The organism is Alloacidobacterium sp., assembly GCF_035631355.1.
GTDB lineage: Bacteria > Acidobacteriota > Terriglobia > Terriglobales > Acidobacteriaceae > Alloacidobacterium.
On the sequence record NZ_DASQIX010000061.1, the window covers coordinates 173,015 to 230,685 of the forward strand.

The 57,671-nt window shown below is 55.3% G+C and carries 53 protein-coding genes (2 of these 53 running past the window's edge); 37 read left to right on the top strand and 16 right to left on the bottom strand.

Annotated elements, in window-relative coordinates; all coding sequences use genetic code 11:
* Window positions 1-2,204, top strand: the 3' portion of a protein-coding gene (locus VEV40_RS11005) for a TonB-dependent receptor (protein WP_324832307.1). Its footprint begins 1,237 nt before the window's first position; 2,204 of the gene's 3,441 nt are visible here — the last part of the coding sequence; its start codon lies off the left edge, out of view; the stop codon is at window positions 2,202-2,204.
* Between the two features lie 103 nt (window positions 2,205-2,307).
* Window positions 2,308-4,212, top strand: coding sequence for an alpha-L-arabinofuranosidase C-terminal domain-containing protein (locus VEV40_RS11010; protein ID WP_324832308.1), 1,905 nt, complete (start codon window positions 2,308-2,310; stop codon window positions 4,210-4,212).
* A 41-nt stretch (window positions 4,213-4,253) separates the two neighbouring features.
* Here the strand turns inward: VEV40_RS11010 and VEV40_RS11015 are convergent, their stop codons facing one another.
* Window positions 4,254-5,042, bottom strand: a complete 789-nt coding sequence (locus tag VEV40_RS11015; protein ID WP_324832310.1) for a prolipoprotein diacylglyceryl transferase — start codon at window positions 5,040-5,042, stop codon at window positions 4,254-4,256.
* Window positions 5,043-5,125: 83 nt separating this feature from the next.
* Between VEV40_RS11015 and hpt the strand changes: the two genes are divergently transcribed.
* From hpt to aroA, 4 genes are all read left to right on the top strand, one after another.
* A complete protein-coding gene (hpt, locus tag VEV40_RS11020) occupies window positions 5,126-5,674 on the top strand; it encodes a hypoxanthine phosphoribosyltransferase (protein ID WP_324832312.1) in 549 nt (182 codons plus the stop codon).
* An 8-nt stretch (window positions 5,675-5,682) separates the two neighbouring features.
* Window positions 5,683-6,435: a deoxyribose-phosphate aldolase gene (gene deoC / locus VEV40_RS11025; protein ID WP_324832313.1), complete on the top strand. Its 753-nt coding sequence runs from the start codon at window positions 5,683-5,685 to the stop codon at window positions 6,433-6,435.
* Between the two features lie 113 nt (window positions 6,436-6,548).
* Complete coding sequence (locus VEV40_RS11030) at window positions 6,549-8,429, top strand: SpoIIE family protein phosphatase (RefSeq protein WP_324832314.1); 1,881 nt, start codon at window positions 6,549-6,551, stop codon at window positions 8,427-8,429.
* Window positions 8,430-8,474: 45 nt separating this feature from the next.
* On the top strand, window positions 8,475-9,776 hold the full coding sequence (gene aroA, locus VEV40_RS11035) for a 3-phosphoshikimate 1-carboxyvinyltransferase (protein ID WP_324832315.1): 1,302 nt from the start codon (window positions 8,475-8,477) through the stop codon (window positions 9,774-9,776).
* Between the two features lie 90 nt (window positions 9,777-9,866).
* Here the strand turns inward: aroA and VEV40_RS11040 are convergent, their stop codons facing one another.
* Window positions 9,867-11,003: a VCBS repeat-containing protein gene (locus VEV40_RS11040; RefSeq protein ID WP_324832317.1), complete on the bottom strand. Its 1,137-nt coding sequence runs from the start codon at window positions 11,001-11,003 to the stop codon at window positions 9,867-9,869.
* 67 nt (window positions 11,004-11,070) lie between these two features.
* Between VEV40_RS11040 and VEV40_RS11045 the strand changes: the two genes are divergently transcribed.
* The 8 genes from VEV40_RS11045 (at window position 11,071) to lysA (ending at window position 16,830) form a co-directional block, all read left to right on the top strand.
* Window positions 11,071-12,291, top strand: a complete 1,221-nt coding sequence (locus VEV40_RS11045) for a hypothetical protein (protein ID WP_324832318.1) — start codon at window positions 11,071-11,073, stop codon at window positions 12,289-12,291.
* Between the two features lie 283 nt (window positions 12,292-12,574).
* The gene (locus tag VEV40_RS11050) at window positions 12,575-12,757 is read left to right on the top strand and encodes a carboxypeptidase-like regulatory domain-containing protein (RefSeq protein WP_324832319.1); all 183 of its coding nucleotides are present in this window, start codon (window positions 12,575-12,577) and stop codon (window positions 12,755-12,757) included.
* Between the two features lie 35 nt (window positions 12,758-12,792).
* Window positions 12,793-13,491, top strand: coding sequence for a hypothetical protein (locus VEV40_RS11055; protein WP_324832320.1), 699 nt, complete (start codon window positions 12,793-12,795; stop codon window positions 13,489-13,491).
* Entirely contained in the window at window positions 13,475-13,621 is a 147-nt protein-coding gene (locus VEV40_RS11060; RefSeq protein WP_324832321.1) for a hypothetical protein, read from the top strand. Before VEV40_RS11055 ends, VEV40_RS11060 begins: the two co-directional genes overlap by 17 nt.
* A 179-nt stretch (window positions 13,622-13,800) precedes the next feature.
* On the top strand, window positions 13,801-14,127 hold the full coding sequence (locus VEV40_RS11065; protein ID WP_324832323.1) for a PspC domain-containing protein: 327 nt from the start codon (window positions 13,801-13,803) through the stop codon (window positions 14,125-14,127).
* A gap of 4 nt (window positions 14,128-14,131) precedes the next feature.
* On the top strand, window positions 14,132-14,938 hold the full coding sequence (locus VEV40_RS11070) for an alpha/beta hydrolase (RefSeq protein ID WP_324832325.1): 807 nt from the start codon (window positions 14,132-14,134) through the stop codon (window positions 14,936-14,938).
* A 76-nt stretch (window positions 14,939-15,014) separates the two neighbouring features.
* Window positions 15,015-15,503, top strand: coding sequence for a hypothetical protein (locus tag VEV40_RS11075; RefSeq protein ID WP_324832327.1), 489 nt, complete (start codon window positions 15,015-15,017; stop codon window positions 15,501-15,503).
* 49 nt (window positions 15,504-15,552) lie between these two features.
* Complete coding sequence (gene lysA / locus VEV40_RS11080) at window positions 15,553-16,830, top strand: diaminopimelate decarboxylase (RefSeq protein WP_324832329.1); 1,278 nt, start codon at window positions 15,553-15,555, stop codon at window positions 16,828-16,830.
* 234 nt (window positions 16,831-17,064) lie between these two features.
* Here the strand turns inward: lysA and VEV40_RS11085 are convergent, their stop codons facing one another.
* Window positions 17,065-17,604, bottom strand: a complete 540-nt coding sequence (locus tag VEV40_RS11085) for a DinB family protein (RefSeq protein ID WP_324832331.1) — start codon at window positions 17,602-17,604, stop codon at window positions 17,065-17,067.
* Window positions 17,605-17,807: 203 nt separating this feature from the next.
* On the opposite strand from VEV40_RS11085, the gene VEV40_RS11090 reads away from it, so the two are divergent.
* Window positions 17,808-19,373, top strand: coding sequence for a carboxylesterase/lipase family protein (locus VEV40_RS11090; RefSeq protein ID WP_324832333.1), 1,566 nt, complete (start codon window positions 17,808-17,810; stop codon window positions 19,371-19,373).
* Window position 19,374: 1 nt separating this feature from the next.
* On the top strand, window positions 19,375-20,886 hold the full coding sequence (locus VEV40_RS11095) for an alpha-amylase family glycosyl hydrolase (protein WP_324832334.1): 1,512 nt from the start codon (window positions 19,375-19,377) through the stop codon (window positions 20,884-20,886).
* A 7-nt stretch (window positions 20,887-20,893) separates the two neighbouring features.
* On the opposite strand, the gene VEV40_RS11100 is transcribed toward VEV40_RS11095, so the two are convergent.
* From VEV40_RS11100 to VEV40_RS11125, 6 genes are all read right to left on the bottom strand, one after another.
* Window positions 20,894-21,352, bottom strand: a complete 459-nt coding sequence (locus VEV40_RS11100) for a peptidoglycan-binding domain-containing protein (RefSeq protein ID WP_324832337.1) — start codon at window positions 21,350-21,352, stop codon at window positions 20,894-20,896.
* A gap of 136 nt (window positions 21,353-21,488) precedes the next feature.
* Window positions 21,489-23,141, bottom strand: a complete 1,653-nt coding sequence (locus VEV40_RS11105) for a trypsin-like peptidase domain-containing protein (RefSeq protein ID WP_324832339.1) — start codon at window positions 23,139-23,141, stop codon at window positions 21,489-21,491.
* A 177-nt stretch (window positions 23,142-23,318) separates the two neighbouring features.
* Complete coding sequence (locus VEV40_RS11110; RefSeq protein WP_324832341.1) at window positions 23,319-24,239, bottom strand: DMT family transporter; 921 nt, start codon at window positions 24,237-24,239, stop codon at window positions 23,319-23,321.
* A 9-nt stretch (window positions 24,240-24,248) separates the two neighbouring features.
* A complete protein-coding gene (locus VEV40_RS11115; RefSeq protein ID WP_324832343.1) occupies window positions 24,249-24,758 on the bottom strand; it encodes a Uma2 family endonuclease in 510 nt (169 codons plus the stop codon).
* Between the two features lie 53 nt (window positions 24,759-24,811).
* Entirely contained in the window at window positions 24,812-26,545 is a 1,734-nt protein-coding gene (locus VEV40_RS11120; RefSeq protein ID WP_324832345.1) for an amidohydrolase, read from the bottom strand.
* Between the two features lie 38 nt (window positions 26,546-26,583).
* Window positions 26,584-27,798 carry a M20/M25/M40 family metallo-hydrolase gene (locus VEV40_RS11125; protein ID WP_324832347.1) on the bottom strand — a complete coding sequence of 405 codons (1,215 nt, stop codon included), beginning with the start codon at window positions 27,796-27,798 and terminating at the stop codon, window positions 26,584-26,586.
* A 236-nt stretch (window positions 27,799-28,034) separates the two neighbouring features.
* Between VEV40_RS11125 and VEV40_RS11130 the strand changes: the two genes are divergently transcribed.
* Window positions 28,035-29,480, top strand: coding sequence for a hypothetical protein (locus tag VEV40_RS11130; protein WP_324832348.1), 1,446 nt, complete (start codon window positions 28,035-28,037; stop codon window positions 29,478-29,480).
* Between the two features lie 48 nt (window positions 29,481-29,528).
* Here VEV40_RS11130 and truA read toward each other — a convergent pair whose 3' ends face one another.
* Window positions 29,529-30,314: a tRNA pseudouridine(38-40) synthase TruA gene (gene truA, locus VEV40_RS11135; protein ID WP_324832349.1), complete on the bottom strand. Its 786-nt coding sequence runs from the start codon at window positions 30,312-30,314 to the stop codon at window positions 29,529-29,531.
* Window positions 30,315-30,752: 438 nt separating this feature from the next.
* Between truA and VEV40_RS11140 the strand changes: the two genes are divergently transcribed.
* The 6 genes from VEV40_RS11140 (at window position 30,753) to VEV40_RS11165 (ending at window position 37,195) form a co-directional block, all read left to right on the top strand.
* Entirely contained in the window at window positions 30,753-32,993 is a 2,241-nt protein-coding gene (locus VEV40_RS11140) for a TolC family protein (protein WP_324832350.1), read from the top strand.
* Window positions 32,994-33,092: 99 nt separating this feature from the next.
* A complete protein-coding gene (locus VEV40_RS11145) occupies window positions 33,093-34,142 on the top strand; it encodes a glycoside hydrolase family 43 protein (RefSeq protein WP_324832434.1) in 1,050 nt (349 codons plus the stop codon).
* A gap of 127 nt (window positions 34,143-34,269) precedes the next feature.
* Complete coding sequence (locus VEV40_RS11150) at window positions 34,270-35,493, top strand: putative sugar O-methyltransferase (RefSeq protein WP_324832351.1); 1,224 nt, start codon at window positions 34,270-34,272, stop codon at window positions 35,491-35,493.
* Window positions 35,494-35,505: 12 nt separating this feature from the next.
* Complete coding sequence (locus tag VEV40_RS11155; protein WP_324832352.1) at window positions 35,506-36,522, top strand: hypothetical protein; 1,017 nt, start codon at window positions 35,506-35,508, stop codon at window positions 36,520-36,522.
* 40 nt (window positions 36,523-36,562) lie between these two features.
* On the top strand, window positions 36,563-36,811 hold the full coding sequence (locus VEV40_RS11160) for a type II toxin-antitoxin system Phd/YefM family antitoxin (RefSeq protein WP_324832353.1): 249 nt from the start codon (window positions 36,563-36,565) through the stop codon (window positions 36,809-36,811).
* Window positions 36,812-37,195 carry a type II toxin-antitoxin system VapC family toxin gene (locus VEV40_RS11165; protein WP_324832354.1) on the top strand — a complete coding sequence of 128 codons (384 nt, stop codon included), beginning with the start codon at window positions 36,812-36,814 and terminating at the stop codon, window positions 37,193-37,195. It begins immediately after the preceding gene.
* 7 nt (window positions 37,196-37,202) lie between these two features.
* On the opposite strand, the gene VEV40_RS11170 is transcribed toward VEV40_RS11165, so the two are convergent.
* Both VEV40_RS11170 and VEV40_RS11175 read right to left on the bottom strand, forming a co-directional pair.
* A complete protein-coding gene (locus VEV40_RS11170; RefSeq protein ID WP_324832355.1) occupies window positions 37,203-37,643 on the bottom strand; it encodes a recombinase family protein in 441 nt (146 codons plus the stop codon).
* Between the two features lie 166 nt (window positions 37,644-37,809).
* Complete coding sequence (locus VEV40_RS11175; RefSeq protein ID WP_324832356.1) at window positions 37,810-38,094, bottom strand: hypothetical protein; 285 nt, start codon at window positions 38,092-38,094, stop codon at window positions 37,810-37,812.
* A gap of 1,070 nt (window positions 38,095-39,164) precedes the next feature.
* Between VEV40_RS11175 and VEV40_RS11180 the strand changes: the two genes are divergently transcribed.
* On the top strand, window positions 39,165-39,632 hold the full coding sequence (locus tag VEV40_RS11180) for a hypothetical protein (protein WP_324832358.1): 468 nt from the start codon (window positions 39,165-39,167) through the stop codon (window positions 39,630-39,632).
* A gap of 91 nt (window positions 39,633-39,723) precedes the next feature.
* Window positions 39,724-41,334, top strand: a complete 1,611-nt coding sequence (gene murJ, locus VEV40_RS11185; RefSeq protein WP_324832360.1) for a murein biosynthesis integral membrane protein MurJ — start codon at window positions 39,724-39,726, stop codon at window positions 41,332-41,334.
* Between the two features lie 64 nt (window positions 41,335-41,398).
* Here murJ and VEV40_RS11190 read toward each other — a convergent pair whose 3' ends face one another.
* The gene (locus VEV40_RS11190; RefSeq protein WP_324832362.1) at window positions 41,399-41,809 is read right to left on the bottom strand and encodes a VOC family protein; all 411 of its coding nucleotides are present in this window, start codon (window positions 41,807-41,809) and stop codon (window positions 41,399-41,401) included.
* Between the two features lie 13 nt (window positions 41,810-41,822).
* Window positions 41,823-42,311, bottom strand: a complete 489-nt coding sequence (locus tag VEV40_RS11195) for a GNAT family N-acetyltransferase (RefSeq protein ID WP_324832363.1) — start codon at window positions 42,309-42,311, stop codon at window positions 41,823-41,825.
* A gap of 63 nt (window positions 42,312-42,374) precedes the next feature.
* On the opposite strand from VEV40_RS11195, the gene VEV40_RS11200 reads away from it, so the two are divergent.
* The 8 genes from VEV40_RS11200 (at window position 42,375) to VEV40_RS11235 (ending at window position 52,700) form a co-directional block, all read left to right on the top strand.
* Complete coding sequence (locus tag VEV40_RS11200) at window positions 42,375-43,706, top strand: hypothetical protein (RefSeq protein WP_324832364.1); 1,332 nt, start codon at window positions 42,375-42,377, stop codon at window positions 43,704-43,706.
* A 171-nt stretch (window positions 43,707-43,877) separates the two neighbouring features.
* Entirely contained in the window at window positions 43,878-45,386 is a 1,509-nt protein-coding gene (locus VEV40_RS11205) for a hypothetical protein (protein WP_324832365.1), read from the top strand.
* A gap of 14 nt (window positions 45,387-45,400) precedes the next feature.
* Window positions 45,401-46,084, top strand: a complete 684-nt coding sequence (locus VEV40_RS11210) for a hypothetical protein (RefSeq protein ID WP_324832367.1) — start codon at window positions 45,401-45,403, stop codon at window positions 46,082-46,084.
* 192 nt (window positions 46,085-46,276) lie between these two features.
* On the top strand, window positions 46,277-48,142 hold the full coding sequence (locus VEV40_RS11215) for a thiamine pyrophosphate-dependent enzyme (protein ID WP_324832369.1): 1,866 nt from the start codon (window positions 46,277-46,279) through the stop codon (window positions 48,140-48,142).
* A 35-nt stretch (window positions 48,143-48,177) separates the two neighbouring features.
* Window positions 48,178-49,296: an enolase C-terminal domain-like protein gene (locus VEV40_RS11220; protein WP_324832371.1), complete on the top strand. Its 1,119-nt coding sequence runs from the start codon at window positions 48,178-48,180 to the stop codon at window positions 49,294-49,296.
* The gene (locus VEV40_RS11225) at window positions 49,293-50,249 is read left to right on the top strand and encodes a hypothetical protein (protein ID WP_324832372.1); all 957 of its coding nucleotides are present in this window, start codon (window positions 49,293-49,295) and stop codon (window positions 50,247-50,249) included. The genes VEV40_RS11220 and VEV40_RS11225 overlap by 4 nt, the downstream gene beginning before the upstream one ends.
* On the top strand, window positions 50,246-50,941 hold the full coding sequence (locus VEV40_RS11230; RefSeq protein WP_324832373.1) for a gluconate 2-dehydrogenase subunit 3 family protein: 696 nt from the start codon (window positions 50,246-50,248) through the stop codon (window positions 50,939-50,941). Before VEV40_RS11225 ends, VEV40_RS11230 begins: the two co-directional genes overlap by 4 nt.
* 34 nt (window positions 50,942-50,975) lie before the next feature.
* Window positions 50,976-52,700, top strand: coding sequence for a GMC family oxidoreductase (locus VEV40_RS11235; RefSeq protein ID WP_324832375.1), 1,725 nt, complete (start codon window positions 50,976-50,978; stop codon window positions 52,698-52,700).
* Here the strand turns inward: VEV40_RS11235 and VEV40_RS11240 are convergent.
* Window positions 52,697-53,695: an SDR family oxidoreductase gene (locus VEV40_RS11240; RefSeq protein WP_324832377.1), complete on the bottom strand. Its 999-nt coding sequence runs from the start codon at window positions 53,693-53,695 to the stop codon at window positions 52,697-52,699. The two genes, VEV40_RS11235 and VEV40_RS11240, sit on opposite strands and share 4 nt — an antisense overlap.
* Window positions 53,696-53,804: 109 nt before the next feature.
* On the opposite strand from VEV40_RS11240, the gene VEV40_RS11245 reads away from it, so the two are divergent.
* From VEV40_RS11245 to VEV40_RS11260, 4 genes are all read left to right on the top strand, one after another.
* The gene (locus VEV40_RS11245) at window positions 53,805-55,559 is read left to right on the top strand and encodes a glycoside hydrolase family 15 protein (RefSeq protein ID WP_324832378.1); all 1,755 of its coding nucleotides are present in this window, start codon (window positions 53,805-53,807) and stop codon (window positions 55,557-55,559) included.
* A gap of 204 nt (window positions 55,560-55,763) precedes the next feature.
* A complete protein-coding gene (locus tag VEV40_RS11250) occupies window positions 55,764-56,318 on the top strand; it encodes a hypothetical protein (protein ID WP_324832379.1) in 555 nt (184 codons plus the stop codon).
* Window positions 56,318-56,779, top strand: a complete 462-nt coding sequence (locus VEV40_RS11255) for a hypothetical protein (RefSeq protein WP_324832381.1) — start codon at window positions 56,318-56,320, stop codon at window positions 56,777-56,779. The genes VEV40_RS11250 and VEV40_RS11255 overlap by 1 nt, the downstream gene beginning before the upstream one ends.
* A 51-nt stretch (window positions 56,780-56,830) precedes the next feature.
* Complete coding sequence (locus VEV40_RS11260; protein WP_324832383.1) at window positions 56,831-56,983, top strand: hypothetical protein; 153 nt, start codon at window positions 56,831-56,833, stop codon at window positions 56,981-56,983.
* A gap of 176 nt (window positions 56,984-57,159) precedes the next feature.
* Here the strand turns inward: VEV40_RS11260 and VEV40_RS11265 are convergent, their stop codons facing one another.
* A protein-coding gene (locus VEV40_RS11265) for an Nramp family divalent metal transporter (RefSeq protein WP_324832385.1) crosses the window boundary here: on the bottom strand, window positions 57,160-57,671 show its 3' portion. It continues 751 nt past the right edge of the window; 512 of the gene's 1,263 nt are visible here — the last part of the coding sequence; its start codon lies off the right edge, out of view; the stop codon is at window positions 57,160-57,162.

Below are 57,671 nucleotides of genomic sequence, written 5' to 3' on the forward strand. Positions count from 1 at the left end.
ACATTTCATCAATCCCTCAACCGACCAATCTTCGTGAAGATGTCGTGCGAATCGACCATAACTTCAGCCCGAAGTTTCAGTTCAGTGGTCACTACCTGCACGATGCTGTCACCCAGACGTATTACCCACCACTGTGGGGTGACAGCACCTACCCGACCGTGGGCACGGCAATGCTCAATCCCTCGTGGTCGTCGAGCCTGAAGCTTACTCAGACCTACACACCATCGCTGCTGAATGAAACCTCCTTCCTTTTCAGCGGCAACACCATCAACCTTGACCCGGTCGGTATTTCGGCGCAGCCATCCGGATGGTCGGCGACGACTTTCTTCCCACTTGCCAATAACTTTGGAAGCCGCATGCCGGAGATCGATCTGGGTGCTCCGTACGGCACAAACTGGAGCTCTAGTTATTACCCATGGAAGAACTCTTTCTTCGGTTATGAGACCCGAGACGATATTTCCTGGACCCATGGAAAACACCAGTTCAAGTTTGGCTTCAGCTGGTTGCACGATCCCAAGAACCAGCAATTACAGGCAAATACTCAGGGAACTGCCCAATTCAATAACAGCAGCTTCTCCCAGGATTCGTACATAAACTTCCTGCTCGGCGACGCTGCCAGCTTTACACAGCTCGAATACCTTTCCGGTAAGCACTGGGTCAGCAACAACTATGGGTTCTATGGCAATGACAACTGGCATATCATTCCGCGTTTGACACTCAACCTCGGCCTTCGCTTTGACGGACTGCCGCACACCTATGAGCGGTATAACCAGTTTGCGAACTTCGTTCCCGCAGACTATGACACTACACAAGGATATCCACTCAATCCAGACGGAACCTTGAACCCGGCTTCGCTCACGAGTTTCAATGGACAGGCGTTCTATCTTAATGGCATGCGCGAGGCTGGCGTGAATGGTTTCCCCCGTGGAAATGTCCAGAACAGATACAACACCTGGCAACCGAGAATCGGCTTTGCCTACGATGTTACGGGAGATGGAAAAACGGTACTCCGGGGTGGCTTTGGAATGTTCTTTGAGCGCGTCCAGGGCAATGATGTATACAACGCAGCCCTGAACCCGCCATTTGCATATCAACCTTCCGCCAATAACGTCTATTTCTCAAACCCCAACACCAGTGCCCTGACCGGAAACACAACATCGCAGACGTTTCCATCTACCCTTACCAACCTGAAGTACAAGTACTCGCCTCCGGGAACGGCAATGTACAGCCTGGGAGTTCAGCGGCAAGTTGCCCCATCCGTGGTTGCCGTTTTGCAATATGTTGGTTCGGTTGGTTGGGATCAGAACAACGATCGGAACATCAACACCCTGCCATTAACCGATCCTGCGGTAGGTTATGCCAAACGGCAGGCAGTCGCCACAAATACGGCCAATCCTGCTCTTAACATTCAACCAAACGCGAACCTGTACCGCATCTTCCCCGGCTTCAGCACGATTACGCAGGAGGAGAACGAGACTAATTTCAATTACAACTCACTCCAGGCTGGCCTCCGGATAGAGAACCGGCATGGATGGACCGTCCAACTCGCCTACACCTGGTCGCATGAGCTTGACGAGGTGAGCAACGATCTCAACATACTCACAAACCCCTTCAACGCGCATTACGACTACGGGTCTGGTGCGTTCGATCGGCGCAGTATTTTCAACGCGAGTTACATCTACAACCTCCCCTGGTTCCTGCACAGTTCAAACACGGCCGAGCGCACGATCCTCGGAGGATGGGTGTTCTCAGGGATTACATTCGCGCAATCAGGGTTACCACAGGCGATTCACTACACCGGTCCTGATGCACTTGGACTAGGTGGCAATGGCGGCACGAACCGTGAGGATCAGGCAACAAATGTGACATACCCCAAGAAGCAAACTGCCTGGTTTAGCACAAGCTCTTTTGCAAATCCACTCGCTCCGTGGAATGGTGGCACAAATGAAGGGTTTGGAAACTCTGGAAAGGATGCTGTCATTCTACCCGGACTCTTTAACTTCAATATGTCGCTGTTTAAAAACATTCCGCTTACCGCGAGCGAAACAGGGCCAAAGCTTGAACTGCGGTTTGAATCCTACAACACCTTCAACCACACGCAATTTCAAGGTATAGATGCAAACTCGGCGGACGGCAACTTCGGGCAGGTTACTTCCTCCTATGACGCTCGCCGTCTCCAGTTGGGAGCGAAGTTCAGCTTCTGAGCTTGTAAAACGTTTGGGAAGTTTCAACGGGCGCCGTTTTGCAACAGCGGCGCCCCTTTTATTACCAGATAATATGCACTGTGAAGGAAGGCTTTCTGAAAAAATGAGCAGGAAATCTTTTGTTATTGCTACTGTCGCAAATTGTCTGCTGACTGGCGTTCTCTTCGCGCAGTCGCAGCCGGCGGTCCTGACTATCCACGCCGATCAGCCCATCTCCAAAGTCAGCCCTACCCTCTATGGTTTGATGACGGAAGAGATCAACCACTCGTACGATGGCGGCCTTTACGCTGAAATGGTCAGTAATCGCACTTTCGGCGGCAGTTGGGCGGGAATCCACAACTGGATCCTTGTCGAAGAAGGAAATTCCCAAGCCAAGATTGCTCCCGACTCCAAAACAGGCCCGAGCGAAGCGCTGCCGAACAGCCTGCGCATTGACGTGAGTGAAGCCAGCGCCGCGGAACCTGCGGGCGTGCTCAATGAAGGCTACTGGGGCATGGCTATCCGACCGAATACAACCTACACAGGCTCGCTGTATGCCAAAGAAGACTCGGCATCCGTCGGCCCCATCACTGTCAGCCTGGTACAAAATCAAAGCGGTAAGGTTGTCGCTACAGCCACGGTCTCAGGCGTTACAACAGACTGGAAGCAATATCCATTCACACTAAAAACCGGAGCGGTCGAGCCCTCCGCAGCCAATCATCTTGTCCTGACTGTGGCCCATCCTGGCACACTTTGGTTGAGCCTGGTTTCTCTCTTCCCGCCAACCTATCACAATCGTGCAAACGGAAACCGCATCGACCTGATGGAGAAGCTGGCGGCCATGCACCCTGCATTCCTGCGCTTTCCCGGCGGCAACTATCTTGAGGGTGACCACATCCCCGAACGGTATGAGTGGAAGAAGACCATCGGCCCGCTGGTTGACCGCCCGACGCATCCCAGTCCGTGGCGCTACCACTCGTCCGATGGGCTCGGCCTTCTCGAATTTCTCGAGTCGTGCGAGGACCTGCACATGCAGCCAGTTCTTGCCGTCTATGCCGGCTACTCCATGGCGCAGGAGCATGTGAACCCCGGCGCTGACCTCGATCCTTATGTGCAGGATGCTCTCGATGAAATCGAATACGTCACGGGAGGCACAAATACAAAATGGGGAGCGATCCGCGCCGCCAATGGACACCCGGAGCCATTCCACCTCAACTACGTTGAAATTGGCAATGAAGACTTCTTTGACAAATCGGGCAGCTATGAAGGTAGATACTCGCAGTTCTACAAAGCCATCAAGGCGAAGTACCCCGATCTTCTGCTCATCGCAACGATGCCGGTGAAGAGCATTCGCCCCGATGTGATTGACGACCACTACTATAAGCGTGCGACAGACTTCTTCCACGACACCACGCACTACGACAAAACAGACCGCAACGGCCCGAAGATTTTTGTTGGTGAGTGGGCTACGCGCGAGGGCACGCCCACTCCAAACTTCGGCGCAGCGCTCGGTGATGCCGCATGGATGACGGGGATGGAACGCAACAGCGACATTATCGTGATGGCAGCCTATGCGCCGCTGTTGGTCAACGTGAATCCGGGGGCCATGCAGTGGGAAACTGACCTGATCGGTTACGATGCACTTCGTAGTTATGGATCTCCCAGCTATTATGCACAGGTGCTGTTCGCAAAGTATCTCGGAACGGGGACGCTGGCATCAAGCCTGCAGGGGGCAGGGCCGAAATTCTTCTATTCCATCACCAAAGATGAGGCGAATAAACGCCTCTACCTGAAACTCGTGAACGCATCTTCAGACCCGCAACCCGTAAACGTAGAATTCCCTGGCGCATCGCTCGCCGCAACCGCAACCCTCACCAGCCTGATCGCGAACAGCACAGAAGCAACAAACACCATTGACAATCCCGACAGCATTGTGCCCAAGGAAAGCACAATTCACCTTTCCGGCAGCGCACTGCATCACACCATGCCCGCCTACTCAATCCAGGTGGTTGAGTTGAATGAACGGTAAGACAGAACAGCAATTTGCTTTGGACATGACGCAAAAAGCTGCTATTTTGCGGATTCGGCAACTATAGCGCGCGGCAGCGTAATGGTTCTACCGCTGCGGCGCGCCCAGAGAACCAGCGCAATGCCGGCGATGGCCGATCCGATGGCAGCTACCTGCGCATTGCTCATGCCCCAGTAGAGCTTCGGGTTGATGCGGATAAATTCAATCAGAAATCTCGCCAACCCACTCAGAAACAGATATTCGCCAGTGATTTCTCCCGCGGCTTTTGTGGTTTCCGGCCTGCCGCGACGCCAGAGAATCCAGGCAATGATAAGGGCCGCAATTAATTCGTAAATCGGCGTCGGATGAACGTGCTGTGTCGTTGGCACCAGACCGTTGGGAAAGCTCATACCCCAGGGCAGGCTGGTAGGAATTCCGTAATCGCCGTCACCCGAAACCAGGCAGCCAAGCCGTCCAACACCATATCCAACAGCGGCAGCGGGTGCTGCAAGATCCAGCATTCCGAGCTTGCTCAACCCGGCGCCTCGAGCCTGCCACAGTAGAGCAAGAATTCCCGCGATGAGGCCGCCAAACCAGGCAAATCCGGCGCGGTCAAGCAGCAACCCAAGAGGATCATGGATGAGCATCTGCGGCGTTTCCAGGACATGCCAGAGCTTTGCGCCGACAACTCCGATCACCGTTGAAATGGCAACAATGCCGATCGCATCCGCGTCGATATGCCAGCGGCGAAAGTTGCGATGCAATACCCAGCAGGCGGCAACCGCCGCGAGCCAGAGCATGATACCGAAAGTTCCGATAGAAAAACGACCAATATGAATGAAGGGATACATGAAGGGCTTACATTCACAAGTATAGAGCCTGCAGGATCATTGCTTCCACGGTCGCGCGCCAAATTTAGAGATATGCTAATGGAATGAGCGCGCGCGCCGCCCTTCCTGCACTCAAAGTCCTTATCAGCCGGCAGCAGATTGCTGATCGAATTGCTGAAATAGGCCAGCAGATTGATCGCGACTACACGGGCCAGAGCGTTGTGCTGCTGGGCGTGTTGAAAGGCGCGGCAATTTTCCTTGCTGACCTGGCACGCAACATCAGCATCGATTGCACTTTCGATTTCGTCGCGGTTTCCAGTTATGGCAAGGGGCAGAAAACCAGCGGCGCGGTCAAGCTCATCAAAGACGTTGACCAGCCGATTGAAGGGAAACACGTCATTGTAGTGGAAGACATTCTTGATACGGGCCTCACGCTTGAATTCCTCAACAAGCTCTTTCTGCAACATAAGCCGCGCTCCCTGCGCATCGCTACATTGCTCGACAAGCCTTCACGGCGCATGGTAAAAATCGAAGCCGATTACGTTGGCTTCAAGATTCCCAACCAGTTCGTACTGGGCTACGGCATGGACTATGCCGAGCGTTTTCGCAATCTGCCCGACATCTGTCTCATGCCTCCCGATTACCCGGAGTGAGTACCCTCATGACTACAAAAGCAGTCGCAATGGAAGAAATAGAACGGGACAATGGATCGTTTGACGCAGCCGCTTTCAGCCGGCAGGCGCTCTCCAGTAGCCATTCCCTAGCAGCAGTGTTTGACCACACTCTTTTGAAGCCTCAAACTACGCGCGAACAGGCCATCAAGCTCTGCGAAGAAGCGGCTGAGCATCGCTTTGCCTGCGCCATGGTGAATCCGGCGTGGGTAAGCACGGCGCATGCCGTGCTCGCTGGCAGTGGAGTTCCCATTGGCACAGTGCTTGGGTTTCCGCTGGGAGCATCTCTCTCCATCTCGAAACGAAAAGAGGCGGTAGAACTTGTCAAGTTAGGCGCGCATGATCTCGACATGGTGCTGAACATCGGCATGCTCAAGTCCGGAATGAATGACCGTGTACAGCAGGACATCCGCGGCGTAGTGGAAGTAGCCCATGAAGCGGGAGCTATTGTTAAAGTGATACTTGAAACATGCCTCCTTAATATTGAAGAGAAATTGCGCGCGTCTGAGCTTGCAATAGCCGCAGGTATAGACTTTCTGAAAACCAGCACTGGCTTCTCAACTGGTGGGGCTACGCCAGAAGATGTTGCCATGCTGCGCGGCGTAGCCGGGTCGCGCTGCGGGGTAAAGGCGTCAGGCGGTATACGTACGCTCGCCGATGCAATGGCCATGCTTGAAGCTGGAGCCAATCGCATCGGAGCCAGCGCTTCGGTCAGCATTCTGCGTGAGTTGCAACAGGACTGATACCACTGCTCCGGGAAGACCTTCGACAATCACCGCCATCAGCAGACAACCTTACGCCGCGATATCATGGCTCGTTCACTCTTCATGTTTTCAAAGGGACATACAGGAACTGCGTGACCAGACAGCAAGCCAAACAAGGCCGATATGCGGCAAAGACTCCAACTGCTCTTGATCGAACCCCGGCAGCGGAGGCATTGCAACGCCAACGTGCGACACCCGACTTTGAGGGCGATTACAGGCCGACATCGCAGGCGTCTCCGCCTCAAGTACAGGTCCGCGTGGAGCCGCTCCAGACGGAATTTCTCGTCCGCCTTGCCGATGCGCTGAATACGACACTCGACCTGCAGACCCTGATGCAGCGCACTGCCGACCTCGTCCGCGCCGTCATCGACTACCGCATCTTCGCAATCCTGCTCCTCAATGACCGCACCAACGATTTGCGCATGCGTTTCCAGATCGGCCACTCGCAGGAAGCCGAGCGAATGCGCATTCGCGTCGGCAAAGGGATCGTTGGCCAGGCGGCTCAGACACGCGAAGCGGTACTGGTCAATGACGTCGGCAAACAGGAAAACTACATCAACGTCAATCCGGATGTGCGCTCGGAACTGGCCGTGCCGCTGATCGTCAAAAACCGCGTCATCGGCGTCATCGACATTCAATCAGAGCAGTTGAATTATTTCCAGCCTGAGCATGAGCATCTGCTAAAACTCACCGCCTCACGCATCGGGCAAGCCATTGAGAACGCTCGCCTCTATACCCGCGTCTCGCGGCAGGCGCAGACCTTGCAGGTGCTGAACGAGATCAGCCGCGAATTCACCTCGATCCTCGATCTCGAGTCGCTGTTGGAGCGTATCGCCACCCTTCTCCGTCGCATTATCGACTACCAGATGTTCTCCATATGGATCGTAAATGAGCGCGACCATGTGCTTGAGAACCGCTTCGCGCTACGCTTCGGCGAGCGCTTCTATCCTGATGAAAAACTGTCCCTCGAAGGCGGTCTTGTAGGCACTTCGATTGCGGAGCGGCGGCTAATCCATTCGCCCGATGTGCGCAAGGATCCACGCTACCGCATGTTCAACCCGGAGACGCGCTCCGAGATGGCGATGCCGCTTATCTACAAGGGCAAAGTTATCGGCATCCTCGACATCGAACACACGCGTGCGCATTTTTTTAACGAAGACCACGAGCGCGCGTTGACGACACTTGCATCGCAGATCGCCATTTCCATTGAGAACGCGCGTCTCTATCAACGAGTGGCGCAGCAAGAGCAACGCCTGGAGGCCGATCTCGCCATGGCGCGCGAGGTACAGTTGCGCTTGCTGCCCCCGTATAAGCCAAAGCACAAACAGGCTGAATTTTCGGCGCGTTTTCTTCCGGCCCGAACCTTGGGAGGCGACCTCTACGACTTCGTCCCCTACGATGCAAATCGCACAGCGATTGTGCTCGGGGACGTAAGCGGCAAGGCCGCTCCAGCAGCACTCTATGCCGCGCTGGTGAGCGGCATTATGCGGTCTGAAGCGACGGCGCACCTGTCTCCTTCTGAGATGCTGAAGACGCTCAACGACTCGCTGCAGGAGCGGCGCGTCGATTCGCAATACGTCACCATGCTCTACTCCGTCTGGAATGACGAGAATCAGACGCTGCAGATTGCGAATGCAGGCTCCATTCAGCCGCTCTTCTGCCGCGAAGGCGAAGTTGAGACGGTCAAAGCGGAGGGCTTTCCGCTGGGAATGTTCCCCAAAGTCAGCTATGAGGAATTCACGCTTTCGACGCAGCCCGGCGATTCACTCGTCTTCTTCTCCGACGGCATTGCCGACGCGCAGAACTCGGCAGGCGAGATGTTCGGCGACGATCGGCTGATGGCCGTGGTGAAGAAACACCAACACAAATCGGCTTCAAAGATGGCGGAGGCCATCTTCAACGAGGTCGGCAAGTTTCAAAAAGGCGTCGAACGATTCGACGACGAAACGGTAGTAGTGCTCCGGGTTTTGTGAGGCTGCCGATTCCCTACTCTGTACTTTCCGGTACGATAAATAGAAATGCTTGAAACCAAAACCGAACGCATTGTTACGCCCGCACGCAACATCCTCGGCAGCCTTCGTATACCTGGCGATAAGAGCATCTCCCACCGCTATGCGCTGTTGAGTGCGCTTGCAGGTGGAACGACAAAGCTCACTAATTTTTCGACCGGTGCCGACTGCGCCAGCAGCCTGGGCTGCGCCGACGCTCTGGGCGCGACGGTCACGCGACGCGAAAATGGCGCGATTGAAATTACCGGCACAGGCGGCAGCTTCAAGTACTCCACCTCTCCGCTCGATTGCGGCAACTCCGGCTCGACCATGCGTATGCTCACAGGCCTGCTTGCTGCTACACCAAACACTTACACGCTCATCGGCGACGAATCACTGAGCCGTCGTCCTATGGAGCGCATTCGCAAGCCCATTTATCAAATGGGCGCTGAGATTTCGCTCACCGACGGTCATGCTCCTATTACGGTTAGCGGCGGCAAGCTCAAAGCTATCGACTACACCACGCCCGTACCCAGCGCGCAGGTCAAGACTGCAATACTCTTCGCCGGATTACAGGCTGAGGGCTCGACCACAGTACGCGAATCAGTTCGTACGCGCGATCACGGCGAACTGGCGTTGCGGGCTTTCGGCGCGCATGTTGACCGCTCGACCGATTCGACCAGCATTGCTGGCGGCCAACCATTGCAGGCCATCGAGGCCGCGGTTCCCGGCGACATCTCGTCAGCCGCCTTCTTCCTCTGCGCCGCCGCGCTCTTCCCCGGCTCGAACCTTGTCTTCGACTCACTGGGTCTCAATCCCACTCGCGCCACATTGCTTGATGTTCTGACCGCTCTCGGCGCGCATATCGGCGTTCTCAATCTTGAGGAGAAAAACGGAGAACTGGTAGGAACTGTTCAGGTAAATGCTCCTGCTAACGGCCTGAAAGGAACCACTATTTGCGGCGCGCTCTCCGCCCAACTCATAGACGAGCTGCCCGTACTGGCTGCCATTGCTCCATACACTCAAAACGGCATCCGTATCCGCGACGCGAAAGAGCTGCGCGTCAAGGAATCCGACCGTATCGCTTTGGTGGCCAACAATCTGCGCAAGATGGGAGCACAAGTCGAAGAATTTGAGGACGGCCTCGATGTTCCCGGAGGACAAAAGCTGCACGGCGCGGAGATCAACTCTGGCGGCGACCATCGCATAGCCATGGCCTTCTCGGTGGCGGCGCTCAAAGCCACAGGTGACACCATGATTCAGGGCGCCGAGTCAGCGGCAATTTCGTTCCCTGAGTTTTACGACCTGCTGAATCAGGTCGCTGAGCGCTAGCCCTTCGTAATTCGCGCATCGCGCTTATGCGCGTGCGCCGACAAAAAGTTGTGCCCACAAGTGGCTATCTCGGCCTCAAAGAAGAAAACTCTAATGGCTCAGCGAAACCGTGACTGTATTGTCGGCATTGTTTGCGACAATCAGATCATCTTTGCCGTCCCCATTCAAGTCGGCAATAGCCACTGAACCCCAGCCTCCAGGAAAAGTGCCGGAGTGCTCCGTGAATCTGCCGTCTAAATCCTGATTAAAGATTTGTATGGTCTTGCTGATTGCACACAATACAGCTATGTCTTGATTGTCGTTCCCACGCAGATTGCCGCCGGCCACGCTGGCTGCGCCCTGACAGCCGGTCAAGGGCAGAGATGGGTTGGGCATGGGCGAAAATCCACCTCTGCCATCGCCCAGTAATACAGTGACTCTATTTTGCGAGGCATCTGCCACATCGCGCTCATAAGGAATAATCACAAGATCGGCATTGCCGTCACGGTTGATATCGTCAATGGCTATCTGCCAGGGTTTGGCTCCCGCATGAAATGGCGAGCCCTGCGCCGGATGAAATCCGCCTTTCCCATCGCCTAAGAGAATGGATACTGCGTCGTCATCGAGATTTGTCGTAACAATGTCCGCGTGGCCATCATGATTAAAGTCCGCGGAGCGAAGACGCTCATACGGCCGATGGCCCACTGCAAAAAACGCACCCGGCGTGTGCAGGCTTCCTTTCCCATCGCCGAGCAGAAGTTCAACTTGATTGTTTCCCCAACTGTCTGTGACAACATCGGGCAGCCCATCGCCATTGAAATCAGCAACTGCGATTCCATGCGGGTGAGGATACGAGTGAACATCGATGGGTGAGCCGGGCGCCGGATAAAATCTGCCTTTGCCGTCACCGAGCAGAATTGTGAGATACGGTGACTGATGGTTGGCAATAACCAGATCGGGATTGCCGTCTCGATTCATGTCAGCGATAACTATGTCATTCGGCATATGCCCGGCAGGGATGGGTGAGCCGGGAGCCTGCGTAAAACGGCCATTACCGTTTCCGAGAAGGACGGTTACGGTGCCATCATCATTTGCGACGAGAATATCTGCTCTTCCATCGTGATTCACATCGCCAACCGCTATCCACTTCGGCCCTTTGCCAACCGCGAAGGTGAACGAGACTGGAGTATTCGGCTGAGGCAGCAAAAGCGGAATGAATGTCAGAAGCAGAAGACAGAGGAAATTCAAGCTGTCCTCCATCAATGGTGATGTCGGCCTTAACTATAAGCCTTTTCGTCTAAGATGGCAGAAACGAATGATGCCGAAACAGCAGCAGTTCTGCCTCGTCCTCTTGACCGGGCTTCTTGTCTCATTATGGGCATGGCCTGCGCTAGCTGTTTCGGTGGAGACGAATCCGCTGAACCGCGATCCGCAGGTGCGCGAGGCCTTCGAGCGCTTTTACCTCATGGACTATAGCGGCTCGATTTCGCGCTTTGAGACGATCCGCGACGAGCACCCCGGCAATCCCATCGCAACCGACTATCTGCTTTATGCGAATGTTTTTGAAGAATTATTCCGTCTCGACCTGCTCGACACTACTTTTTACGCCAACGACGGGTTCCTGACCGGCAAGCACACTGTTGTTGAAGATCCGCACAAGCGTGATCTGATTAAAAACTTGTCCGACAACGCTGTTGACGAGGCGAACCAGCAGCTCAAACCCAACCAGAATGATATCAACGCACTCTTCGCTCGCGGCTGGGCCAAGAGCCTTCAGGCCGTCTACCTGGCCATGGTCGAACGCAGCTTCGGCTCGGCGCTGCGCCTGGCCTCGCAGGCGCGCAACGACCACGCAAAGGTATTGCAGCTCGACCCGAACTACGTTGACGCCAAGCTGGTCGTCGGCAATTACGAATATGTGATCGGCGCATTGCCGCTGCCTTTCAAGATACTGATGGGGTTCGTCGGCGTTCACGGCTCGAAGGCCACCGGCATGGAGATGCTGCGCGATGCCGGCGCGCGCGGCGTTATCACCTCGGTCGAAGCGCGCGTCTGCATGATGCTCTTCCTGCGGCGCGAGGCGAAGTACAAAGAGGCCGAGCAGATTGCCGAAGGACTGGTCGCCGAATATCCGAGAGACTTCCTCTTTCGCCTCGAAGTGGCAAACATCCAGAAAGACGAAGGCGAGGGGCTGAAGGCCGTCTCCAGCTATCGCGAGGTCATCGATCTCTCAAGAAAGCCGGGATACTTCGCGTCGTCGCACCTTGAGCTGGTTTATTTCGGAATGGGCGATACGCTGCGCGGGCAGAAGCTCTACGCCGAGTCAGTCGTAGCGTTCACGAGCGGTGCATACCAGCCAACCACCAGCCCGGAACTAAACCGCCGCTGCCTGCTTGCCGCCGGACAGGTCTATGACCTGATGCACGACCGCGAAAAGGCCCGCCAGCAGTATCAGGCTGTGATCGATGCTGGCAGCGATACGGCGCAGGCCGACCAGGCGCGCAAATTCATGAAGACCGCCTATGCAGGCCGCTAAACGGGATGCGGCTGGGGGCAAGAAAAATCCGTCTGACTATCGTTGGCGTCGCCAATTAACGTCTAGTTCTCTATACAAGTTAGCTGATGACGTGGCTGGCAGTGATTGAAATAGAGAAATCTGGAAGGAAACCCAGAAATAAACGGCAAAAAGCCGGTCAACAGCATTTAAAGCTTTAAATCGTCCACGAAAGAACCAATTTGAGGAGGGCCTATGTGTAGAGGTTCTAATCGTATCTTGAAATTTGTGTCGGCAATCGGGTGTCTCACCCCTGATCCTTGCCTTGTGTTCACCGCTTCTCGCGCAGACCATTTCCGGCACCATAAGCGGCACGGTCAGCGATTCATCAGGCGCAGTTGTCCCAAATGCTGCCGTCACCATTACAAATACAGACCAGAACGCAGTCGTCTTCAACGCAAAGTCCAATTCGGTTGGACAATACACTGCGCCATTCCTTATGGAGTGATAGCCCCTCCTACGCGCGGCAAAACAACTCAACAGTTGAACTATATCAGCCCCTACCAGGGATTCGACTCGATCAACGAGCAGATCACGGAGTTCATGTCGAATTACAACGGCCTGCAGGCTGCATTGCAGAAGAGGATTGGCACGCACTCGCTGGTGAATGTGAACCATACATGGTTCAAGGCGATGACCAACGCCTTCAACGACACCTCTCCGGCGCAGAACACTTACAATCTCGCTGCGGAATATGGCCCGGCGAGCTATGACCGGACCAATATCTTCAACGCGAACTTTGTGTATGACCTGCCGTTCTACCAGACCCAGTCTGGTCTGGTGGGACACGTTCTTGGTGGATGGGAAGTTTCCGGCCTGGTCAATTCGTATTCGGGACTCCCGTATACCGTGACCGGCGTCCTGAACGACCCGGCTGGCCAGGGCGTGCTCGACGGCAACAGCGCAGTCAGCGGACGGCCTGACCTTGTCGGCTATCCCAATATCGCAAGCTCCACGAGCGGCCGATTCACAACAACAATGGCAAGCAGCTTTGGTACAACACCTCGGCCTATGCCCAGGTATGTCCCACGGTTGGCGGAGTCACAACCTGTCCTACAGGAGCGCGGCACCCGACAATTCGCATCCCGGCATCGTGCGTGGGCCGGGACTGTGACGCGCCGACCTTTCGCTCATGAAGAACATCAAATTCAGCGACCGGATCAACATGCAATTTCGCACTGATTCGACCAACATGTTCAACCACACCAACCCGGACGGTATCAGTACGTCGTATACCTCAAGCCTGTTCGGAAAGGTCACGTCGTACCGCGATCCGCGTATCCTGCAACTGGCGCTGAAGTTGTATTTCTAAAGCGGTTATTTCCAGCGGGAGCAGCACTTTACCAATGGTGTTGCCCCGCCTGCTTCCTCATCCTCTCCACTGTAAGGCCTGTCCCAATTCAATTTGTGGCAGAATATGGACGAACTCCGTTGGGGAACCACTTGCCTGCGACTTGCGTATCAGGCAATAGTGGTTTGAGGACCTGAATTATGGCAGTCTTCTGCAGCAATTGCGGCAAGTCTCTCACTGACGACGCTCGCTTCTGTTCTACCTGTGGGCGCCCAATCTATGTGGCTCCCGTTTATGTGCAGACGCGGCTCATACGCCCGCGCGCCGGGCGCATGATTGCTGGCGTATGCCAGGGTCTGGCCAATAATTATCACTGGGACGTAGTGTGGGTGCGCGTCATCACTGTCCTGGCGACGGTCTTTTCCAGTGGAGCGGGACTTATCGCCTATATTGTCTTCTGGCTGGTGATGCCGGAAGAGCCGCTGGCCATGCCTCCGGTTACCTACACGCAACCGAACGGCAGTTAGAGCCGTGTTTTACACTTCGGGCGGAACAAAACTATTCACGGAAACGATGGGTGACGGGCAGGAGATCATCCTGCTGCATCCAACTCCCGTCAGTCATGCCTTCTGGCTTCCTGTTGCCGAAATGCTGGCCCAGCGCTACCGCGCAATCATGCCAGATCTGCGGGGCCACGGCCAGTCCGAAACCGGCGAAGGGCCAATCACTGTTGAAAAACTGGGCGCAGACATCGAGCGCCTAATGAATGAGCTTTGCATGGGCAAAGCGCTCTTTGCCGGGTGCTCCATCGGCGGCTACACGCTTTACGAACTGTGGCGCAGGATGCCACAACGCATTACCGCGCTGGCTTTCTGCTGTTCGAAGCCACAGGCCGATGCTGATGCAAATCGCGCGAAGCGTCAGGAGTGGATTGATGGTATCCGGATGCGCGGAACAGGCGACTTCTTTGAACTGATGCTCAACAGTCTCATCGGCCCCACAGCCCGCAACCGCTTTCCGCAAAAAATTGGCGAGGCGCGCGAGATGATGCAGGCCATGCATCCTGAAGCTGTGATTGCCATGCAGCAGGGCTTGGCGGCGAGACCGGACTCGGTCGCCACGGCGAAGACGATCCGCGTGCCTGCGTGCGTCGTGGCGGCGGCAGAAGATGGCGGCAGCACAGTTGAAGACATGAAATTGCTGGCCGAAACGATCCGCAACGGCGGATATGGCGCCGAGTTTCACGTCCTGCGCGATGCCGGCCACTATGCACCATGGGAGCAATCGGAGACAGTCGGCCCCATTCTGCGGAAGTTCTTCGATTCCGTCGTAGGATAGGGAACCATTGCGCGCGGGTTTACGTATTGCACATCGAGATCAAGCCCTAGAGTAGTATCGAGATTCAGGAGCAACCATGCCACGCCGTTGGCTCTATTTGTGTTTCGTCGTTTTCCTGACAGCACTCTGCGTTCCCCGCGCGCACGCGTCTACTGACCGCGTCTCCTTCATGCACGACATCCATGTCGGCGACACGGAAGAAGCGGACGACGCGGTCTGCTTCCTCTGCTCGATTCGGGTTGACGGGAAGGTAAATGGGGACTCCGTCGCTTTCTTAGGCGGCATTCGTGTCAAAGGCGAAATCAGCGGCGATGCTGTTTCGTTCCTCGGCAGTGTTGATATGGGCGACCAATCGCGCATCGGCGGAGACTGCGTGGTCTTCGGCGGCCCGCTCAACTTGAACGGAAGCGCCACCATCGGCGGTGACAGAGTGGACTTTCCTTTCATCCTTGTCATGCTGCCGTTTATTGTGCTGGCTCTGCTGATCTATGGGATCGTCTCGCTCTTCCGCAGCAGGAGATACCGCGCCTATCCGATGATGCCTCCGCCCCCGCCGATGCGCTGACAGAAAATGTTAGGCTCAAAGAAATACTCTGTAATTCTTTTGAGGCCGCTTGATCTCGACACGCCCCTTTGCCCATCCTGACGCTCGTTCGCCACTTTTCTGCGATGGCGTAAGTCTCGATACTCTGACCAAAAACTACGGCACGCCACTTTACGTCTATTCTGAGAACCAGATTCTTCACCGCCTGCGCCTTTTTGCGGGCGCGTTCGAATCGATTCCGCATCTGGTCTGCTATTCGGTGAAGGCGAATTCAGCACTTGCCATTCTGAAACTGCTCGACAAGAACGGGGCTGGCTTCGATATCGTATCCGGCGGCGAGCTGGAGCGCATTTTGCGCGTAAACAAAGCATCCGCGCAGCGCGTCGTCTTTTCCGGAGTTGGGAAGACCGCAGCCGAAATCGACCTCGCTCTGCGCTCCGGCATTCTCATCTTCAACATAGAAAGCGCGGGCGAACTCGACCTTCTCGCCGAACGGGCCAGCAAACTGCGCAAACGAGCCCGGATTGCCTTACGCGTAAACCCCGACGTTTTTGCCGAGACGCATCCTTACATTTCCACCGGCCTGCGAGAACACAAATTCGGCGTTGACATCCGCCAGGCGCGTGCGGTTTATAAGTCTGCGGCAAAGCAAAAGTATCTCGATTCCAGCGGCGTGAGCGTACACATCGGCTCGCAGATTCGCAGCGCCGATCCCTTTGGAGCAGCCGCCGAGCGCATCGCACAGCTTGTGCGCGAGCTTCGCGCAGACGGCCTGCCGATTCAGTCCGTCGATGTAGGCGGGGGACTAGGTATCGAATACCACTCCGAACACAGCTTCAACCCGGAAGACAAAATTCAACAGTACGCATTAGCACTGCTTAGAAAACTGCGGCCGATTGAAAATCTGCGATTGCTGCTGGAGCCAGGACGGTTCATCGTGGCACAAGCTGGAGCGCTGCTGACGCGCGTTCTCTATGTAAAGAAGAACGGCGAGAAGACCTTCGTCGTGACTGATGCTGCGATGAACGATCTCATCCGTCCCGCGCTTTACCAGGCGCACCACGACATCGTGCCTGTCGTTCGCAGCAAGGGTGCGCGCAAGAAAGTGGTCGATGTTGTCGGTCCTGTTTGCGAAAGCGGCGATTTCTTTGCCCGCGACAGGGGACTACCCGAGCTAAAGCCCGGCGATCTCGTCGCCATCCTCGATGCAGGAGCCTACGGCCTATCGCTCAGTTCGAACTACAATTCACGGCCGCGACCAGCTGAAGTATTGGTTGACGGCAAACGTGCGCGACTCATCCGTCGCCGTGAAACGATGGATGACTTGCTGGCTCCGGAACAAATCTAGCTTTTTTCCTCTAAGTGGGCGTCATTCTGACCCTAATTCTGAGCGCAGCGAAGAGGAAGGGGAAGAATCCATGCATGTTGGCAGCACATCGAGCGGGGAGGCTTTCCGCGCACGATCTGTTTAGTACATAGTCTAGCCAGAAATCTTTGAAAGTTCGTCGTACTGCGAACATTGTATGGATTCTTCCTCCCGTTGGTCGTCAGAATGACGGTTCATGGAGTGTTTGTGCGAGCCCTACTTAACTCCCTTGGCCGGGTTCCACGACCCCTGTTCTTTGCGGACATAGACAATCTGCCCGATATGGTACGCGTTGTGCGTGGCGATGTGCTCGATAGTGGATGCCCACTCTGCCAGTTGTTTGTCGTCGGCATTTTCGACGACTTTTTCCAATCCCGTCATCACTTCGTCGAGTTCGCGTACCGTATCGTTCCACTTCTTACTGTCGAAGTCGTTGAAAGTGTCGTCATTGTTGCCGCTGAATTTCTCCGGCGTCTCGCCTTTGAACTTGGCCAGAGACTGCTTGTCCCAGAAGAGGATGTGATAGGTCAGCTGCCCGATGGAATGGCTGTTCGGGCCGCTCTTCCAGTTCACTTGTTCCGGTGTCAGTCCATCAACAGCAACGCTCGCCGGCGCAAACCAATCCTCCTGGTTGTGAGTGGTTTTGAGATCTTCGAGCAGGATGCCTCTCAGCGTTGTGGGTTTTTGTTTGGGTGGGTTCTGCGCGAAGGCGGGCAGCGAAAGCGCCAGGGCCAGAAGCGCAACCATCGTTTTCATGCGGTAAGACCTCCTCAGATATTTTCCCTGCCGAGCCTATCTTCGCGCGCGAATGCCTGTCTGCGGTTTTTTGACGAAACGCCGATTTTTGTAGACCAACGGCTGCTTTTATTCGTTGACGTGACGGTTTTGCGCCAATCGACAAGTTCGCGTGATAACGTTTCTCTGCAAAGAAAATCGTTTCAGGAAAGGGCTTTTCCAGGATGCGGGGGATACTACGAAGCGCAGCGGTCGCATGTCTTGCGGCCGGCGCTACTCTTTTTGCTGCCAGCGCGCCAACCGTAAAAACAGACAAGGGCAAGGTACAGGGATACGTTAGTCAGGACGGCCAGATTCGCATCTTCAAGGGCATTCCTTATGCCGCGCCGCCCGTGGGGCCGCTCCGCTGGAAGCCTCCACAACCTGCGGAAAAATGGCATGGCACACGCCAGACCACCAGCTACGGTTTCCGCTGTATGCAGGTGCCTGTCTTTGCCGACATGATTTTCCACGATCCGGGACAGAGTGAAGACTGCCTTACTTTGAACATCTGGACGCCCGCCAAGGACAAAAAAGCGAAGCTGCCGGTTATGGTGTGGATCTATGGCGGTGGGTTCGCGGGCGGAACTACGTCAGAAGCGCGCCAGGATGGCGAAATCCTGGCACATAAAGGCGTCATTGTAGTATCGATGAACTACCGCCTGAGCATCTTCGGCTTCTTCGTGCATCCGGAGCTGACCGCTGAGTCTCCGCACCACGCCTCCGGCAATTACGGCCTCCTCGACCAGACAGCCGCCATCGAATGGGTTCATAAGAACATCAAGAATTTCGGCGGTGACCCGAACAACGTCACCATCTTCGGCGAATCGGCCGGTTCGTTTTCCGTGAGTGCGCAAATGGCCTCGCCACTTGCGCAGGGACTCTTTCAGCGCGCCATCGGCGAAAGCGGCGGGGCCTTCAGCGCCACGCTGCCTTTTGCCACGCGTGAAGAACGTGAGAAGACCGATCCCGAAACCGTGGAAAAAGTCCTCGGCGTATCGAAACTCGCTGACCTCCGCGCCCTGAGCGCCGACAAGGTTCTCAGTGTCGCTGCGCCGCGTCCCGGCGTCAGTAATGTGCGCTTCGCTCCCGACATTGATGGCTACTTCCTGCCGGAAAGCATTCCTGACATCTACGCCGCCGGCAAGCAGGCGCATGTCCCGCTCCTGGCCGGATGGAACGCCGACGAAGGCGGCATTCCGCAAAAGACGCTGACGGTTGCCGAGTACGACGAACAGGCGCAGAAGCGCTTCGGCGACAATGCCGCGAAGTTCCTCGCCGCATATTCGGCAACAACCGATGATGAAGCCCTGCGCGCCGCCAAAGACTTTGCCGGAGACATGTTCATCGCTGACTCGACTTGGCGCTGGCTCGAAGCGCAAGTCGCCACCGGCGGAAAGCCCGTCTATCGCTATCACTTCGAACTGCCGAATCCCGGCGACAAATTTCATCAGGCCGGCACAACATTCCACTCTGACGACATCGAATACGTCTTCGGCACGCTCGATTCTCGGCAGGGAGCAGTCTTGCGTCCGGAAGACCGCAAGATGTCCGAGATTATGCAGACTTACTGGACGAACTTTGCAAAGACCGGTGACCCAAATGGCGGCGATCTGCCGAAGTGGCCAGCTTACAATGCAGCCGACGGATGGCAGGTGATGCACCTGACGCCGACGCCAGAAGCACGTCCGGACGTACATAGAGCGAGATACGAATTCCTCGAGCAACACCCGGTAAGATTTACTCCCTAAAATGAGCGCGTCCTACACAAACACGAGAGCTGAATCGAAATGGCCCAGGTATCCTGCTGTCTACGAGATCAATACCTGGGTCTGGCTCTCTGACCTGAGCAGGAAATACGGAAAGAGTGTTGATCTTGCTTCCGTCCCTTCGGCTGAGTGGGATGCAATTTCCGCCTACGGCTTCGACGCCGTATGGCTGATGGGAGTGTGGGAACGAAGTCCAGCCGGCATTGCAATAGCGAACAAGAACGAGGGCCTGCTCGCTGATTTCAAACGTGCGCTTCCTGATTTTCATTCCGACGACAATGCGGGCTCTCCTTACTGCGTTCGCCGTTACGTCGTTGACCAGCACCTCGGCGGCTCCGAAGCTCTTGCCACGGCGCGAGAAGAGTTGGCAAAGCGGGGCATGAACCTGCTCCTCGACTTTGTACCGAATCATGTCGCGCCCGACCATCCCTGGATCGGCAAGCACCCCGAATACTTCATTCGAGGTGACAGTAACGATGCGAAAAACGATCCTTCGTCTTTCATCGAAATAAACGGAACAGTCTTCGCCTGTGGACGTGACCCCTACTTCCCGGCATGGCCTGACGTCCTACAACTGAATGCCTTCGATCCAGGTTTGCGGCAGGCCGTGATCGAAACTCTGGCAGGCATCGCATGTCAGTGCGATGGCGTGCGATGTGACATGGCGATGCTTTTCCTGAACGCTGTCTTCGACCGGACCTGGGGCGCACGCTCCGGTCCGCAGCCGTCAACCGAGTATTGGACGGATGTAATCTCGATTGTCAAGGCCGGCCATCCCGGCTTCCTCTTTATCGCCGAGGCTTACTGGGACCTCGAGTGGGAGCTGCAACAACGCGGCTTCGATTTCTGCTATGACAAGAAGCTTTACGATCGCCTGGAACACAGCGATGCGGAGGATGTCCGCCTGCATCTCTGCGCCGACATGGCCTACCAGAACAAGCTGCTTCGCTTTATAGAAAATCATGATGAGCCGCGCGCAGCCGCTATCTTCTCAGATGCGAAGCTGCGGGCTGTAGAGCTGGCTACAGCCACTTTGCCGGGACTAAGGCTGTTCCACGAAGGGCAGTTTGAAGGACGCAAAGTGCGGGTGCCGGTATTTCTTGGCAGGCGTCCTGATGAGACGGTCGACGAAGGACTGCTCAGGTTTAGCAAGCAACTCATGGCAGCTGCGAACCAGCCGGTTTTTCGCAGCGGCGATTGGGACCTGTGCGCTCGAACAGGCTGGCCGGACAACCAGAGCTTTCGCAATCTGGTGGCGTGGACGTGGCGGAAGGATGAAGAGCGATATCTGATCGCCGTCAACCTCAGCGGCTCATCAGTACAGGCCGAGATTCAACTCCCTTGGGCCGATCTGGCGGGAGCAGAGTGGCGCTTACATGATATGCTGTCTGGCGCAGCCTATGACCGTGACGGGAACCTGATGCTTTCGCCGGGGCTGTATGTCGAGCTACAGCCGTGGGGCTTCCACTTTCTGCAATTCGCCCCGGCGAAGTAATAGAAACCTAATTCTCAATCGAGTGGGCTGACGCGAGCGTGTTTGCTTCGGCAAGCGAAGCCGGCGCGGCCTTGCTCTGCGGCGCATCCAGAGACTTTGCCGTAGCAGTTGCCGGCAGCGCGCCCGCATGGTCTGGTCCCAGCCCAAGCTTGATCAGGGCGCGGGAGTCGGGCATCAGCTTGGTCTGCCAGCCGTTGTCAGCTTGATATTTCTGCATGGCCGCCTGGGTGTCGGCGTCCCACTGGCCGGAAGGCTCGCCGCTCAGATAGTTCTGCTTGATGAGCGCGGTTTGAATTTCGCGGGCCCGGTCTGAATCGATCCCACGCTGCCCCTGGACTTTATGGGAGGCGTGTTTTTTCTTGCTATGGCCCGACGTCGGCGTACGGTGACTGCGGCCCGCAAATGCAGGAGTGGCAACCAGCGCAGCGGTTAACAGGATGGTCTGGCAGGCTCGAACAAAAAGCATGCTGTTTTACAACCTCTGGGGGAAATTAACTTACCTTTTTGGGAAGGGTAAAGGCGGACCCTGCGAATTGCAAGCTTTTCTGCGCCAGCGTCTGGTTACTATCGGGACGCTGGCGCTGGATTGGGAAGGCTTCCGCTTACGGCAATGTGCCGCCGAGAAGTGTGCCGCCGTCCCGCGGATGTTGCGGATCGACCACGTTAAAGACCACGTCCTGCCCCGACTTCAGCCCGGAAATGATCGAATTGTACTCAGCCCTATTGTGAACAGGCTGCTTGTTGACCGAAGAGATCACGTAGCCTTCGAGTCCAGAAAGCCCGATCTCGTCGGCAAACGACCCCGCCTTTACACTCTGGATCAGCACGCCATGCAGTGAGGACGGCGCATTCGACGGCAGATCGGCAACCGTGATGCCGAGCTTGCTCTGGGAAGCGTCGCTTCCGTTACCCGGTGCGTTCTCGTCCTCCTCGCCGCCCTGGCCCACGGCTGCTTCCATCTTGGTCCGGTCGATGATGGAAACCGTAGCCACCGCCTGCTTGCCGTCGCGAATATATCCGAGTTGCACCGTGCTGCCCGGCTTGCGCGCGGAGATGTCGTTCACTAGATCGTCTCCGTCTTTGATGGGACGGCCATCAATGGTGGTGATGATGTCACCGGGCTTAAGACCGGCCTTGTCGGCAGGCATATTTGGTGTAACGCCGCGAATAATGACACCCGTTTTGGCGCCATAAACGCGCTGCACTGCGCTCGAGATGTTGGGCTGAAAAGTGATTCCAATAGAGCCGCGGACCATCTTGTGCGTGGGCCCGATGAGAGCGTTATACACATCGACCACGGTATTAGAAGGCATGGCAAATCCGATGCCCTGGTTGCCCGCAGTCTGGGTATAGATAGCCGTATTGACCCCGACCACCTCACCCGCCATATTCACCAGCGGACCGCCCGAGTTGCCCGGATTGATGGCAGCATCAGTCTGGATAAAGTGCTGGAACTGCCCTCTCGGTCCACCTTCAATCGTACGGTTTTTGGCTGACACAATGCCGGCAGTCACCGTGCCAATCTGGCCGAGCGGGCTGCCGATGGCAATCACCCAGTCGCCCACCTGCGAGCTTTCGGAATTGCCCAGCTTTACGGTAGGCAGCGGACGGTCCACGTCAATCTTGACGACGGCGAGATCGGTTGCCTTGTCCACGCCAACCACCTTCGCCGGACGTCCCGGTCCATTGCCGTCGGGATCGCTGGCCAGCTTCACATAGATGCGGTCCGCTTTGTCGACAACGTGGTTGTTAGTGATGATGTAGCCCTTGGGATCGACGATGAAGCCTGAGCCGAGCGCCTCATGCGCCTGGTCGTCAGGCTGCATCTGATCCGGTCCCATGCCGAAGAAGCGGTTGAAGAAGTCCTGCATACCGCCCTGGCCACCCGGGCCCTGTCCATCCTGGTCCTGGTTGTCGTCGTCATCGCCGTTACCGTCCGGGTTCTGCGGCGGCATCTGGCGGAAGCGCTGGCCTCCTCGGCGACGCCCACCCTGCTGATCTTTTGGCAGCGTCTCCGTGCTGATGTTTACCACGGCCGGGCCTACTTCTTTGGCAATCTTCGTAAAGTCGGTGGAAAGGTCACGCGGCGAAGGCACCTTCAGCGGAGTTGCGTCGGAGCTGTCGACCTTCGCTTCCTGTCCTCTCACTCCGTGCGCTACAACGGAGCCAATCAGGATTCCGGCCGAGAGTGTCGCCAGAATCGTAAAAGTAGAAGCGAGACGGCGCATGCGAAGCCGTTCAAGCAGCGATTTCATTCAGGTCAAACCTCATCTATTGGTTGGGAGAAATCCGTGGAACTTGACAGCGCCTGCGCGCGCGAGTCCAACATTTCAGTATACCGAGGAAAATGAAGCAGATGGCGAACGGTCCGGCAACTTTCCCTTTCTCTGTTCATCCATTAGACGCTTCCTTCGGGAAATCTGTCTCATTTCCTAGTTGAGTGGAACCGTTTCATGCGCTGTAGGTTGCATGCGATTGGGAAGGAGTTCCGTGAGAGCAATACCGGCCAGAATCAACAACGCCCCCGCCGAAGCCCGCAAGTCCAGCCGTTCTCCCAGAACGACAAACGAAGTTACCCAGGCAAAAACCGGCTCAAGCGCCAGAATCAGTGCCGTATTTGTTGCAGGAAGAAACTGCTGAGCCCATGTCTGCACTGTAAACGCGGCAGCAGTCGCCAGAAATGCAGCAATCAGCAACGCGAAAACGACACGCGGCGACCAACGAATATGAGGATGCTCGAGTATTGGTCCGCTGATCGCCATGAACAGGGCGCAGAACCCAATTTGCAGCACGGCCAGTTGCGTATAGGACACGCGCGGGGCAGTGTGCGCCAGCGCCAGCACATGCAGTGCAAACCCAAGCGCGCAACCCAGCGTCAGAACATCGCCACGATTGATAGACAGGAAATCGAACCCGGCGCCTGCAGGCGTTGTCAGCAAAACGATGCCGACAAAGGCAATCAGAGCGCCAAAATATGCATTCCACTGCGGAATATGCGCGCCTTTTGGCCGCAAAAAGGGAATGCCCGAGAGCATAGGAACCATGACCACCACCAGCCCGGTAATAAACGCCGATTTAGAAGGTGTCGTAAGCCTCAGACCCGCAGTCTGAAACTGATATCCCATCGCCAGGCAGAATCCAACGACCGCCCCGCTCGCAAGAGAACGCCGCGTCACATGCTTCCAGTGTGAGCGATAGACGATGGCCAGGCAGGCAAAAGCCAGCGTCATGCGGATAAAGTTGAACAGCAGCGGCGAGACGTCTCGCAGCGCGTCCTTAATCAGGACAAAGGTAGCGCCCCAGATAAACACAACCGCAATAAGCAGTAAATGAGCGCGCAGCGAACGGGACATGAAAGAAGGTTATTTCTGCAGGCTGTCAAAAATCTCGCGAACATCGAGAAAAACAGGCGTCCCCGCAGCCCCAAAGCGCACAACTCCGTGCCATCCGGCAATCCAGTCAAAGCCGGTTTGCGTAGCGGGGTCCAGGATCCAGATGTTCTTCACGCCCATTGCGCGGTAATCTTCCAGGCGGTCGTTGTAGCGGCGTACGCGGTCTTCAGGCGAGAGAATTTCGACCACAACCAGAGGGGGATGAGTAATCACCTGTTCGACGGGCAAATCGCGCGAGACAAGGCAGACATCGGGAATGCGCACACGCATTCCTGAAACCCTCACGCGTTGCTCTGGAAGAACATGGATATTCCAATCATTCCGGCGCGCATAAAACCATGCCAGAACAGCCATCTGAATCGTTGCATGATCGAACTCGCCCAAATTGCGCTCCTCAATCTCGCCGTCCACATAATCACGGTCGGGATGGTAGGAGGTCTTGAGATAGGTTTCGATTGCCACCTGCACTGATGTAGCCATTGGCCCTCCCTGTTCACTATTTTAAGCGCTGACAGTCTAAAGCGATGCAATGGCTAGCGCGCCTTCACCCCCGCCTGATATACCGTCTGTCCACTCACCACAGTCCGCAATACTTGCGTCTTCAGAATTTCCGGCGGCGCAACGCTAGTAATGTCGCGGTCAAGCACGACGAAGTCCGCATAGTACCCATTCGCCAGTTTGCCCTTTTTGCTCTCGCCAAACTCGGCATATGCCGACCCCTGCGTATATGCGTAGAGCGCCTGCCAGATGGTCAGCTTTTCTTCCGGAAAGTAAGTCTGGGTTCCCGCCTCGTTCATGCGCGTTACTGCCGCATACATCCCGCGAAACGGCGTAATTGGCTCTACTGGATAATCTGTCCCAAACGCCAGAGGCACGCCCGCATCTAGAAACGACTTCCAGGCATACGCATATCTCGCGCGCTGCGACCCAAGCCGCTGCTCCGCCCATGCCATGTCGGTGAGGAGATGATTGGGCTGCATCGACGCAATCACCCCAAGCTGCTTGTAGCGGGCAAAATCCGCCGGATCAACCACCTGCGAATGCTCGATGCGATTCCGCGGCCCGAGAAGCGTCGCGTGAATGATCCGGCGGCCATTCGGCGCGCGCATGGGCTGCATCGTTGTCTTCAGTGGTCCTGATCCCTGGGCCGCCGCGAACGCGTCAAGAGCCATGCTCACGGCGCGGTCACCAATGGCGTGGAAGCCCATCTGGAAACCCGCCTGCGCGCGCTCTATCGCCATCTGGTTCAGTTGCGCCTGCTGGTAGCGCGGAATCCCCGAATTGCCCGGATCGTCGCTGTACGGTGCCTTCAGCGCCGCCGTGCGCGACCCCAGCGATCCATCCATGAACCCCTTCAGCATCGATGTGTGCAGCATCGGGTCGTCTGCCGGATGGTGCTTGCGCATCTGCTTCAGCTGGTCGAGAGAATCGTTAAACGGCAGCCACTCGCTGACGCGAGCCGGCAGCTTGCCTTCCTTCTCCAGTTGCTCGTAGACGAGAAAATCCTGCCAATCCGAAAAGTCCTGCACTGACGTCACGCCATGCTCCACAGCATCGGCCAGCGCCAGCTCAATGCCGCGCCGCCGCAATGCCGGAGAAGGCGGCGGAATGTGCTTGTCAATCAGAGCCTGCGCTGTTTCGCGGATAATGCCCGTGGCCTCGCCATTCGCGTCGCGGTCAATCTTGCCGCCCTGCGGATCAGGTGTCGTCTTCGTAATCTCCGCCGCAGCCAGAGCAGCAGTGTTGCCAATCGCGATATGCCCATCCACGCGAACCAGGAATGCCGGATGGCCCTCCGTCACTTTGTCTAAATCAGCCTTCGTGGGTAGCGTCTTCGATTGCCAGAGCGTATGGTCCCACCCACCACCTGTGAGCCATGCGCCCGGGGCGGCAGCTTTGGCCGCGGATTTCACTCGCGTCTGCATCTCGGTTAGCGACTTCACGCCTGTTACATCGACTGAGAGCTTGATCCGTCCCGCATCGCCCAGGTGCGCGTGCGCGTCATTGAACCCCGGCATGACGAACGCCCCACCCAGATCGACCATTTTCGTCGATGGACCTTGCAGCTTCTTCAGGTCAGCATCGCTTCCTGTGCCAACAATCAAGCCACCCCGAACAGCAATCGCCGACACACGCTGCGGCTGGGCCGATTCAAGATCAACTCCAGTCAGAATGTTGCCGTGATAGTAGATAGCGTCAGCGGGAATATTTGTCTGGGCAGAGGCAGCGGCAACAAGAAGGGAACAAAAAAATGCGAGGGTTTTCACGCATCGGAGTCTATCAACTCCACAGAACGCATTCCACATTATGAACAGCAAGCCAGGAGCAGCAGCAGAATCCGCCGCAACCCAAGCTCGCGTCCGCGGGCGTCATACCATTCATTGCGGGTATGAATGCCACCGCCATCACCACCCGCTCCCAGCGACAGCGCGGGCACTCCCAGCGACAGTGGAATATTCGCATCCGTCGAAGCAATGCGTGTTTCGGTGCGAATGCTCAGATGCCGGTCCACAGCCCGCAGATTTTCAAAGACAGCCGCATGTTCAGTCAGCACGCCCGCAGGCCGGTCGCCGATCATTGCAATATCAAACCGCAATGTATGCTCTTTTTTCACGCTTGCGTTTACCTCGATCACCGCGTCTTCTACCGCGCGATGGATCTCCACTTCCAGCCGGATCAACTGCTCCGCGTCAGTAGACCGCGTATCAAAGCGCGCCGTGACATGCTCCGGGATCGCGTTGACTGAAGTCCCACCCTCAATTGTGCCCACATTCAGCGTGGTCCGAGGCTTCGCTGGCAAATCCAGATCACCCAGCCGCGCGATGGCCCGGCTCAACGCAATTACAGGATTGGGACGCGCTGAATCCGTCCACGAATGTCCGCCTGGTCCCGTAACCGTCACCAGATATCGCTTGCTCCCCAACGCTTGTGTAACGGCGACTTCATGTCCAGCGCCATCCAGCACCAGATGCGCGCCCACGCGGTCGCGCCAGGGAGAATGCTCATAAAAATAACGTATGCCGCGCAGATTGCCTTCGCCCTCTTCGCCGACATTACCGATGAAAATCAGATCACACGCCGGGCGAATTTCCGCATGACGCAGAGCGGCGGCAATGGCCAGCAGCGCCGTGACTCCCGCGCCGTTGTCACAAGCGCCCGGAGCAATCAGCCGCGTCCCATTCAGTAGCGCGTCGATCGGTGTGCCTGCAGGAAAGACAGTGTCAATATGCGCTGAGAGCAGCACACATTCGCCGCTCGCCTCTCCGCGATAGACGCCGACTGCGTTCCCAATCCCGTCCAACTCAACATCCTCAAGCCCCAACTCACGAAATTTCCCGCAAAGCCACTCGGCGCGCGGCCTCTCACTAAACGGTGGAGCGGCCACCATCACCAACTCCTGCTGCCAGCTCATGATCTGCTGCTCATGCAGATGCAGCCAGCCAAAGGCCTCATGCACGCGCCGCTGCGCAGCTAATTGGCCGATGCGTGAAAACGCCGTAGCTGGAGCCGTAGCCGCCATCACTTCAGCCTAGCATTTGAACCGCTTGTTGCTCGAGATTTCGCGTGCTCCTCGCCAGGACACTCCTAACCCCTGCTCCTCCGATGCCGATGAAGCAAGTGGCTCTGAGGAGTAAGTGAGAGCGGAAATGCGGGGTAATAGTGACAAGTCTGCTCTGTAAGATGAGCTGTGCTCGATTCAGCCGCATAGCATTCGCGACACTATGCCTGGTTATGGAATGTAGCACGAGCAGGCTAATGCCGTCGTCACCTATGCCTTCATTGTCGCCACCGTCAACATCAGCGCTACCACCACCGGTGAAAGTGGCCGGTACAAAGGAATCAATTCGTAACTGGGTTTCCTGCGATGGTGTAACGGATGATGCTCAAGGAGTGGCGCGGGCTTTTGCCGCAGCCAGCAACAATGCCTTTATTCTTGAGATCGATTGTCCTGTTTTCATGCACGTCGGAATGGATCTGACACGACCGGTCTTTATCGAGAATGGAACAGATGTAGATTTCACGCCTGCCGGGCTTTTGATTCTGGATAATACTTTGATTCCATCGTTTGTCATGGCGGATACAAATGATGTAGCGCTAACAAACTGGAATATCGAGTATGTCGGAAGCTTACCCATTAACTACATAACCGGCGGATACTATGATGACGGTATATGGACCAGCAAGGGCGGGAAAGCTCCGGGAAGTGTCTTTAATGATGGAATCCTGACTCCTTGGCTGAAAACGAATCGCGGCATCAATTTCGCGCATGGCGTGAATGCTCAATGGAGCGGCCCGGTTGACATCTCCGCGATCTTTTATCTGACTGGCGACACATCAAACATTGATGTGGAAGATATGAAGGTATGGGTGCCAAAAAATGCTGGAGGCGATCATTACGTCCCAATGGTATTTGCGCTTACTGTAGGTCAAACTAGCGACCAGAATGTCACAACCAATACGCCCGTGATGCAGCCATATTATGCGACGCCCAGCAATCTAACCTTCTCAGGGATTACTCTGGATGGCACTTATTTTGGCTTTCAGGGATCAGCTCAAAATATGAAAATTTCAGATATAGTGTCATATCGCTATGGAGACTTGCAGGATGCGAATGGAGACAACGTCGGTGGGATAAATAATTGGTTTGCTCCGCCTCACTTGTTCTCTTTTGCTTACAATCCATCAGCGGATCCGTCACTCTACAATGACAATATTGTTATTCAGAATGTAGTGGATTATGGCGAAAGAACAGGACTTCCACGAGATACGGCTAGCGGTAACTGCTATTCCCTCAAACTTGGCGATGATCATGGATCGGTGTCAAATTATATATCGTTTCGATCCGATGGATTTATGGATGTGTTATGGTCTACTGATCTTACGCTTACAAATATTACTGCGAGTTATGATTCATCGTTTCTGCATGGAGCTTACCCAATGATCCGTTTCCCTGGATCGTCATATCATGATGTGACATTCTCGAATGTAAAGCTGGAGGATAGAGCCGAAAGCACGGCCGTAAACCCTATCGGAGGCAATCGTGATCCCTCTAATACGAATATTAATTTCAACGTTACGACGATAAAATTAAATAAGTGGACGGGTAGAAACCCACCTGGTTACAGCCCAATCGTGCCTGGAACCGCCCCATATTTTGGGGGTACAGGGAACAGTTTCGATATCCAGATTTCGCACCAGTAAACGTGAAAAGCTTTCCTATCACTTGGGAATGGAACGAAACTCTTCGCATCAATAATCAACCGAAACCAGAAATAATCCCCGAGCCGGGGCGGTAGCTCCGGCCGCTGCGCGCGACCGCGCTTCCAGAATCCGCATCATCTCGTGCGGCGCAATGTGTCCACGTCCAACATCCAGAAAAGTTCCTACCAGATTGCGGACCATATGATGCAAAAATCCAGACCCATGCACCCGATACACGAGTAAATCACCGACGTCTTCCCAGCATGAAGAGAAAATGGTCTTCACAGTAGAACTCTCTCTGTGCTCGATCAAGCGCTGTGCCAGTTCCGGATCGCTCGCCGCAAACGAAGCAAAATCATGTTCGCCAGCGATCATGGTCGCCGCCTCCCCCATCGCCTCCACATTCAACGGCCAGTTCAAGGCATAGACATAACGTGAGACCCACGGCGGACAAATCTCCCCGCGAAAGATGCGGTACTCGTATCGCTTGCCAGTCGCCTTGTGCCGGGCATGAAAATCAGAGGCAACGCTCGTCGCCTCCAACACACGAATGGAGGCAGGCAGGGCACGGTTCAGCGCTCTGTGGAAATTCGCCGCGGGAATGGCTGCACGCAGCGCAAAGCTCGTCACCTGTCCCAGTGCATGAACACCCGCATCTGTACGTCCGCTGCCCTGCGGTAATACGCGCTCGCCTGTAATGTGCTCGATCGCGTCGGCCAGCGTCCCCTGAATAGTCGCGCGATCCGGCTGCACTTGCCATCCGTGAAAGTCCGTGCCGTCATAGGCCAGCACCAATTTCCACCCTGACCCATCCTCTTGAAGTTTTTCAACCATTTAGAGCGTCCAATCGCGAGGATAAAACATCTAGTTCCTGGTATTGCTTTTCAGGGGGACAGAACGGGAAACGGGAAACCGGCAGCCGGCCTGCGATATACTCAGTCTTTCCTGTCATGGTGGTGATTTTGCGTCTGTTTTCTACGACATGTCTGTCGAATCCACGGAACGAACCCGGGATGAAGCGCGTATAGACGAAGAGTAACGATCAAAGTTACACAACCATCAACCAGTGTGCCCTCAGGCAGCGACAGGGCGCGCATAAGGAAACCAGCCGCGTCTGAAAAGGATGTGTTTGCGTCTGGGAAATGACCGCTGCAATTGGATGGAGAGAGGCGAATGGAATTTTTTAGCGAACGCCGCGAAGTGTCAAAGGTAAAACGTGTGTCCCGATTGCACATAGGTCTGGCCCAACGGGGTGCGAAAGGCGCGTTCTTCATGAAATTGCGGGCCACAGCGGCCATCGCCATGACTTTGGTCAGCACCGCGCCTTCATGGGCGCTCGGGCCCCAAACAACCCAGCAGCAGACTCAGCCCCCCGCAACCGCTCAGGCCGCGATCCAGACTAATTCTCAAAGCAACACCGATCCTGCACTCCAGGGACTTCCGCCCGAGCCTGCGCCGAATTACACGCAGCCCCTCTACATGCGCCCCACTTCGCACGACTATTCCAAGCCACGGGGATACTGGCCGAACCTTTTCAAGCCATATTTGCCTATGACGGCCGAGGCGCCTCGTTTTACCAATGCCGTGCACCTGCCCGACCTTGTCAAGGACGGCAAGATCTATCTGAGCCTCTCCGATGCTGTTCTTCTGGCTCTAGAAAATAACTACGACATCGCCATCCAGCGCTACAACCTCGACGTCGCCGATACCGACATCCTGCGCACCAAGGCGGGCGGGCTCTTTCTCGGCGTTCCCACTGGTCTGGTGACGGGAACACTCGGAGGCTCGACCTCAACCGTCGCCGCTTCGACCGGAGGTGGCCCAGGTGGTACTACGACGAGTGCAGGTGGGGCAGCCTCGGGCGCCGCTGGTATTACCGGAACCACAAACGGTGGCGGCCCGCTGCCTGAGCAAATGGATCCCACCGTAACCGGCACCATTCAGCTCGAACGCACCACCTCACCGCAGACTACGACCTTCATCACCGGCACAAATACGCTGAACCAAAATCAGAATATTTATAACTTTACGTACAATCAGGGATTCGTAACCGGTACTGCGCTCAACTTCACCTTTGATAACAGCTACACCACATCCAACAGCCAGCGCTCTAACTACAGTCCGGCACTGCAATCGACCTTTAAGCTTCAGCTTACCCAGCACCTTCTGAATGGATGCTGCATTGGCATCAATGATCGCTTCATGATTGAAGCCAAAAACAACCGTCGCATCGCCGATTCGGCGTTTCGCCAGCAATTGCTGTTCACGATCAATCAGGTCGAAAACATCTACTGGGGTCTAGTGAGCGCCTACGAGGACTATCAGGCAAAAACGCGTGCCCTTGCGCAATCAACGCAACTCGCCTCGGACAATCGCAAGCAGCTTGCAATTGGCACCCTTGCTCCACTCGACGTAGTAAATGCTGATAGCCAGGTCGCCAGTGATAAGCAGGCTCTTATCTCGTCACAGAGCACGCTTGAATATCAACAACTCATTATGAAGCAGGCTCTGATTCGCAACCTTGACGATCCTGCACTGATTAACGCTCCGGTCATTCCCACGGATCGCGTCAGCCTGCTCGAAACTCCTGAAGAGAAAATGCCGGTCGACGATCTGGTTCGTCAGGCCGATGCAAACAGTCCACAGATTGAACAGGCTATCCTCGCCATCAAGAACAATCAGATTACGCTCAAGGGAGTAAAGAACGGTCTCCTGCCAACGCTCGATGTTTACGGTTTTTACGGGGGCTCGGGCATCGCTGGCTCACAAAGTCCATTTCTAAACTGCAGCCCTATCTTTGGCGGCCCATTCGTGCCGTGCCCTCCGGGCATTGTGCCTCCGTTAGGTGGCTACGGCAGTACACTGCAGAACACTTTCAATGGCTCAGGGCCGGACAAGGGTGTTGGCTTCAGCCTTAACGTGCCGATTCGCAACCGCATCAATCAGGCGGAACAGGCACGCGCCATGTTGGAATTCCGTCAGTCTCAGATGCGTCTCGAACAACTGTACGTGCAGACGCGTATGAATGTTATTAACGGCCAGTTCGCCCTCACCAACGACCGCGCCGCAGTCCAATCCTCGCTCGCCGCGCGTGAGTATGCCTATCAGAGCCTCGATGCCGAACAGAAAAAGTACCACCTCGGCGCATCCACTACCGCCAATGTTCTGCAACAGGAACGCAATCTCGCTACCGCGGAGAACAATGTCATTTCTGCAACCGCGAAATATGCGGTCGACCGCGCGGGATTGGCTGAAACTCTCTCCAACACACTCGACCGCTATGGCATCAGCGTTGCCGACGCCGCAACTGGAACAGTGACGCAGAAGCCCACTATTCCGGGTCTCGAACCGGCCAAGCAACTGCCCGAGGTAGTGCTTCCAGCGCAGCCGCAGAACCTGCAGCAGCAGCAACAGCAGCCCGTTCCGGAGCCGCAGAACCAGCCTCACACGCAGATGCCGGCGCAGCCGACACAACCTCAGTCGCAACAGCCTCAATCGCAACCGCAGCTGTAAGAGCGCAAAATAGAGCATAAATAGAGGGGCACGGTACAACGTGCCCCTTAAACTTTCGGTGGCCAGCCATGCGCAGCGCTATCATAAGATAGGGCTGTGATGAGACCGTCCTTCAGTCTTTTTCTAGCAGCAGTCTTCGTAGTCTCGCTTTCGTCCGTTATATCCCACGCGCAGCAGAACACCTTCCACAATCCTTTGCTGCCGAGCGGCCCGGATCCTTGGGTCATGACGCATAATGGCTTCTATTACTACATGAATACAACAGGTCTCAACCTGACCGTATGGAAGACCCGCGACATCACCAACGTTGCGCACGCTGAGAAAAAAGTGGTGTGGACGCCTCCGTCAACCGGACCTTATTCGCACGACATCTGGGCGCCGGAGCTGCACCTTTTCGACGGCAAGTGGTACATCTACTTTGCCGCCGATGCGGGCCGGAATGAGTCGCACCGCATTTATGTCATCGAGAATCCATCCGCCGATCCGCTGGAAGGCGAGTGGACCTTCAAAGGGAAAGTCGCCGATGCCACCGATAAATGGGCCATCGACGCTTCCGCCTTCGAGGACAAGGGCCAGAAGTACATCCTATGGTCGGGCTGGGAAGGAGATACGGACGGCGAACAGCGCATCTACCTCGCCCATTTGAAAAATCCCTGGACAATTGATTCCAGGCGCGTCGAACTCTCCTATCCCAAATATCCGTGGGAGCATGTCGGTGACCTGCTCGGCCGCCCCGAGATGCCGCACGTTGATGTCAATGAAGGCCCAGAAATCCTCCAACACGGCAACGATATTTTCCTTGTCTACTCAGCCTCAGCCTGCTGGACGGACTATTACGAACTCGGTGTAGTGCGCGCGAAGTCCGGTTCAGACCTGTTGAATCCCGCGTCGTGGACGAAGTACGACCATCCGTTTTTCAAACAAGACCATCAGGCCGGTGTGTATGGACCGGGGCATAACGGATTCTTCAAATCGCCTGACGGCAGGGAAGACTGGATCATCTATCACGCTAATTCGCAATCGAAACAAGGGTGCGGAGAATATCGTTCGCCTCGGATCCAGCCCTTTACCTGGAATTCGGACGGTACGCCGAACTTTGGGAAACCGATCTCTACCGACACCGCAATTCCGAAGCCGTCTGATAAGTGAGGTAGTACTCAGAGGTGTTGCTCTCGACCTCTTGAGTCATGGGCCGTCTGCTCGACTGGTGACAATTGAATGACAAGCTGATGACATGCAGGGAGCCAGCCAGCTTTTAGGCTTCAGACAGCGTGACATGAGGCTGAAATGGAAACATCTGCGCCATCCGCTTCGCACGGCGATACTTGCCGGAAGGGTGGCGGCGATGCATCTCGACCTGCGAAGATTCGGCAACAGCAGCAGACGTCATTTTCGCGGCGATCCACGCTTCGATCTTGAGAATGTTTCGCACGGGTTTGCTCCCCGCGTCAGCGACCTCATTGATGATGACCCCCAAGTGCTGGAGAGAATCTGCGCGTCATACAATAAGGCTGTCAGAGATTCACAGGATGCGCCAAAGGCATTTCAGTCTACTGACTGGTGGCAGCAGATACGACAGGAAAGACTCGGCCCCGTCATGCGTGCCCTTGAGACATGTGACATCCTAACTTTAGGCGGGATGTACCGTAACTTCTTCCGCGACGTATGTTCGACCGGCCTGATTAGCGTGCCTTACGGCATGACGAGCGCCTTCTTTGGCGGGAACATGCGAGACATTCACCGCCGTTATTATCTCGGCGACGCCCTCTATCGCATCGATCACTGGGCAACCCAGACCGACAGCCGCTTCGCATTGCGGGACCTCACCGGACCTGAGATCGGAAATCCATTTGGAATATTAATTGACGGAACATTGGTGAGAACCGGCTCACCTTATCAGCATTATTGCGCACTGAGAATACGCGAACATCTTGCTTCCGATGCGGATACTGTCGCCGAGATTGGCGGCGGCTACGGAGGAATGGCCTACTATCTCCTTCGCGACCATGCCGGAGTAAAGTATCTCAACTTCGATGTTCCAGAGAGCATCGCACTGGCCTCGTACTATCTGCTGAAGGCCTTCCCTCATTTGAATTTATTGCTCTACGGGGAGAAGGAGATCGCCCGCGCCGACGTTGTTCTCTTGCCATTGTTTGAAATGGAGAAGGTGCAGCACGAGAGCATCGATATTACCTTCAGCTCTCACGCCATGTCCGACCTGTCGGACAAGAGCATGAGTGATTACCTGAAAGTTATCGCGCGCTTTACCAAGAGTTGCTTCTTCTATATCGGAAACAGGCGCGCAGCCGAGTCCATCTCGAACCTCGCGGCACAGAAGCGCTATCCGTATCGGCTGGTGGAAACACGCACTTCGGGCTGGCATGCGCACACGCATTCCGATGCCAGCGAGATTGAATGCCTGTATCGAGTCAGCGGTCATGTACGAACAACTGTGGAATACGCTGGATCGGGCCTGGCGCAGGCGACCCGCATCCTCTGAGGAGAATGCCGCATGTCGATTTATCGTCAAAGCCGCAGCGCCATTCGCAAGATCGTATTCGGGGACACGCTGATTCCTCAGGAATTCACCATCGGCCTGATCGATCCGCAAACGGAAATCACGGTGTTTCTGCATGGAATGGGGGCGCCTATTGTCGTGACACGCCGCCTGACAACTGCATGCTGCGCTCCGCTCGTGCTGGGCGTCTCTCTTGACGAAGGACAGTGGGCAGCAGGCAGCGGCCATTGCAAGCTGTCCCTGCGCTTCTACGAGCGTGCCGGCGCGAAGCGGCTGCTTGGCGAGATATGGCTGGAGTCTCGGGCAGTTATTCCGCTCGATTGCACAGAACTGCACTTGTTCGACGTGCTGGGATCAATCAACCATTGCCTGCCGAGACCGCGGCTCTGGGCACACTTCCTGTCACAGGCATATTCAAACCGACGGAACGTCGGCTCATTCGATGTAAAGATGACCGCGCGCGAACTGCGGGCGGCCATTGTAACGTTCATCCGGCCACATCCGCTGATGCTGGGCAGTCTTATTGGTGAAGCTGGCGGCAATATGTTTCCTATGAACCTGATGGGCGAGCTTGGCAACGGCTATTTTGCCTTTGCGCTCAAAGACTCGCGCCGCGCTGCGCATCTTGTCGAAGACGCCGGGCGCATCTCCCTCAGCAATGTGCCTCTGCCTCTTTGCTCGACGGCGTTCCAAATGGCGGTCAATCACACTAAGGATTCCATCAGTTGGGACCAGCTTCCGTTCGCGCTAAAAACATCAAAGGAGTTCCGCATCCCCGTTCCCGCCGCTGCTCCGCGAGTCAGAGAATTGCAGGTCGAGCAAATTCGCAAGATTGGCAGTCATACGCTCTTCATCGCGCGAATCGTCTCGGATGAAAAATACTCTGACGATCTCCAGGTCCACATGATCCATGGCTTCTTTCAGCACTGGCGGATGCGGGACCGCAAGAGCGAGTTGGCAGCTTCCCTGGCTGCAGATTTACTGAACAAACGCGGACTGGCACGGTCCTAAATGTTGTACAACAATTTACAAATATTGTACCATTCTATTCATGGATACGATCAGCATGGCCTACGCCAAAGCCCACCTTCCCGAACTGGTGAAGCGCGCCTCGCGTGGCGAGCGCATCACCATTGTGCGCTACAAAAAGCCCGTGGCTGAATTGGGGCCTTCGCCCAAGGCGGAGAAGCAGAAGCCAAAGTTCGGCACACTCAAAGGCAAAGCTTATCTGATTGACCCGCGAGCATTGGAGCCGATGACGGATGAAGAGGTAGACGCCTTTCTTGAAGGGCGCTACTGAGTGATTGTTCTCCTGGATACTCAGGCCTTTTATCTTGCTGCTGCAGGCGGCATCAATGCCCTGCCCAAGAGGGTTTCATCACTACTGACAGACGAAGAGACAGAACGCTGGATAAGCGCGATAAGCCTGGTGGAAATTGCCATCAAGAATAGCCTTGGCAAGATGCGGTTGACTGATGAAATGATGCAGCAGGGCGTGGCCGACCTCCAATTAACTGTCATCCCCTTTGAGCCGCGCCACGCTTATCGCATGTTTGCCCTGCCCCTGCACCACCGCGATCCCTTCGACCGTATGATTATCGCCACTGCCGTAGAGGAAGGCGTGCCGCTGGTTGGCGCTGACCGGCAGTTCAGGCGATACCGGGGGTTGAAGGTCTTCTGGTAACGTAGCCCTACCCTACTTTCGCGGCGAAATGCTCGCGACGCCGGTCCCATTCCTCCGTCGAGAAGATGCGCGGGCCAACGTCAATCAGCCGCGGCAGCATATTGAAGACCGAGACCGGCGTCCAGCGCTTGCCGTCTCGGGTACGGAAACCTTTCTCGTTCAGGTCGCTGACAACAGCCGAGAAGGGAAAGTCCTGAACCAGCAGCTCCATCATCTGCACCAGCGTCGCGTTCTCCTGTGGGTCGATTTCAAGACGCTGGCAATCATCCGACAGGCGGAGGCCATAGGGCACGTCTTCGGTATCGATTGCCCCTTCGGGGGCATTCCCCGGCAGTTCACGCCGCCACTCAATTGAGACTATCTGCCAGCCCGCATCAGTCCTTTGCCGCAATAGGTCCTGACGCAAAGGCCCATGAATCACGTCACGCATCCGCTCAAAGTACGCCATCCAGTCCTCCTGAAGACACAACTTCGCATGTGGTGAGGCAATTTTATGGCCATGCCGGAAAGCGGAATAGCACATCGTAACTTTCTGATAAATATGGAAGGGCGAGTCAGCAAATATCTGGCGGGTGTCCATTTTTGCTTGAATGCTGTCCGCGGCCGAACACCATTCACTGAACGTTGGGCCGATTGGAGTAGTGCTGATAAGGCTCTATTTCGACCTGATCGTTTAATGCGTCATTCGGGTAATCCGGTGCCGCCTTCAACATCCACATCCCTTTGGATTCCAGAGAAACAATCGCGTTGGCGATCTCTTCCGTGTTGGAGGAAGGCGGCACTTTCAAGGTGAGCCGTTCGTCATTGAGCGAGTGTAGAATGCTGCCGCCGAACCCCTGAATTTTCGGATTCGCAGTAGCCCGCATCCACATAGTGAGCGATACACCCATCTGAACCATAGTGCCGGGATTTCCATTGGTTTGAAGTTCGAATAAGTTTGCAAGAGCATGCTGCTCTGGCGTGAAGAAAGATCATCGGCAACAAGCACCCATACTGCGCCTTCCTGCTTCAGCGTGTAATCGGCATCGTGGGCCACCTGTTGCAAGGCTGTTTCCGCCGAGACATTCTCAAGGTCATAAGAATGACGCTCCTTTGTAAGCGCATCGGTGTCCCGTCCGAGAACAATGCCTATGGGAAGGCGAGTCTGCCTGCCAACGGCTTGAATTAACTCAAACGGCGTCGCCTGAATGCACTTAAATGTGACTCTCTGTGCATGGTTGTCAAACGGAACAGGCTCATACTCCATTGGAGTGGAGCAAGTTGTCTCTTGACTCTGAGCACGCAACACAGCAAAACTGCAAACCAGCAGAAGAATCCCAGCGTAATTTCTCCAGATGCCACTCGCGCTGTGAATTTAGACTCCTAGATTGTCTTTCTGCAGGCGAACACCTACAAGACAGCGAACACCTCGGCGTTGCATCATAGGTGCGTGCGCTTAACCAGGCTTCTCCTCATTGCCGCCGTGCTGATTTTTCTCTCGAATAGAGTTGCTCTGACGCAGGAAATTAAATCCATCGACTCGGACGGCGATGGTTTAAGCGACACTCTGAGCAGGCTTTGCTGACGCAGTTTGCTCCAACTTTCATGATCGGGAAGCATGACTGTGCAGGCATTCCCGCACAATTCCGCCCGGACGTGGACCAGCCCACGTTAGAGGCTGAAAATGGGACGATTTACGGTCAGGTCTTTCCGGCGACGACGCCTATCGGTCAAGAACCTGAAGTTGAAATACATTACTACCACCTCTGGGAGCAAGACTGCGGAGCACATGGGCACCCGCTGGACACAGAACACGTCTCCGTTCTTGTCCAGTCAATTAGCGGTAACACTTCCTTCGCTAAATCGAAGGCCCTTTATTGGTACGCCGCGGCGCATGAGGACACGGTATGCGATGTGAGCCAGATTGTTCGCGCATCGACTTTTCACGCGGAAGACCACGGCGCAAGAGTCTGGATTTCTGCCAGCAAGCATGCTTCCTATCTCAACGAGACACTCTGTCAAAGAGGGTGGGGCCGACAAATGTCAGGACGTGGCCGCTCTTCCGGCAGGCAAGCTCATTAATCTGGGCGAACCCGGCCACCCAATGAATGGCTCTCTGTTCATTTCGTCGAATTTGTGGCCACTTGCCGACAAAATGGCGACAACGAACTTCCCGGATGCTGTTCTACCGCGCCTCAACCAACTGCCGGAAACCGATATCGCCTGGTTCAACCCCGGACGGCATCCGGCGCAAGGGGTGATTGCGGTCAGCAACACTACTGAAAATGCAATTGCAACCGGCGGCAACGACACCAGCACAGCTATTTCACTCGCCGAAGACTCAGCAGGAAATGCTCTGCAGAAGAGTTATCGCATTACAAAACATGCGCTCGGCGAGTCAGCGCGGCATGTCGGCGACGCCCTTCATCTGACATCAAAGCCTGACGCGCCGAAATAGTCCAGCCATGTGCTGACTCGCACGGTTACAGCCGAGATACTACGATGAAACATTAAGGCCACCGGAAAATACACGCCCCTATAATCATGTTTTGAGCGAGACAACCACACCCAGGAAATTCTCAGCCCGCGCGTCAGCCGCGGCTGTAGCTACGGGCATTCTGTCCAGTCGCCTCGTAGGGCTTATACGCGACCGCGTTTTTGCCCACTACTTCGGCAATTCCGACGCGGCAGATGCGTTTCGCGCTGCTTTCCGCATTCCCAATTTCCTGCAGAATCTTTTTGGCGAAGGCGTGCTCTCGGCGTCGTTCATTCCGGTGTATGCGCGCCTGCGCGCCGAAGAGCGGCACGAAGAAGCTTCAAAACTGGCTGAGGCCATCTTTGCGCTGCTCTTTCTGGTCACGGCGATCCTGGTGGTAGCCGGCATCTTCGCCGCTCCCTGGCTGATTGACGCCATCGCGCCTGGATTTCATGGGTCGAAGCGCCAACTGACAATCCTGCTGGTGAAGATTCTCTTCCCCGGAGCGGCGCTGCTGGTCTTCTCCGCCTGGTGCCTGGGAATTCTAAACAGCCATCGCAAGTTTTTTCTCTCTTATGCCGCGCCGGTGATCTGGAACCTCGCCATCATCGCAGCATTTCTTTGGAAGGGTGGCCACCAGACTGAAGAAAAGCTCGCTGTCACAGTTGCGATTGGCTCCGTCATCGGCAGCGGCTTGCAGTTTGCCGTGCAGTTGCCTGCTGTGCTGCGCTTTCTCTGGCCAATGCGCCCGCATTTAAGCGTTCGCACGGAGCAAGTCCGGACGGTAGTTCGGAGTTTCTTTCCCGTATTCGTCAGCCGCGGCGTTGTGCAGATCAGTGCTTATATCGATTCCTTGCTGGCCAGCTTTCTTCCTACCGGTGCGGTCTCGGCTCTGGCTTATGCGCAGACCTTGAATTCGCTGCCGGTGAGCCTTTTCGGCATGGCGATCTCCGCGGCAGAGTTGCCTGCTATGTCTAGCGAACTGGGCACGCAGGAAGAGATTGCGACCGCCCTGCGCCAGCGTCTCGCGGCAGGTCTGCAGAACATAGCCTTCTTCGTGATTCCCTCGGCCGTCGCGTTTATCGTTCTCGGCGATCTCGTTGTTGCGACCATCTATCGCTCGGGACACTTCGGCAAAGATGACGTGACATTTGTATGGCGCGTTCTGGCGGGATCGGGCGTGGGACTGCTGGCTTCTACCTCTGGACGGCTCTATTCATCGGCCTTCTATGCGCTGCGAAATACGCGCACGCCTCTGAATTTTGCGCTTATCCGCGTGGCGCTGACGCTGGGGCTTGGCTATTTCTGTGCTCTTCCCTTACCCCGAATGCTGGGCATCGACCATCGCTGGGGCGTGGCTGGGCTCACTCTTTCAGCCGGCATTGCCGGATGGGTGGAGTTCACGCTCTTACGACGCGCTCTGCATGAGCGCATCGGCGCGGTTACGCCCCAGACATCGCGGATCGCACGCCTCTGGATGGCCGCGATTATCGCCGCTGTCCTCGGGTACGGTCTCAAGCTGGTTTTTCCCATCAGGCGACCATTAGTGATCGGACCGAGCGTGTTGATTGCCTACGGCGTTCTCTATCTTGGGCTGGCAATGGTGATGGGCATTGCGCTACCCGGAGCACTGAGTCGGTTCTTACGGCGCCAACCACCGCCCAAAACCAAGTTGTCATCCTGAGCGGAGCGCCGCAGGCGCGTAGTCGAAGGACCTGCTTCTTCTACGCAGCGGGACAAAGCTTGCTTTAGCCCTGCTCTTTCGCCGGCCACTGAAAGCATATCCCGTATCCGTCAGGATCTTTCAGATAAAGCTGCTTCATGCCATACCACGCAACCTTCGGCGGCTTGAGGTTGATGCCCTTTGACAAAAGATATTCATAGGCCGCATCTGTGTCCGGGCAACCGAAATAGAGGCATGTGTCATCGTGCGCGGCAACGCGGGCAGGTTCGGGGATCGGCGGTCTGCAGTCATCGTCGTATGCGGTGTTCAGCATCAGGTCCGTGCCATTGAGCTTGAGCCATGCCCATCCGCAATTGGGCGGTGGTTGAGATGAGCTATGAACCTCAAAGCCCAGCACATCGCAATAGAATGCAAGCGATGTAGGCATATCGAAGACCTGAATGAGCGTAGTCGTACCGCGAACGTCGATGGCCATGCAGCGTCTCCTCTCATGACGGGATGTTGATCGTAGTCGATTCCTCAGCCACAACGCGAATGTCATTCCAGATCATCCAGTGCGGATTCAGGACTTGAGCGCTGTGTTTGGAATAAAACCGCAAGCCCGCGGTGTTGGAAGGATCGACATCCACGCAAATTTTGAGCGCATTTTGCACAATGAACCACTTCGCCAGAAGACGCAGCAGCTCTGACGCTACTCCCTTGCGTCGGTACTCGGTCGCGGTATGGATCCACTGCACTTCGCCATCGCAGGAGTAGCGCCGGCTCAAGTGCCCGGTGATGAGGCCGATTACGGTTTCGCCATCAACCGCCACAAATCCAATGCGCGGCGGCAGCGCCATCTGCGGATTGTGCTCGCCCTCGAAGTACCGGGTGATGCGGTCTGTCCAGTACTCTTCCCTGCTCGCCCGCTGGGCGCGGAGCCGCGCCATCGCTGGAATGTCGGACGGTTTGGCCTGCCAGTATTCGATTGTGGACATGGCCTTCATGCTACCTTAAGCAACCACGCTCTACATTACTCTTCAGAACCGTCCAAGAAGCAGATGCCCTCTAGATTTTCCTTCCCATTTCTCCTGTTAGTGGCTGTTAGCGCCTCCGTCTTTACACACGCACAAGAGGCCACGATCTCTGCCGGCGTTCCGCTGCGAATTCAGATCGATCAACGGTACCCGGTGAGTGTGGGGACCCGGATAGAGGGTCATCTTATTGCGCCGGTTTATCTTGTTGACCACGAAATTCTGCCGGTAAACACGCCCGTCTCCGGCTCTGTGATTGCTGCCCACCCGCTCAAGAGAGGAGAGCGCGCTGACGCTCTTCTTGACGGCGACTTCACTCCTTTGGTCACGCCCGAACTGCAGTTTGATCAGATTACGCTACCCGACGGGACGATCGAAGCCATCTCAACACGCGCGACACAGCGAGATGGCGCAGTAGTACGAATGAAGTCCTCTACGAAAAAGCCGTCGCTAACCCAGCAGGCAGAAGAGGCGGTCAGGCAACGCGAGCAGGACACGCTCGACCAGATCACAAAGCCAGGCAAGTCCGACCGTCTGCTCCGCATTCTTTACTCAGAGCTTCCCTATCATCCACAGCGTATCTGGTCAGGAACGCAGTACGACGCCGACCTGACGGCGCCGCTGAGCATTCCGCAGAAGAAAGCCCCCGCACCTTTGCCGGTTCTTCCGCTGAGCGAAAAATCCCTGGTAGGCGTGATCGAAGCGAGGTTGACACAGGACCTGAGTTCCGCGACAGCGAAACAGGGGCAAACGGTGGACGCAGTCCTCACCAAACCGCTGCTGGACGCAACAAAGAACCACGTCCTTCTTCCTGAAGGGACGCACCTGGAGGGCGTGGTGCTTCAGGCGAAGCCTGCGCGCCTCCTCGCGCGAAATGGCAAGCTGCGGTTTACCTTTCGCCGCCTGGACCTGCCACATGCACCGATTGTGAACGCACCTGCGCAGGCTCCTGAACTGGAGTCGCAACAGGCGAATACGGAGTCCGCAGCTAATCATTCCATTCATGGGCGGATGATCACATCAGAGACAAACAGAAAACAGAATGTACAGATTGATTCAGAAGGCGGCGCTAAGGCCACTGGCGGGCCGGAAAAGTATGTCGCTCCGCTTGTGCTTGGCCTTCTAGCGTCTTCCGCAGGTGAAGGCGACAGTGACAATGTAGTGAAAAATGGCGTGGTCAGCAATGGGTTCGGGCTTATGGCGCGCATTGCCACGATGGCCTCAGCAAACAAGGGCGTCGCAATGGGCTTTGCGTATTATGCACTGGCTAAGTCAGTTTATAAACGCTGGATTGCACGCGGCAGCGAGTTGACATTTCCGAAAGACACTCGTATTCAGATCGAACTCTCAGAACGGTGAAGTAGGGGAATCACCCCTCTTCTCGCCACCATGGCATCCTTACTGGAGCATCTTCCAGGAAACCGCAGGCAGACTGTCTACTCGCTTCTCTTTTGAAATTTTCGCTTTCTCCGGAGGATAATTGCGTCCAGGCTTAGCTGGCATAACAGTTCACTCTGGACTTAAGGATCGATGCAACGACTATCCATTTTCATGCGGTGGGTATTCGCGTTTTTTCTTGTCTCAGGTTTTTGCAGCATTCTCTATGAATTGATCCGGCTGCGCCTGTCCATGGCGCAGTTCGGCGTTACAACAGCCTTGGTATCAATTGTCCTTTCAACGTTTATGGCGGGGCTTGGCCTGGGTTCGTGGCTAAGCGGTCGTCTCATCAGAAAATATGGAGGCCGGCTAAGTATCTCGGCCCTGTGGCTATATGCGGCAATGGAGTTCTTTATTGGCGTCTCTGCCCTGCTGGTTCCTCATGAGTTGTCCGTGGGGCGGACTCTCTTTGAGCAATGGGGCCTTTCTTCTTCGTTTTCCTACTATCTCGCTTCCGGCATATGGGTGGCACTGTCGCTGGCGCCTTGGTGTGCGTGCATGGGCGCAACAATCCCGGTAGCCATGTTAAGCATCTGCCGCGTTCAGAGGATTGACGCGCCGCGTTCTTTCAGCTATCTGTATCTGGCAAATGTCCTGGGAGCGGTTGCCGGATCTGTCGTTCCGCTGTTGTTCATCGAGCTGTATGGATTTCATACAACCCTCAAGATCGCGGCGGCACTCAACTTTCTGCTCGCTGTATCAGCGTTCACACTATCACTGACCAGAAAGGCCTTGGAGCAGAGAGCCGCAGACGCCCAAAGTACGCCGATTGCCGGGCACAGTGACTCCCATAATCGAAAAACTCTGATTTTGCTTTTTGCCACTGGACTCACCAGCATGGGAATGGAAGTGGCATGGATCCGGCTTTTCACTCCTTACCTGGGGACGATGGTTTACGCTTTCGCTGCAATTCTCTGTACTTACCTACTGGCGACCTTTTTGGGATCAGCGCTCTACCGTCGATGGAGCCGCGACAGTCGCACTGTGCCGGTCCTGATTTGGTCCTTGCTTGGATTATCAGCCCTGTTGCCGGTGATCACAGCAAGAGCCGGACTATCTTTACATGGCAGTTTACGCGTGGTTTTCGGCCTGATGCCGTTTAGCGGCATTCTTGGGTTTGTGACTCCGATGCTGGTGGACCGATGGTCGGATGGAGACCCCGACCGCGCGGGACGCGCATACGCCATCAATGTTGTTGGCTGTATTCTTGGACCGTTGTTGTCCGGCTTTTTCCTTCTACCCTGGATCGGTGAGCGCTGGGGGTTGGCAGCGCTCGCTATGCCATGGTTCCTGCTCAGCCTCTTTCCGCAGTGGCTGTCGAAAGATGCAGGTCCTCGACGGCGACTGGGTCCACAAGAAACGGTTGCCTTGGCAGCTCTGGCGGCGGGATTGGTCGTCATGTTAACGAGCAAAGACTATGCCGAGAAATTCGCGACCCATAAGATCCTGCGCGATAGCACCGCTACCGTCATCGCCACAGGGGAGGGCGCGCAAAGGCAACTGCTAGTAAACGGGGTAGGAATCACATATCTGACTCCAATTACCAAGATGATGGCACACCTGCCATTGGCATTCTGCCTCGGTCTCCTCATAACGCGCTGATTATTTGCTTTGGAATGGGAACAACTTTCCGCTCAGTGCTCTCCTGGGGCGTCCCTGCCACGGCGGTTGAACTTGTTCCCAGTGTACCGAAGCTGTTTGGTTACTATCATCCCGATGGGCCGGCGCTTCTGCACTCTTCTATGGCGCATATTGTCATCGATGATGGCCGCCGTTATCTTGAGCGGACAACGCAGCAATACGATGTGATCACGATCGATCCTCCACCCCCGGTTGCAGCCGCTGGATCGAGTCTGCTGTATTCCAAAGAATTTTATTCCACTATCAAGCTTCGCCTGCCTCCTGATGGGATTCTGCAAACATGGTTGCCCGCAAGTGATGCAACGGATCATTCTGCCGTGGCGCAGGCGCTCAGGGGATCCTTCTTATATGTACGCGTCTTCGGCTCCCTGGAGCATTTTGGCAACCACTTTCTCGCCAGCAACCGGCCCCTTCCTGACTGGACTCCACAGCAACTTGTTGCGCATATGCCTGCAAAAGCAATGGCGGACATGATGGAATGGGCCCCTGAATCGAGCCCTGAGCAGCAATTCGCTGCCGTCCTGGATACTGAATTTCCTATTGATCAGATGATCGCACAGGCCCCAAACGCTCCTATCCTCCAGGACGACAGGCCAGTGAACGAGTATTACATCCTGCGAGAAAAACTTTCGGCTATCGTCCACTACACCCGCTACTAAGCAGCAGCCAAATCAGACTTTGACAAGCGAATGATTTTGCATGGCAACACGAACTTTGGCGAAGTCGTGCTGATTCGACTAAGGGACAAAAGAGGCTTTGTCGTGCCAGGTCGGCTGCTTCTTGTCTCGGTCACAGTCTTACCCTCTTAGCCGAAGAGCAGGACCTTTGAACATTATTATGCGCAAGCGTGAATGCATGATTTGACATATCCCCCTGCTGCCATGTCGTTTTTGTCGCCGGGAAAACTCGTCGAAGCTACTGAGCGTCCTACTGACTGTCTTGTGCTTGCAATCGATTCCTGTGTGGAGGGCGTGATGGATGCTTCTGATGTACTCGTTGAAAGGTTGATGGAATGGGGAGTCGATACGATCTTTGGTTTGCCGGGCGATGGCATCAATGGGGTTTTTGAGGCCCTCCGAAAGCAGAAAGATCGCATTCGCTTCATTCATGTTCGCCATGAAGAGGCGGCTGCCTTCATGGCGTGCGCCTACGCGAAGTTTACGGGAAGGCTCGGTGTCTGCATTGCTACGTCGGGGCCAGGGGGGATTCATCTCCTAAACGGGCTGTATGACGCCAAAATGGATGGCTCTCCAGTGCTCGCAATTACCGGATTGCAGCATAGCGACCTGATTGGAACTCTTACCCAGCAGGATGTCGCACTCGACAAGCTTTTCATGGACGTGGCTGTATACAACGAGCGCGTGATGAGCGGCGCTCACATGGAAAGCGTCGCCGATCTCGCCATTCGTACAGCGTTGACCAAACGCGGCGTCGCGCATATTACGATTCCGGTCGATGTACAGATCCAGGAGATGAAAAAGGGCCGCTCTTCTCGCAATCCTGCTCATCACACTTCAGCGGTGCCTGCTTACTTCGAGCAACTGCCGGCCAGAGTTGAACTGGAACACGCTGCTGACATTCTCAATCGTGGGAAAAAGATTGCTATTCTCGCAGGGCAAGGAGCGCTTCACGCAACACAGGAACTGGAAGATGCGGCGGAGATACTCGGCGCGCCAGTGGTAAAGGCACTTCTGGGCAAAGCCGCTGTGCCGGATAACAGCCCATACACGACTGGAGGCATTGGCCTGCTCGGAACAGAGCCGTCTCAGGATGCAATTAAAGGATGTGACACCCTTTTCATCGTTGGGTCTTCATTCCCCTATATCGAATTTCTTCCTGAACCGGGATCAATCAAGTGCGTCCAGATTGAACTGGATCCGCAGCGCGTCAGTCTTCGTCATCCTGCGGATGTGGCGCTGGTCGGCGATACGAAAACATGCTTACGCGCTTTGATTCCCATGTTGAAGAAACATGATAAAGCATTCTTGAAGAAAGCCCAGGAAGCAAAAGCAGAATGGCAGAAACTTATGGAGGAGCGAGGGACACGCGACGACAAGCCGATGAAGCCGCAGGTGCTCGGCTGGGAATTGGGAAAGCGGATCCCCTCCAATGCAATCGTTACTTCCGATTCAGGGACGATTACCACCTGGTGGGCGCGCTATGTTCCGGCGCTGCGAGGACAGAAGCATAGCTGCTCAGGCAATCTAGCGACAATGGCCTGCGGTCTGCCTTATGCCATTGCAGCCGCCGTCGCTTATCCGGATCGTCCGGTGTACTGCATCATCGGTGATGGCGGACTCAGTATGCTGCTCGGCGAACTGATTACGGTCGCAGCGTACAAGCTCAATATCAAGATCATCGTGATCAAGAACAATACGCTTGGACAAATCAAGTGGGAGCAGATGGTATTTCTGGGCAATCCGGAATATGCGTGCGATCTCCAGCCTGCTGATTTCGTCACGATTGCGCGCGGCGCGGGCATCGACGCTATTCAGATTGATGATCCGACCGCTTGCGGAACGCAGCTCGACGGCGTCATCAAGCGGAACGAGCCCGTGTTGATAGAAGCAGTCGTAGACCAGTTCACGCCACCCATGCCCGCGAAGGTCAAGGCTTCACAGGCGCTGAAACTTGCTGAAGCGCTGGCGCGTGGCGAGCCAAACCGGATGAAGATCGTCCTCACGAATGCTCACGATAAAGTGCGCGAGCTGGTTTAATTGCCGCTTTTTACTGAAAGGAAATTCTCCTGCTGATGGGGCTGTCACAGCCATGTATCGATGAAATCGCGGTATCGGCTTACACCATTCCTACCGATGCTCCGGAAGCTGACGGTACTTTAAGTTGGGACTCAACCACGCTGGTTCTGGCCGAGATTCGCGCCGGCGATCAAGTGGGCCGCGGATATACATACGGCAGCAAGGCCATCGCTGTGGTTGCCGAACATCTGGGCAAGAAATGCCTGACAGGTCAACCGGCGCTCGATACGTCGCGCCTTTATCTCGCGATGCTGCGGCAGGTGCGAAATAACGGTAGCCGTGGAATAGCATCCATGGCGATCTCGGCGCTGGATATTGCTCTATGGGACCTGAAGGCGAGACTACTCGGGTGTGCAGTAACGGTCCTTCTCGGAGCATCACAGTCATCTGTCGCAGCTTATGGAAGCGGTGGTTTTACTTCATACTCGAATGCAAAACTTGCGAAGCAGTTAGAAGGCTGGGTGAAAAGCGGAATCCGCAGCGTCAAGATGAAAATCGGCTCCCATCCGGAGTCCGATCCTGAGCGTGTATCCGTGGCCCGCAAAACCATCGGTCCTGATGTTGCTTTGTTCGTGGACGCTAATGGCGCTTTCAACGCAAAGCGAGCCATTGCAATGGCAGATCGTTTCAGCGAAAACGGCGTGAGCTGGTTCGAGGAGCCTGTGAGTTCCGACCGCCTTGCTGACATGCGCCGAGTGCGCGACGCTGTTCGACCAGAAATGGAGATTGCCGCAGGCGAGTATGGCTATGATTCGCTCTATTTTAGGCAAATGCTTGAAGCCAAAGCCGTCGATGTATTGCAGCTCGATGCGACCCGGTGCAAGGGCTTCACAGGATTCCTGGAAGGCGCGGCGGTAGCAGCTAGCTTTGGCTGTCCGGTTTCGGCCCACTGCGCGCCAACGCTTCATGCGCACATCGGTTCCGCTGTGTCTAATTTTCGGCACGTTGAGTATTTTCACGATCACGTGCGTATCGAAAAGATGTTGTTCGATGGATTCATCGAAGCGAGAAATGGCAAGTTGCAGCCGGACTTTTCTAGCCTGGGACTGGGCCTGACATTTAAACGGAAGGATGCGGAACGGTATCTGGCATGGGGCGAAGGAGAAGCAGCGTGAGCTTCGTTCTGACAACAGAACTGGAACGGGCAGCGAAATACTCTTTACCGCAACCGCTCGACTCGGCGGTCATTAGTGCCCTTGAACACATCAGGCACGGATGTTTCCAGCGCAGCCTTTGCTTTGTTGTCGCCGTTACAAGTGTGGCGAGTGGTCTTGAAGTGGGATACGAACACTACAAGGGAAGCTACAGCAATCCGGTTATGTATACCCCGGTTGGACTTAGCGCAGCCCTTGTGGGATCGGGCCTGTTGGGAGTTATGAGCCGCCCGGGTGCCCGCGTCGTGCTTCGCGCGGTCAGTGTGCTGACACTGGCCGATGGAATCATCGGATTCTTCTTTCACGTGCGTGGCGTCGCGCGCAAGCCGGGTGGCTGGAAGTTGCCGGTTACGAATATCGTGATGGGGCCGCCTATCTTTGCGCCATTGCTCTTCGGCACAAGCGCATATCTCGGCTTAATGGCATCCTATCTCCGCCGCGAAGAAGACCTCGGCAGAGTGATGCCCAGTGATATAGTCATGCTGTCAAAATCAGGCTGGCGTGAAGATCTGCGTCACGGCAGATTTCAGAAGCATCTCTCCACAATTACGATTTTGTGGGCATTTTTCAGTGGATTTGAAGCTCTTTACTCACACTACAAAACTAACTTTCGTTATAAGGCGCAATGGACCCCGGTCCTGCTTACGCCTGTGCTGATGGCCGCCGCTGCGGGAGCAATCAAAAGCCGTCGCATCGCGAATACTCTTCTTCCTGCTGTTTCAACGCTGGCTCTGGCCGATGGCGCAGTTGGCTTTTATTACCATGCGCGCGGAATTGTTCGCAGACCGGGCGGCATGAAAAAGCCGCTGTATAACATGCTCTATGGGCCGCCGATCTTTGCGCCATTGCTCTTTGCAGCCTGCGGCTTTTTAGGGCTGATGGCCAGCCTGCTTCGACGGGAGAAAAAAGGATGAAGAAGCATTCCTATCCTCTTCGCCCGAGCGGCAGTGAGATTCGCGACCTGCCCCAACCTGGCTACTATCCCCGATTCAGCACGATGAAGCAGCAAAATAACTGGGACGCGACGACTCGAAACATCGTCAAAAAGCGGGTCGACCAAACGCCGCCTGTCCGCTTTTTTTCACCCGAAGAGGCCGAATTGCTGGAAGCCATCATTGACCGAGTAGTTCCACAGGATGATCGGGCTGCAGACCGGAAGATTCCGATCCTCCCAGTTATTGATGAACGGCTTTATAAGAATTCGCTGAATGGCTTTCGCTACGAAGACATGCCTCCCGACCAGGAAGCGTATCGGCTGGCTCTTGAGGCAATCGATGGGATGTCGCGGGAGCGCTTTCAATTGCCATTCATTGATCTGAGCATTCATCGCCAGGAACTTATTTTGAAATCGTTGCGCGACGGCTCGCCTGATCCACCCAATACCATCTGGCAGCAGATGCCGGTCAAACGCCTTTGGGCGCTGTTCATGGAAGACTGCGTTACCGCGTACTATTCGCATCCCTGGGCCTGGGACGAGGTCGGGTTCGGAGGCCCGGCATATCCGCGTGGATACATGCGCCTTGAAAATGGCTTGCCTGAACCATGGGAGACAGAAGAAGAACGCTATGAATGGATTCCTCCAGTCGATTCCGTTTCAGAGCTTTGAAGGCAATTACTGCGAGTGGCCAAGACATATTTAGATGAAATTTTTCGACGACGACAACGATTCAGCCAAACACCGCCTGGGACCGATGCAAACCATATCGATGCCCATGCGGAAGTTCTCTGACCACGAAACGGTTGATTACTGCATCGTCGGGGTGGGTTCGGCTGGAGGCGTGCTTGTCCAGCGGCTTGCCCGGGCGGGATTTCGCGTTGTTGGTTTAGAGGCGGGACCTTTCTGGGATACGGAAAAAGACTGGGTCAGCGATGAGAAAGGTTCGCATGAACTTTACTGGAACGACTTGCGCATTACCGGCGGCAAAGATCCGCTCACGCTCGGCGCGAATAACAGCGGCAAGGGCGTAGGCGGAGGATCGGTACACTGGGCAGCGTTTACGCCTCGTTTCCATCCTTCGGATTTCCGCGTATATACCGAAGACGGCGTCGGTGCAGACTGGCCTATTTCCTACTGGGACCTAAAGCCCTATTACGAATTGCTGGAGAGAGAAATTCCAGTAGCCGGCCCTGCATGGTTTCCGTGGGGCGATCCGCATGGGCATCCGTACGGTCCTCATCCGCTTGGCGGCGTGGGCGACGTGCTGGTTCGCGGATGCGCAAAACTTGGCATTCGCACAGTTGCGGGCGGTCCCGTAGCCATTCTGTCCGCATCGCACGGTGACCGGCCACACTGCATCTATCGTGGCTTCTGTATTCAAGGCTGCAAGGTGGGAGCGAAGGCGAGCACGCTCATCACGCATGTTCCCGACGCCATTTCTCATGGAGCGGAGATTCGCGCGCATTCAATGGCGGCGCGCGTCAGTCTGCGTAATGATGGCCGCGTGGATGGAGTCGTATATTTCGACAGCGAAGAGAAAGAGCACTTCCAGAGGGCGCGGGCAGTCATCGTTTCCGGTTATGCTATCGAGACGCCGCGCCTTTTGTTGAATTCCGCATGTCCCGGCCATCGTTACGGAATGGCCAACTCCAGCGGAACTCTCGGCAAATATCTGATGGCGCAGGCGGGCAATGTTGTGGCGGGCCGATTCGATGAGCTGATTCGTCTCTACAAAGCGCCGCCGGCCCACGCGTTGACAGAAGAATTTTACGAAACAGACAAACGCCGCGATTTCGCCCGCGGCTTTGCCATTCAGACAGTGGGGCCTCTGCCGGTGGCTTTTGCCAAGCAGATGATTTCAGCCATGAACGCATGGGGATGGGGTCTGCGCCGCGTCATGATGGATTACAACCATTGGGCAACGCTTGGCGTGCTGGGGGAGATTTTGCCCTGGGAAGACAATCGCGTCGAATTGGCTGCCGAAAAAGACCAGTACGGTTTGCCTGTGGCAAAAGTCACGTTCAATCTTCATGACAATGATAAGAAGCTGATCGAATTCGGGAAAAATAAAGTGATGGAAGTGATGCGGGCCGCAGGCGCTACGCAGGTTGTGCAGGAATCGCGCTATGCGCACCTCGTCGGCGCTGCCCGAATGGGCAATGATCCGTCAACCTCAGTCGTAGACAAGTTCGGCAGGACGCATGACATTCCCAACCTCTTCATCTGCGATGGCAGCATTTTTCCTGCGCAGGGATCGGCCAATCCGGGATTAACAATTCAGGCGCTTGCCGCGCGAACCGCCGATTACCTGATCAAGCATGGCGATGACATTTTCTTTTCCAATCGCCGTGATCTGAAAGAACCAGCAATCCGCTACGATCTCAGTCCGCCCTATACCCACTTCAAAGGGAATCCACGCATCGCTTAGGAAGAGATTATTTTCCGCGCAAAGAGCGCGGCCCCGATGAGGCCGACGCCGAGGGCTAGCCATCCCGGATGCCGGCTCACGTTTGCTTCCAGACTGAAAGGTCGCGATCGTTTGTCGAATGGACCGTGCGCGCCAAACTCGCTGGCCACGGGCCGCCATAAATTATAAGGACGATCCGGCGGGTCTTGAATCTTGCGCTGCTGCGATTTATATCCGGTCTTGCCTAGAAATTTATCCAGCAGCCCAGGAATGACTTTTTGCCCGAGAATGGCCTTCACCGTCGATCCTCCCACCCAGTACTCACGCCGGGGAGAATCTGTCAGCGCCGCATGAAGCACCATCCGCGCGCCCACTTCTGGTTCATAGATGGGAGGGACCGGCTGCGGCATGCGCGGAAGACGGCTCTTGACCCATGTGAACTGCGGCGTGTTCATTGCAGGCATGTGAACGACGACCACTTTTACACTGCTCTTGTCGTGATACAACTCGCAGCGCAGAGAATCAGTGAAACCAACAATGGCGTGCTTGGTTGCGCAATAGGCAGACTGCAATGGAATACTGCGGACCGCAAGCGCCGAGCCTACCTGAATAATTCGTCCGCTGTCGCGAGGGAGCATGCGATGCAGGGCTGAAAGCGTGCCATGCACATAGCCCAGATAATTGACCTCTGAAACGCGGCGAAATTCACTCGCCTCCATCTCTTTAATAGGTGAAAAGACCGAGGTAATGGCGTTGTTGACCCATACATCGATGGGGCCAAGATGTTCCTCGAACGATGCGGCAGCGGATTCTACCGCCGCATCGTCGCTTACATCTGCCGCATAGACCGCTGCTTTTCCTCCAAGCTCTTCCACCTCCGCGGCAGTTGCTTCCAGTGCCGACTGGTCGCGGGAGATCAGGCCAACTCTAGCGCCTTCTTTGGCAAAGACATGGGCAATCGCGCGTCCCAACCCGGCAGAGGCGCCGGTCACAACAACAGTCATAGATCTATTCATTTTTCCCTCATTTAGTCGGACTCCAAAACCGCCTCCTGAAGATGCCTGACCGGTGCAGGATCAGCATCTAAATCTCCATTGAGGTGAAACCAGATCGAGGAAGAGGCAAGTGGCTCTGAAGATTGAGGATTACGCTCTTATCGGCGATTGCGAGACAGCGGCATTAGTCGGCAGAAATGGATCCATAGATTGGCTGTGCTGGCCGGATTTTTCTTCTCCTGCATGTTTCGCGGCCCTTATTGGAACCCATGCCAATGGAAGATGGCTGATTGCGCCGCGAGAACGGCCCCGTAAGGCTACGCGGAAATACCGTGATCATACTTTGATTCTGGAAACGCGTTTCGAAACTGCTTCCGGAGTGTTGTTGCTGACAGACTTCATGCCCATTCGGGAACGCCACTCGGATGTGGTACGAATCGCCCGTTGTCTGCATGGACGCGTCTCCGTACAAATGGAACTGAGTGTCCGCTTCGACTACGGCCGCACTATTCCGTGGACTGGCCCGCGAGAAGGAAATAACTGGGCTGCGGCTGGGGGAACGAGTGTCCTCTACCTCCGCACACAGGAGTCTTTGCGAAATGAAGATTCCACAGTCTTTGCCGACTTCACTCTAAACGAGGGACAACAGAGGTCATTCGTGCTGACACACGTGGGTGCCGAAGAACCTGCTCCACGCCGTGTCAATGTGGCAAAAGCACTCGCTCAAACTGAGGCCTTCTGGCTCAAGTGGTGCCAAATAAACACCTATCGGGGGCCTTGGATGGATGCCATCGAGCGCTCGCTAATTACCTTGAAAGCACTCACCTATCGTCCCAGCGGAGGCATCGTAGCAGCCCCGACCATGTCCCTTCCGGAACTGCTGGGCGGCGATCGCAACTGGGACTACCGTTATTGCTGGCTTCGCGACGCCGCATTCACACTGGAATCGCTCGTCTCAGCCGGATATCACGATGAAGCCAAAGCATGGCAGAAGTGGTTGCTTCAATCTGTGGGCCCTGATGTGCGCGACATTCAGATTATGTATGGCATGCGGGGAGAAAGACATCTTCCCGAGTGTGAATTGCCATGGCTAAAAGGCTACAGAAACTCGACACCGGTGCGTATCGGTAATAGTGCTTCCCAACAGACACAACTCGATGTGTACGGAGAAGTTGCAGACGCGCTTGCCAATATGAAACGTGCAAATGTGCGTCTTGATAAGCGTTTTCGCGGTTTTCGGGAAGAGATGACAACTTATGTGGCATCAATTGCTCATAAGCCGGCTTATGGAATGTGGGAACGACGCGATCAGCAGGACCTCTTCGTCTATTCAAAAGTCATGGCATGGCTCGCGCTCGACCGCGGAATTAAGGGGATTGAGAACGGTGAAATCAGCGGGAATTTAGCCGCGTGGAGACGCAAAAGAGATCAGCTCCATCGGCAGATATGCAGGCGAGGATTCAATAAACGCCTGGGAAGCTTTGTGCAGTCGTATGGATCAGGCAAACTCGACGCATCCGCGCTGCTCATTCCAACCTTCGGCTTTCTTCCTTTTAGCGATGAAAGAGTTCACGGCACGCGGCAGGCTATTCAGAAGCATCTCGTGAAGAACGGGTTGGTTTACCGCTATTTAGCGGAATCAAAACATGACGAAGAAGGCGCTTTTCTGGCGTGTTCTTTCTGGCTTGTCCAGAATCTCGCTGGGACTGGCCGCAGAAAAGAAGCTGAGAATCTCTATGAAAAACTTCTTCTACTATGCAACGATATAGGACTTCTCTCCGAAGAATACGACCCGAAAACGGGAAGATACCTTGGGAACTATCCTCAGGCTCTTTCCCATATCTCGCTGATTAACGCCGGAAGAATGCTCTCGCCTTCTCCATAGCTGACGAATTCAGCGCAATGCCTCGCGATTTAGCTTTTGCTGCGATCCACGGATCCGCTCTGGCAAGTATCAGGACCGAGCCCCAGTCCATATTAAGACCTAAGTCAGCCATATCAGTTCAAGAAGTATTTCACTGCTAACTGCGAAATGAGGACAACAGGTTATGGATGGGCAGCATCCTCTATAAGAGTGGCAGGAGGGAGCATGGATCCTAAAATAATCGCAGCTATCGTAATAGTCGCGGTTGCCCTACTTGTTGCCTTGTTGGTCATTTGGAGGCGGCATAGAAGGCTGGTTCTCCGTCAGAAGTTGGGACCCGAATATGACCGGCTTGTACAAGAACATGGCTTCCACCGCGCAGAGTCCGTTCTAGAGGCGCGGCAGCAGCGGGTCAACAAGTTTTCTCTTCATAGTCTTACTGCGGATCAACGCGAGCAATTTATAAGTAAGTGGCACATCATCCAGTCGCGCTTCGTAGATGACCCCGCGTGCGCGGTGGACGAAGCCGATGGATTGTTATCCCAACTTATGCGGGCTTGCGGATACCCAATGACGGATTTCGAACAGCGAGCAGCAGATATTTCAGTGTATTATCCGCAGGCTGTGGCCGATTATCGCGCAGCCCATGAACTGGCACTCCTGCATCAACACGGCCAGGCCACCACTGAAGATCTCCGGAGCTCGATGATCCATTACCGCACATTGTTCGATGAGCTACTTGCAACGAACTCCGAAAAGATGAAGCGAGAGGTGGCATAATGACCCAGCCAAGTTTCAATGAAGGATTGAGTGACCAGAGTGATCGATCCGTTCAAAGCTCCAGCCAGGCTGGATTGAACAGCGCCGGGAGAGAGGCAGAGGATCGACTTACAGCAACCCGCATCGATCGTCAAAACGCTGTGACTACTCAAACAGAGCCTGATACCCAAGTGATCCGGGATGCGAATTCTCCAACCCTTCTCTTTTCTAAGGAAGATGCTGGAAGCCTACGGACGCGCTGGACCGGCATTCAGACCGCGTTCGTAGACGAACCCCGATGGGCAGTTAAGGAGGCCGATAAGCTGGTTGCTGAGATAGTCGAACATCTTACTGAAAGCTTCACCAATGCCAAATCTATCCTGGAGCAACAATGGAATCGGGGAGATGATGCATCGACCGAAGATCTGAGGTTGGCATTACAAAGATACCGGGCATTGTTCGATCAACTTCTGAACGTTTGACTTCAGTGATCTTTACAGTGCAACGGTGCACAATGAAAGGGAGATAACATTATGGCAAAAGGTAGAAATTTATCAACCGCAAAAGATAAGATGCGGAAGCCAATTGGTAAAAACACCGCCCGTCGGATCGCTAACGATGCAGCGACAAAAGCGCAGAAAACTGAACATCAATACGACGAGAAGCATGGGATCTTTACGAAATAATTGTTGGATTGATCCAGTACTTAAATACGCCCTATGGCCTATCACGAATAGTCCACTCGCTGCGGCGATTGAATACTTACTTATGACCTGTGATCATCTGCCATGTAGCATTCTTTTTCTCGGACATAACTCCTATGTCATTTTGTAACCACGAAGCGCCAGACGCGACATTTTTCCTATCCTAGAAATGTTAGGAGCGCTATTGCGGCGGCACTCATGATCAGTACGCACGCCCAGCCTAATGTACGTAATCCGGGGGAATTGACCCGATTTCCCATGACCTTGCGATCGCTAGTCAGTAAAACGACCATGATGATCAATGGAGGAGCCAACAAACCGTTTAGAACGGCAGACAAGAAGAGCATTCTTACCGCATTGAGCTTGGCATAATCAAATGCAAGCCCAACCAGTATGGCTGCTGCAATGACCGCATAAAACTTTCGCGCTAACCCAGGCTCAAGATTGAGCGATGCCGATCTCCACCGCGCTCCTTCAGCAATCGCATAGGCTGAAGAGCCTGCCAGGACCGGCACAGCAAGCATGCCTGTTCCAATAATTCCCAGAGTGAATAGCCAGTATGCACCCGCACCAGCAAGAGGGCGCAATGCAGCAGCAGCTTGTTTTGCTGTCTCAATGCCCTTGTTTCCATGCGCATGCAGTGTTGCCGCAGTAGTCAAGATGAGAAAGT

Coding starts and splice junctions, on each gene's coding strand:
- VEV40_RS11010 (WP_324832308.1), top strand. CDS start 2,308: ATGAGCAGGAAATCTTTTGTTATTGCTACTGTCGCAAATTGTCTGCTG.
- VEV40_RS11015 (WP_324832310.1), bottom strand. CDS start 5,042: ATGTATCCCTTCATTCATATTGGTCGTTTTTCTATCGGAACTTTCGGT.
- hpt (WP_324832312.1), top strand. CDS start 5,126: ATGAGCGCGCGCGCCGCCCTTCCTGCACTCAAAGTCCTTATCAGCCGG.
- deoC (WP_324832313.1), top strand. CDS start 5,683: ATGACTACAAAAGCAGTCGCAATGGAAGAAATAGAACGGGACAATGGA.
- aroA (WP_324832315.1), top strand. CDS start 8,475: ATGCTTGAAACCAAAACCGAACGCATTGTTACGCCCGCACGCAACATC.
- VEV40_RS11045 (WP_324832318.1), top strand. CDS start 11,071: ATGATGCCGAAACAGCAGCAGTTCTGCCTCGTCCTCTTGACCGGGCTT.
- VEV40_RS11060 (WP_324832321.1), top strand. CDS start 13,475: ATGCAATTTCGCACTGATTCGACCAACATGTTCAACCACACCAACCCG.
- VEV40_RS11065 (WP_324832323.1), top strand. CDS start 13,801: ATGGCAGTCTTCTGCAGCAATTGCGGCAAGTCTCTCACTGACGACGCT.
- VEV40_RS11075 (WP_324832327.1), top strand. CDS start 15,015: ATGCCACGCCGTTGGCTCTATTTGTGTTTCGTCGTTTTCCTGACAGCA.
- VEV40_RS11085 (WP_324832331.1), bottom strand. CDS start 17,604: ATGAAAACGATGGTTGCGCTTCTGGCCCTGGCGCTTTCGCTGCCCGCC.
- VEV40_RS11090 (WP_324832333.1), top strand. CDS start 17,808: ATGCGGGGGATACTACGAAGCGCAGCGGTCGCATGTCTTGCGGCCGGC.
- VEV40_RS11095 (WP_324832334.1), top strand. CDS start 19,375: ATGAGCGCGTCCTACACAAACACGAGAGCTGAATCGAAATGGCCCAGG.
- VEV40_RS11100 (WP_324832337.1), bottom strand. CDS start 21,352: ATGCTTTTTGTTCGAGCCTGCCAGACCATCCTGTTAACCGCTGCGCTG.
- VEV40_RS11105 (WP_324832339.1), bottom strand. CDS start 23,141: ATGAAATCGCTGCTTGAACGGCTTCGCATGCGCCGTCTCGCTTCTACT.
- VEV40_RS11110 (WP_324832341.1), bottom strand. CDS start 24,239: ATGTCCCGTTCGCTGCGCGCTCATTTACTGCTTATTGCGGTTGTGTTT.
- VEV40_RS11115 (WP_324832343.1), bottom strand. CDS start 24,758: ATGGCTACATCAGTGCAGGTGGCAATCGAAACCTATCTCAAGACCTCC.
- VEV40_RS11125 (WP_324832347.1), bottom strand. CDS start 27,798: ATGGCGGCTACGGCTCCAGCTACGGCGTTTTCACGCATCGGCCAATTA.
- VEV40_RS11130 (WP_324832348.1), top strand. CDS start 28,035: ATGCCGTCGTCACCTATGCCTTCATTGTCGCCACCGTCAACATCAGCG.
- truA (WP_324832349.1), bottom strand. CDS start 30,314: ATGGTTGAAAAACTTCAAGAGGATGGGTCAGGGTGGAAATTGGTGCTG.
- VEV40_RS11140 (WP_324832350.1), top strand. CDS start 30,753: ATGAAATTGCGGGCCACAGCGGCCATCGCCATGACTTTGGTCAGCACC.
- VEV40_RS11145 (WP_324832434.1), top strand. CDS start 33,093: ATGAGACCGTCCTTCAGTCTTTTTCTAGCAGCAGTCTTCGTAGTCTCG.
- VEV40_RS11150 (WP_324832351.1), top strand. CDS start 34,270: ATGAGGCTGAAATGGAAACATCTGCGCCATCCGCTTCGCACGGCGATA.
- VEV40_RS11155 (WP_324832352.1), top strand. CDS start 35,506: ATGTCGATTTATCGTCAAAGCCGCAGCGCCATTCGCAAGATCGTATTC.
- VEV40_RS11160 (WP_324832353.1), top strand. CDS start 36,563: ATGGATACGATCAGCATGGCCTACGCCAAAGCCCACCTTCCCGAACTG.
- VEV40_RS11170 (WP_324832355.1), bottom strand. CDS start 37,643: ATGGCGTACTTTGAGCGGATGCGTGACGTGATTCATGGGCCTTTGCGT.
- VEV40_RS11175 (WP_324832356.1), bottom strand. CDS start 38,094: ATGGTTCAGATGGGTGTATCGCTCACTATGTGGATGCGGGCTACTGCG.
- VEV40_RS11180 (WP_324832358.1), top strand. CDS start 39,165: ATGCTTCCTATCTCAACGAGACACTCTGTCAAAGAGGGTGGGGCCGAC.
- VEV40_RS11190 (WP_324832362.1), bottom strand. CDS start 41,809: ATGGCCATCGACGTTCGCGGTACGACTACGCTCATTCAGGTCTTCGAT.
- VEV40_RS11195 (WP_324832363.1), bottom strand. CDS start 42,311: ATGTCCACAATCGAATACTGGCAGGCCAAACCGTCCGACATTCCAGCG.
- VEV40_RS11200 (WP_324832364.1), top strand. CDS start 42,375: ATGCCCTCTAGATTTTCCTTCCCATTTCTCCTGTTAGTGGCTGTTAGC.
- VEV40_RS11205 (WP_324832365.1), top strand. CDS start 43,878: ATGCAACGACTATCCATTTTCATGCGGTGGGTATTCGCGTTTTTTCTT.
- VEV40_RS11210 (WP_324832367.1), top strand. CDS start 45,401: ATGGGAACAACTTTCCGCTCAGTGCTCTCCTGGGGCGTCCCTGCCACG.
- VEV40_RS11215 (WP_324832369.1), top strand. CDS start 46,277: ATGCATGATTTGACATATCCCCCTGCTGCCATGTCGTTTTTGTCGCCG.
- VEV40_RS11220 (WP_324832371.1), top strand. CDS start 48,178: ATGGGGCTGTCACAGCCATGTATCGATGAAATCGCGGTATCGGCTTAC.
- VEV40_RS11230 (WP_324832373.1), top strand. CDS start 50,246: ATGAAGAAGCATTCCTATCCTCTTCGCCCGAGCGGCAGTGAGATTCGC.
- VEV40_RS11235 (WP_324832375.1), top strand. CDS start 50,976: ATGAAATTTTTCGACGACGACAACGATTCAGCCAAACACCGCCTGGGA.
- VEV40_RS11240 (WP_324832377.1), bottom strand. CDS start 53,695: ATGAATAGATCTATGACTGTTGTTGTGACCGGCGCCTCTGCCGGGTTG.
- VEV40_RS11250 (WP_324832379.1), top strand. CDS start 55,764: ATGGATCCTAAAATAATCGCAGCTATCGTAATAGTCGCGGTTGCCCTA.
- VEV40_RS11255 (WP_324832381.1), top strand. CDS start 56,318: ATGACCCAGCCAAGTTTCAATGAAGGATTGAGTGACCAGAGTGATCGA.
- VEV40_RS11260 (WP_324832383.1), top strand. CDS start 56,831: ATGGCAAAAGGTAGAAATTTATCAACCGCAAAAGATAAGATGCGGAAG.